General features: G+C 71.8%; 53 protein-coding genes and 5 pseudogenes. 36 read left to right on the forward strand and 22 right to left on the reverse strand.

The window, feature by feature from the left end:
- Positions 1 to 157: 157 nt before the first annotated feature.
- The 6 genes and pseudogenes from CLV34_RS16625 to CLV34_RS17160 all read left to right on the forward strand — a co-directional run bounded on the left by CLV34_RS16625 (position 158) and on the right by CLV34_RS17160 (position 3797).
- Positions 158 to 580 (forward strand): hypothetical protein, encoded by a 423-nt coding sequence (locus tag CLV34_RS16625; protein ID WP_211289312.1) that lies wholly within the window; start codon positions 158 to 160, stop codon positions 578 to 580.
- Positions 581 to 1027: 447 nt separating this feature from the next.
- A pseudogene (locus tag CLV34_RS17250) lies at positions 1028 to 1171 on the forward strand (helix-turn-helix domain-containing protein); the annotation flags it as partial.
- Positions 1172 to 1240: 69 nt separating this feature from the next.
- Positions 1241 to 2514, forward strand: a protein-coding gene (locus CLV34_RS00305; protein ID WP_100348347.1) for an IS3 family transposase whose coding sequence is annotated in 2 segments (ribosomal slippage) — positions 1241 to 1583 and positions 1583 to 2514 — 1275 coding nt in all. Because the reading frame shifts where the segments join, the coding sequence is not laid out codon by codon here.
- Positions 2515 to 2577: 63 nt separating this feature from the next.
- Positions 2578 to 2922, forward strand: coding sequence for a hypothetical protein (locus CLV34_RS00310; RefSeq protein ID WP_100348312.1), 345 nt, complete (start codon positions 2578 to 2580; stop codon positions 2920 to 2922).
- A gap of 306 nt (positions 2923 to 3228) precedes the next feature.
- Positions 3229 to 3525 (forward strand): annotated as a pseudogene (locus CLV34_RS17155) (helix-turn-helix domain-containing protein); the annotation flags it as partial.
- A 74-nt stretch (positions 3526 to 3599) separates the two neighbouring features.
- Positions 3600 to 3797, forward strand: a complete 198-nt coding sequence (locus CLV34_RS17160) for a transposase family protein (RefSeq protein WP_281255151.1) — start codon at positions 3600 to 3602, stop codon at positions 3795 to 3797.
- Between the two features lie 9 nt (positions 3798 to 3806).
- Here CLV34_RS17160 and CLV34_RS00320 read toward each other — a convergent pair whose 3' ends face one another.
- Both CLV34_RS00320 and CLV34_RS16195 read right to left on the reverse strand, forming a co-directional pair.
- Positions 3807 to 4088 (reverse strand): hypothetical protein, encoded by a 282-nt coding sequence (locus CLV34_RS00320; RefSeq protein WP_100348313.1) that lies wholly within the window; start codon positions 4086 to 4088, stop codon positions 3807 to 3809.
- Positions 4085 to 4552 carry a hypothetical protein gene (locus tag CLV34_RS16195; RefSeq protein ID WP_157803632.1) on the reverse strand — a complete coding sequence of 156 codons (468 nt, stop codon included), beginning with the start codon at positions 4550 to 4552 and terminating at the stop codon, positions 4085 to 4087. The genes CLV34_RS00320 and CLV34_RS16195 overlap by 4 nt, the downstream gene beginning before the upstream one ends.
- Before the next feature lie 55 nt (positions 4553 to 4607).
- Between CLV34_RS16195 and CLV34_RS00325 the strand changes: the two genes are divergently transcribed.
- Together CLV34_RS00325 and CLV34_RS00330 are read left to right on the forward strand one after the other, a co-directional pair.
- A complete protein-coding gene (locus CLV34_RS00325) occupies positions 4608 to 5357 on the forward strand; it encodes a hypothetical protein (protein WP_100348314.1) in 750 nt (249 codons plus the stop codon).
- 151 nt (positions 5358 to 5508) lie between these two features.
- Positions 5509 to 5733 (forward strand): DUF6959 family protein, encoded by a 225-nt coding sequence (locus CLV34_RS00330; protein ID WP_100348315.1) that lies wholly within the window; start codon positions 5509 to 5511, stop codon positions 5731 to 5733.
- Between the two features lie 44 nt (positions 5734 to 5777).
- Here CLV34_RS00330 and CLV34_RS00335 read toward each other — a convergent pair whose 3' ends face one another.
- The 3 genes from CLV34_RS00335 to CLV34_RS16200 form a co-directional block, all read right to left on the reverse strand.
- The gene (locus CLV34_RS00335) at positions 5778 to 7034 is read right to left on the reverse strand and encodes an ISL3 family transposase (protein ID WP_211289313.1); all 1257 of its coding nucleotides are present in this window, start codon (positions 7032 to 7034) and stop codon (positions 5778 to 5780) included.
- A gap of 186 nt (positions 7035 to 7220) precedes the next feature.
- Positions 7221 to 7475: a DUF7660 family protein gene (locus CLV34_RS00340; protein WP_100348316.1), complete on the reverse strand. Its 255-nt coding sequence runs from the start codon at positions 7473 to 7475 to the stop codon at positions 7221 to 7223.
- On the reverse strand, positions 7475 to 8614 hold the full coding sequence (locus CLV34_RS16200; RefSeq protein ID WP_157803633.1) for an RHS repeat-associated core domain-containing protein: 1140 nt from the start codon (positions 8612 to 8614) through the stop codon (positions 7475 to 7477). Before CLV34_RS16200 ends, CLV34_RS00340 begins: the two co-directional genes overlap by 1 nt.
- 1 nt (position 8615) lies before the next feature.
- On the opposite strand from CLV34_RS16200, the gene CLV34_RS00350 reads away from it, so the two are divergent.
- Together CLV34_RS00350 and CLV34_RS16205 are read left to right on the forward strand one after the other, a co-directional pair.
- Positions 8616 to 10466 (forward strand): RHS repeat-associated core domain-containing protein, encoded by a 1851-nt coding sequence (locus CLV34_RS00350; protein ID WP_100348317.1) that lies wholly within the window; start codon positions 8616 to 8618, stop codon positions 10464 to 10466.
- Positions 10463 to 10744: a hypothetical protein gene (locus tag CLV34_RS16205; RefSeq protein WP_157803634.1), complete on the forward strand. Its 282-nt coding sequence runs from the start codon at positions 10463 to 10465 to the stop codon at positions 10742 to 10744. The genes CLV34_RS00350 and CLV34_RS16205 overlap by 4 nt, the downstream gene beginning before the upstream one ends.
- Before the next feature lie 10 nt (positions 10745 to 10754).
- On the opposite strand, the pseudogene CLV34_RS00355 reads toward CLV34_RS16205, so the two are convergent.
- Positions 10755 to 11023, reverse strand: a pseudogene (locus CLV34_RS00355) (transposase); the annotation flags it as partial.
- Between the two features lie 47 nt (positions 11024 to 11070).
- On the opposite strand from CLV34_RS00355, the gene CLV34_RS00360 reads away from it, so the two are divergent.
- From CLV34_RS00360 to CLV34_RS17305, 14 genes and pseudogenes are all read left to right on the forward strand, one after another.
- Positions 11071 to 11730, forward strand: coding sequence for a Hint domain-containing protein (locus CLV34_RS00360; RefSeq protein WP_100348318.1), 660 nt, complete (start codon positions 11071 to 11073; stop codon positions 11728 to 11730).
- A gap of 125 nt (positions 11731 to 11855) precedes the next feature.
- Entirely contained in the window at positions 11856 to 12083 is a 228-nt protein-coding gene (locus CLV34_RS16210) for a hypothetical protein (protein ID WP_157803635.1), read from the forward strand.
- A gap of 109 nt (positions 12084 to 12192) precedes the next feature.
- Positions 12193 to 12591, forward strand: a complete 399-nt coding sequence (locus CLV34_RS00365) for a hypothetical protein (RefSeq protein ID WP_100348319.1) — start codon at positions 12193 to 12195, stop codon at positions 12589 to 12591.
- 32 nt (positions 12592 to 12623) lie between these two features.
- Complete coding sequence (locus tag CLV34_RS00370; protein WP_157803636.1) at positions 12624 to 13838, forward strand: RHS repeat-associated core domain-containing protein; 1215 nt, start codon at positions 12624 to 12626, stop codon at positions 13836 to 13838.
- Between the two features lie 14 nt (positions 13839 to 13852).
- Complete coding sequence (locus tag CLV34_RS00375) at positions 13853 to 14371, forward strand: hypothetical protein (protein WP_157803637.1); 519 nt, start codon at positions 13853 to 13855, stop codon at positions 14369 to 14371.
- Positions 14372 to 14414: 43 nt separating this feature from the next.
- Positions 14415 to 14852, forward strand: coding sequence for a hypothetical protein (locus tag CLV34_RS00380; RefSeq protein ID WP_157803638.1), 438 nt, complete (start codon positions 14415 to 14417; stop codon positions 14850 to 14852).
- A gap of 353 nt (positions 14853 to 15205) precedes the next feature.
- Positions 15206 to 15889 (forward strand): MtrAB system response regulator MtrA, encoded by a 684-nt coding sequence (mtrA, locus tag CLV34_RS00385; protein WP_100348323.1) that lies wholly within the window; start codon positions 15206 to 15208, stop codon positions 15887 to 15889.
- 1 nt (position 15890) lies between these two features.
- Positions 15891 to 17657 (forward strand): MtrAB system histidine kinase MtrB, encoded by a 1767-nt coding sequence (mtrB, locus tag CLV34_RS00390; RefSeq protein ID WP_100348324.1) that lies wholly within the window; start codon positions 15891 to 15893, stop codon positions 17655 to 17657.
- A complete protein-coding gene (locus CLV34_RS00395; RefSeq protein ID WP_100348325.1) occupies positions 17654 to 19423 on the forward strand; it encodes an LpqB family beta-propeller domain-containing protein in 1770 nt (589 codons plus the stop codon). Before mtrB ends, CLV34_RS00395 begins: the two co-directional genes overlap by 4 nt.
- Before the next feature lie 131 nt (positions 19424 to 19554).
- Positions 19555 to 20277, forward strand: coding sequence for a ComF family protein (locus CLV34_RS00400; RefSeq protein ID WP_100348326.1), 723 nt, complete (start codon positions 19555 to 19557; stop codon positions 20275 to 20277).
- A 244-nt stretch (positions 20278 to 20521) separates the two neighbouring features.
- Positions 20522 to 21154 carry a ribosome hibernation-promoting factor, HPF/YfiA family gene (gene hpf / locus CLV34_RS00405; RefSeq protein ID WP_100348327.1) on the forward strand — a complete coding sequence of 211 codons (633 nt, stop codon included), beginning with the start codon at positions 20522 to 20524 and terminating at the stop codon, positions 21152 to 21154.
- Positions 21155 to 21269: 115 nt separating this feature from the next.
- Positions 21270 to 22523, forward strand: coding sequence for a winged helix-turn-helix domain-containing protein (locus CLV34_RS00410; protein WP_100348328.1), 1254 nt, complete (start codon positions 21270 to 21272; stop codon positions 22521 to 22523).
- Between the two features lie 160 nt (positions 22524 to 22683).
- A pseudogene (secA, locus tag CLV34_RS00415) lies at positions 22684 to 25183 on the forward strand (preprotein translocase subunit SecA); the annotation flags it as partial.
- A gap of 338 nt (positions 25184 to 25521) precedes the next feature.
- Positions 25522 to 25680, forward strand: coding sequence for an SEC-C metal-binding domain-containing protein (locus tag CLV34_RS17305; protein ID WP_425436152.1), 159 nt, complete (start codon positions 25522 to 25524; stop codon positions 25678 to 25680).
- Positions 25681 to 25820: 140 nt separating this feature from the next.
- Here CLV34_RS17305 and CLV34_RS00420 read toward each other — a convergent pair whose 3' ends face one another.
- Positions 25821 to 26390, reverse strand: coding sequence for an Rv3235 family protein (locus CLV34_RS00420; protein ID WP_100348330.1), 570 nt, complete (start codon positions 26388 to 26390; stop codon positions 25821 to 25823).
- A 100-nt stretch (positions 26391 to 26490) separates the two neighbouring features.
- The gene (locus tag CLV34_RS16630) at positions 26491 to 27624 is read right to left on the reverse strand and encodes a LysM peptidoglycan-binding domain-containing protein (RefSeq protein WP_157803639.1); all 1134 of its coding nucleotides are present in this window, start codon (positions 27622 to 27624) and stop codon (positions 26491 to 26493) included.
- 174 nt (positions 27625 to 27798) lie between these two features.
- Here CLV34_RS16630 and CLV34_RS00430 point away from each other — a divergent pair, with 174 nt between their 5' ends.
- The gene (locus tag CLV34_RS00430; RefSeq protein ID WP_100348332.1) at positions 27799 to 28320 is read left to right on the forward strand and encodes a hypothetical protein; all 522 of its coding nucleotides are present in this window, start codon (positions 27799 to 27801) and stop codon (positions 28318 to 28320) included.
- 3 nt (positions 28321 to 28323) lie between these two features.
- Here CLV34_RS00430 and CLV34_RS00435 read toward each other — a convergent pair whose 3' ends face one another.
- Entirely contained in the window at positions 28324 to 28533 is a 210-nt protein-coding gene (locus tag CLV34_RS00435) for a helix-turn-helix domain-containing protein (RefSeq protein ID WP_100348333.1), read from the reverse strand.
- A gap of 125 nt (positions 28534 to 28658) precedes the next feature.
- Here CLV34_RS00435 and CLV34_RS00440 point away from each other — a divergent pair, with 125 nt between their 5' ends.
- Genes CLV34_RS00440 through CLV34_RS00450 form a run of 3 tightly spaced genes read left to right on the forward strand, consistent with a single transcriptional unit; the run spans position 28659 to position 31227 of the window.
- Entirely contained in the window at positions 28659 to 29369 is a 711-nt protein-coding gene (locus CLV34_RS00440; protein ID WP_100348334.1) for a CpaB family protein, read from the forward strand.
- Positions 29366 to 30706: a CpaE/TadZ family protein gene (locus tag CLV34_RS00445; RefSeq protein ID WP_245858840.1), complete on the forward strand. Its 1341-nt coding sequence runs from the start codon at positions 29366 to 29368 to the stop codon at positions 30704 to 30706. The genes CLV34_RS00440 and CLV34_RS00445 overlap by 4 nt, the downstream gene beginning before the upstream one ends.
- Before the next feature lie 17 nt (positions 30707 to 30723).
- Positions 30724 to 31227 (forward strand): DUF6912 family protein, encoded by a 504-nt coding sequence (locus tag CLV34_RS00450; RefSeq protein ID WP_100348349.1) that lies wholly within the window; start codon positions 30724 to 30726, stop codon positions 31225 to 31227.
- A gap of 43 nt (positions 31228 to 31270) precedes the next feature.
- Here CLV34_RS00450 and hisN read toward each other — a convergent pair whose 3' ends face one another.
- The 4 genes from hisN to CLV34_RS00470 all read right to left on the reverse strand — a co-directional run bounded on the left by hisN (position 31271) and on the right by CLV34_RS00470 (position 35143).
- Positions 31271 to 32056: a histidinol-phosphatase gene (hisN, locus tag CLV34_RS00455; protein ID WP_100348350.1), complete on the reverse strand. Its 786-nt coding sequence runs from the start codon at positions 32054 to 32056 to the stop codon at positions 31271 to 31273.
- A gap of 36 nt (positions 32057 to 32092) precedes the next feature.
- The gene (gene rsgA, locus CLV34_RS16635; RefSeq protein ID WP_100348351.1) at positions 32093 to 33139 is read right to left on the reverse strand and encodes a ribosome small subunit-dependent GTPase A; all 1047 of its coding nucleotides are present in this window, start codon (positions 33137 to 33139) and stop codon (positions 32093 to 32095) included.
- Positions 33136 to 34560 (reverse strand): 3-phosphoshikimate 1-carboxyvinyltransferase, encoded by a 1425-nt coding sequence (gene aroA / locus CLV34_RS16640; protein ID WP_100348335.1) that lies wholly within the window; start codon positions 34558 to 34560, stop codon positions 33136 to 33138. The genes rsgA and aroA overlap by 4 nt, the downstream gene beginning before the upstream one ends.
- 97 nt (positions 34561 to 34657) lie before the next feature.
- Positions 34658 to 35143 (reverse strand): DoxX family membrane protein, encoded by a 486-nt coding sequence (locus CLV34_RS00470; RefSeq protein WP_100348336.1) that lies wholly within the window; start codon positions 35141 to 35143, stop codon positions 34658 to 34660.
- Between the two features lie 144 nt (positions 35144 to 35287).
- On the opposite strand from CLV34_RS00470, the gene CLV34_RS00475 reads away from it, so the two are divergent.
- On the forward strand, positions 35288 to 36055 hold the full coding sequence (locus tag CLV34_RS00475) for a sigma-70 family RNA polymerase sigma factor (protein ID WP_281255152.1): 768 nt from the start codon (positions 35288 to 35290) through the stop codon (positions 36053 to 36055).
- Positions 36052 to 36357, forward strand: a complete 306-nt coding sequence (rsrA, locus tag CLV34_RS00480; protein ID WP_342747187.1) for a mycothiol system anti-sigma-R factor — start codon at positions 36052 to 36054, stop codon at positions 36355 to 36357. Before CLV34_RS00475 ends, rsrA begins: the two co-directional genes overlap by 4 nt.
- Positions 36358 to 36449: 92 nt before the next feature.
- Here rsrA and CLV34_RS17310 read toward each other — a convergent pair whose 3' ends face one another.
- The gene (locus tag CLV34_RS17310) at positions 36450 to 36524 is read right to left on the reverse strand and encodes a 50S ribosomal protein bL37 (RefSeq protein ID WP_098459088.1); all 75 of its coding nucleotides are present in this window, start codon (positions 36522 to 36524) and stop codon (positions 36450 to 36452) included.
- Positions 36525 to 36672: 148 nt separating this feature from the next.
- On the opposite strand from CLV34_RS17310, the gene CLV34_RS00485 reads away from it, so the two are divergent.
- Both CLV34_RS00485 and CLV34_RS00490 read left to right on the forward strand, forming a co-directional pair.
- Positions 36673 to 37464: a DUF4097 family beta strand repeat-containing protein gene (locus tag CLV34_RS00485; RefSeq protein WP_100348337.1), complete on the forward strand. Its 792-nt coding sequence runs from the start codon at positions 36673 to 36675 to the stop codon at positions 37462 to 37464.
- A complete protein-coding gene (locus tag CLV34_RS00490; RefSeq protein ID WP_100348338.1) occupies positions 37464 to 38084 on the forward strand; it encodes a PadR family transcriptional regulator in 621 nt (206 codons plus the stop codon). The genes CLV34_RS00485 and CLV34_RS00490 overlap by 1 nt, the downstream gene beginning before the upstream one ends.
- A 315-nt stretch (positions 38085 to 38399) precedes the next feature.
- Here the strand turns inward: CLV34_RS00490 and CLV34_RS00500 are convergent, their stop codons facing one another.
- The 6 genes from CLV34_RS00500 to CLV34_RS00525 all read right to left on the reverse strand — a co-directional run bounded on the left by CLV34_RS00500 (position 38400) and on the right by CLV34_RS00525 (position 47377).
- Positions 38400 to 39038, reverse strand: coding sequence for a GDSL-type esterase/lipase family protein (locus tag CLV34_RS00500; RefSeq protein WP_245858842.1), 639 nt, complete (start codon positions 39036 to 39038; stop codon positions 38400 to 38402).
- Positions 39039 to 39238: 200 nt separating this feature from the next.
- Complete coding sequence (locus CLV34_RS00505; RefSeq protein ID WP_245858844.1) at positions 39239 to 40225, reverse strand: aldose 1-epimerase family protein; 987 nt, start codon at positions 40223 to 40225, stop codon at positions 39239 to 39241.
- 56 nt (positions 40226 to 40281) lie between these two features.
- Positions 40282 to 41274 (reverse strand): aldo/keto reductase, encoded by a 993-nt coding sequence (locus CLV34_RS00510; protein ID WP_100348339.1) that lies wholly within the window; start codon positions 41272 to 41274, stop codon positions 40282 to 40284.
- A 126-nt stretch (positions 41275 to 41400) separates the two neighbouring features.
- Positions 41401 to 45198, reverse strand: coding sequence for a multifunctional oxoglutarate decarboxylase/oxoglutarate dehydrogenase thiamine pyrophosphate-binding subunit/dihydrolipoyllysine-residue succinyltransferase subunit (locus CLV34_RS00515; RefSeq protein ID WP_100348340.1), 3798 nt, complete (start codon positions 45196 to 45198; stop codon positions 41401 to 41403).
- A gap of 287 nt (positions 45199 to 45485) precedes the next feature.
- Entirely contained in the window at positions 45486 to 46541 is a 1056-nt protein-coding gene (locus CLV34_RS00520; protein ID WP_100348356.1) for a HAMP domain-containing sensor histidine kinase, read from the reverse strand.
- Between the two features lie 56 nt (positions 46542 to 46597).
- Complete coding sequence (locus CLV34_RS00525; protein WP_100348341.1) at positions 46598 to 47377, reverse strand: response regulator transcription factor; 780 nt, start codon at positions 47375 to 47377, stop codon at positions 46598 to 46600.
- A gap of 129 nt (positions 47378 to 47506) precedes the next feature.
- Between CLV34_RS00525 and CLV34_RS00530 the strand changes: the two genes are divergently transcribed.
- From CLV34_RS00530 to CLV34_RS00545, 4 genes are all read left to right on the forward strand, one after another.
- Positions 47507 to 47902 carry a hypothetical protein gene (locus CLV34_RS00530; RefSeq protein WP_157803640.1) on the forward strand — a complete coding sequence of 132 codons (396 nt, stop codon included), beginning with the start codon at positions 47507 to 47509 and terminating at the stop codon, positions 47900 to 47902.
- Between the two features lie 208 nt (positions 47903 to 48110).
- Positions 48111 to 49451, forward strand: coding sequence for a hemolysin family protein (locus CLV34_RS00535; protein WP_100348343.1), 1341 nt, complete (start codon positions 48111 to 48113; stop codon positions 49449 to 49451).
- Complete coding sequence (locus tag CLV34_RS00540; protein ID WP_100348344.1) at positions 49448 to 50530, forward strand: hemolysin family protein; 1083 nt, start codon at positions 49448 to 49450, stop codon at positions 50528 to 50530. Before CLV34_RS00535 ends, CLV34_RS00540 begins: the two co-directional genes overlap by 4 nt.
- A gap of 130 nt (positions 50531 to 50660) precedes the next feature.
- Entirely contained in the window at positions 50661 to 51950 is a 1290-nt protein-coding gene (locus tag CLV34_RS00545; protein WP_100348345.1) for a M15 family metallopeptidase, read from the forward strand.
- Positions 51951 to 51977: 27 nt separating this feature from the next.
- Here CLV34_RS00545 and CLV34_RS00550 read toward each other — a convergent pair whose 3' ends face one another.
- Both CLV34_RS00550 and CLV34_RS16815 read right to left on the reverse strand, forming a co-directional pair.
- Complete coding sequence (locus CLV34_RS00550) at positions 51978 to 52619, reverse strand: CYTH domain-containing protein (protein ID WP_100348346.1); 642 nt, start codon at positions 52617 to 52619, stop codon at positions 51978 to 51980.
- A 56-nt stretch (positions 52620 to 52675) separates the two neighbouring features.
- Positions 52676 to 52775, reverse strand: a pseudogene (locus CLV34_RS16815) (IS481 family transposase); the annotation flags it as partial.

Genomic DNA, 52775 nt, shown 5'->3' on the forward strand with positions numbered 1-52775 from the left:
AGGCGGTCGTAGAGGTACTTCCATCCTGCCGCCAGGGCCTACCCCTTCCTCACACCCCGACCCGTGTCACCAACCTCATGAGCCACAACACCTAGTCCCTGGACGGACGTCGTGTGCGCGTCGATCGACGGTCTGGGAACCGCTACTTTCATGCTCCATGACGGTTCCTGACGATCGCGCGGAGTCGGCGGTGGCCGGCACGGCGGGTGGCGACGCGAGCGCGCCGTGGCAGAGCCTCGCTCAAGGCTACGAAGCCGCCCGAGCCCGAGAGGACTCGCTGGACCGGCTCGTCGAGTGGCCCGCGCAGCGCGCGGTCCTCGGCGACGTCGTCGGGCGGTCGGTGCTCGATGTCGGTTGCGGCAACGGAGCCAAGCTCGTCGCAGCTGACGCACCGCGCTACCAGTCCTGCTCCCACTGGAGGATCGCGACGGATGCGGCCTCAGCGTCACGGAGCAGCCTCGAGGTCGGGAACGGGAGCGACTCCTGCCGCCGGGTTCACGTCGGATGCACGAGCGCGAAGGTGCCATCCGAAAGCTGGACGATCACGGCGTCGCTGGCCTCGACGCCTCGACCCGGTTGATCCGTCCGTGCAGAAGGTGCCGCGGCGCGATCTCCTTGCTCAGTTCAGCACCACGGCCTCTCGCTTCGCGACCGCCCCAGGATCCAGCACGTCGGCGAGACCCGCCACCGCTCGGATACTCCAAGACCGCCACAGGCAGATCGTTCCAGGTTCGTTAGGAGACATGCCCTAGATCTTGGAGAGCGCGGCAAGCTACTTCGGGCCAGCACCAGACTGATGAGTCTCACGAATTCATCAGCAGACTCGATCATGTCCACTGACCGCCGAACGATCGTACCGACGTCCCTCGTGTGCTTGAGCGCGGGATCGATGTAGTCGCCGTACTTGCCGGCATCGCGGTACCACTCCAGTCCCTTCGGCGTCTCGCGGTAGACCTTCCTCGCAGAACCGCCGTGCCCTACGGTGTCCGCTCCACCAGGTCCGGGTCGCGCAGCAGCTCCAGCTGCCACCCTCGACGTCCTCCGAGCCCTCGCCGTCGCTCTCGCCGTCGCTCTCGCCGTCACCACCGACGAACTCGTCTTCAACGACGACGAACGCGGCCCCCAAGACGCCACCCTGCGCCTGCACCTCGAAGCCCTCGACCAACTCGACGAGGGCCTTGACCCCGGATCGTGGACACGCTGAAGCCAGCACTGCTGGGGAAGCGAGATGATCCAGGACATGGCCAGGAAGAACTACTCCGAGGAGTTCCGTCGTCAGGCCGTCGACTTGTACGAGTCCACCCCGGGGGCCACGGTCCGTGGGATCGCTGGAGACCTGGGCGTCGTGCGGGGCACGTTGCGGGCCTGGCTCGAGGCGTACGGGACGGGCAAGGAGACCGCGGCCGACGGAACGCTTGCGCGCAGCCCGTTGCAGGTGAAGGTCGCGACCGCCGCGCGCGAGCCACGCGATGGTGAGACGCCGGAGCAGAAGGTCGCCCGGCTCGAGGCACGGGTACGTGAGCTCGAGGTCGAGACCACCAAGCTGGTCACGGAGCGGGAGATCTTGCAGAAGGCGGCGAAGCATTTCGCCGGGCAGACGCGCTGGTGAGTCGCTTCCAGTTCGTCGCCGACCACTCGGCCACCTTCGAGGTGAAGCGACTGTGCCAGCTCCTGGAGATCAAGCGTTCGTCCTACTACGCGTGGCGGGCGGCCGCACCGGCCCGGGCGGTCCGTGCCGCCGCTGACGCCGCACTGGCGAGCCGGATCCGTGTCGTGCACGGCGCGGACAACACCGTCGGTGCCCCGCGCATGACCGCCGAGCTCAACGACGGCGTGCCCGCCTGCGAGCGGGTGAACCACAAGCGCGTCGCCCGCGTGATGCGCACCGCCGGCATCGCGGGCTACGTCAAGAAGAGGCGGGTGCGGACCACGGTCCCCGAGCCCGCGGACCAGAAGTTCCCCGACCTGCTCGGACGTGACTTCACCGCCGACGCCCCGAACCGCAAGTACGTCGGTGACATCACTTACCTACCGATCAGCGCCGCCGCCGGCGGCGGGAACCTCTACCTCGCGACCGTGATCGACTGTTACTCGCGCCGCCTGGTCGGGTGGGCCGTGGCCGACCACATGCGCACCGACCTCGTCGCCGACGCGCTGACCGCGGCCGCCGGGGCACGCGGCAGCCTCAAGGGATCGGTGTTCCACTCCGACCACGGGTCGGTCTACTGCTCGAAGGCCTACGCCAAGCTGTACAAACGACTCGGAGTGACCCAGTCGATGGGCGCCGTGGGCACCTCCGCGGACAACGCTCTGGCCGAGTCGTTCAACGCGACCCTCAAACGCGAGGTCCTGCAAGACGCCGCCTGCTGGCCCGACGAGGCCACCTGCCGTCGTGAGGTGTTCCGCTGGATCATCCGCTACAACAACCGCCGCCGACACTCCTGGTGCGGCTACGTCAGCCCCGCCGACTACGAGAACATCACGACCACCACTACGCTGCCGTCAGCGGCGTAACCCACCCCCGTGTCCACGACCCGGGGTCAAGGTCCCGGTCCACTTAGCAGACGGGGTGCCCTGGTGAAAGAACAACAGATCATCGCCGAGTTGGTAACCTCGGGACTTGCCGACTGGGTTTCGCTGCACGACGTCGTCTGGCTCTGCACCGAGGGCAGGATCAACGATGAATCGAAGCGTCGGGTGCTCGGCGTCCTCGACCGCATCTACACCGGCGGTCTGATGGTCCCGGGCGAACTTGGGGCGGCGGGATTCGAGGACTGGCAGTCGTGCGTCGGAAACTGGGTTCCACGATCTGCCGCAGAGCTGGACGAACTCGCATGGCACCCGATGGGTGCTGGATTTTGGCTGCGGCTCACGCCCGATGGCGAGCGGTTCGCACGAAAACTCCAACCGGCCGACGGCTAGAATTCCAACGCACGCCGCAATGCGGTGTTCTCAGAGCCCTATTCACGTGGCTCGCGGCTGGGCCGGTGATGGCGCCTGCGTGAGGGGTCCGGGGACGGGGCAACGGCTCCCTGACCTGCGAGGATGGGGTTACCACACCAACCATCGCTCACTGGCAGGAAGCCGTTGCGCTACAACTCTACGTGCGGTCTGGGTCCCGGCGAGGTCGCCGAGCTGACCGCGAGGATCTTCCAGGTACTGACCGGCCGCGGACCACTGCCCCGGTGGAAGGTCCCGCTGGGTCGCCAGGTCGAGATCGTCCTGGTGATGCTGCGCCAGAACCTGCCCCAGCAGCTCGTCGCGGACCTGTGCGGGGTGTCCCAGCCGACGGTCTCGAGGATCTTCCGTCGGATCGTGCCGCTGCTCGAGCAGGTCACCTGTCTGCACGGGGCAGACCTGGCCTCCCAGACCGCCGGGCGCGTGATCCCGGTCGACGGGACCTACGTCCCCACCGGCAACCGCGCCGCGACAGGACGGGACAACTACTCGGGCAAGCACCACGTGCAGTGCCTCAACATCCAGGTCGCCGCCACCCTCGACGGGCACCTGCTCGCCGTGTCCGACCCAGTGCCCGGAGCCCGCCACGACGCCGGCGCCCTGCACGCCACCGGCTGGAACCTCGTCCTGGACGATGTCCAATGGATCGGCGACTCCGCACCGACCACGACAAACAGTGGAACCGCTCCGTCGCGTCCCTGCGCGCACCCGTCGAGCGCGTCATCGGCCTCATCAAATGCTGGAAGATCGTCGCCAAGGGCTGGCGCGGACCCCTCCGAGAACTACCCCGCATCATCCGCCTGATCACCCTCCTCGAACGCTACCGAACAGGCTGGTGAATAGGGCTCTTATATATCCGATGCCTCATCAAGTATATCGCGAAGATCCCGGAGCCGAAAGATTACGGCCCCGAGCTGTTCGTCGCGCAGCGTAGTGAACTGGATCTCCTCGATATCGGCTTCCGCTAGCCGCACGGCATCCGCGACCTCGGAGCCGTCATTTTCGAATTGCGGAATTGCGCTCTGCAGAACCGCTTGTACGTCGCCAATCGACCGTGAGCCGATTTCGAGCCCCGAAATCGCCGCAAGGACGTCCGAGGAAACCTTAGAATTGTATTCGTTCATCTTCATCGCGTGATCACCGTAATGACGACGTCATTCTCCGTTATGACCTGAACGGTACCGCTTGCGTAGGAGAGCCGAGCCTCTCCGTTCGGGCCCCTGACCGGGCTTCCCTGCGTGCTGCCCAACACGTCCTCGAAGAATGCCGGCGAAACGCTCCTACCAGGGCTAGTTGCTCCCGCCGGTGCGCCAAGCCCGCTGGGCTGCATGCGGTCAACAGCGTGCCGCGTGTACAAGCGCTCGCCTACCTGAGCGTAATTCCGCCCCTCCTGTGTGACCTTTGGATAGTTCGACCAGGATGTCCATGGAATCTTGGCTGCGGTGTTTGCGGCTGCGTCTTCGGCGCCGACTCTAGCAGTGGTCTTGAGGCTTGCGCGTGCGGGTGCGGCGAGCAGGGAGACGCCTTCGCCGACGCCGGTGAGGTCGAGCGCGGTGATCCCTACCTGGAACTGGAGCTCGTCACGCCAGCCCATCGCTCCGCCCCACTCGGAGAAGTCCCCGGTCTGGAACGCCGTGTAGGTGCGGCGCGTGAACTGCTACTGGGGGTACCCGGGGGATCGCGTTGAGTGCGACTTCCTTGACGAATTCCTGGTGGGTCGAGACCCAGTCGCCATCTTTCCCCCGATCCCGCTGGGGGTTGCCCATCAGATCGTCGAGCTTGAGGTCGTCGTCGGCGGCCCGTCCACCCCGGACGCCGGGGCACGGTCTACCGGGACCGTCACTCACACCGCGACGAGCTACACCGACGGCGGTGGCAGCTCCACCAGCCCCACCACCAGCGGGTACCCCGCTAAAAACTCGGGGCACTACGACCCCACGTTCGTCCCCCACGACAAGCGCCAAAGCATCGCGGAGTGGGTGCTCTGGTACGCCGCCGACATGGACGACTTCAACCGGTGCGACTCTGGCGGCGCATGGTTCGCCTGCAGCATGGCCGTCGCATCCGTCGCCAGTCTCCCCCTCGGTGGTGAGTTCGACGAGGCACGCGCCGCACTCGACGGCACCGAAGCCCTCATCGACGCCGGGCGCGGTATCGTCGAGTCCGGAGCAGGACGCAAAGCAGGCGAAGCCAGCGCGAGCAGCGCGAGCGAGGCAGAAGCCGCAGTTCGGGCAATGCCGGGCTCCGTGACGGTTGGTTCAGGGCCATCCCTCGATAACATCTCGGTGAGCCAAGCGACACGGATCCAGAACGCCGCCAATCGAATCGACCAGCCGATTTCGCTGGTGGGTAGCCGGGCGCCGGGACGTCGCATGGATACTCCGACTGGGACTACGTGATCTCAGGAATCAATTCACGCGTCAGGCACTCGGTCTCGAGTTTGCTCCCGCGCGGGCCCGTCGAGCTCGGGCACAGTCGTCGGATCGACGTCCTAACAGGACCCCTCAATGAGCAACTGCCCCACATCACCTTTCAACCCGGTTGGATGACATGAACGCCGAGATCATTGATCGCAGAGGCAATCTCCGCCTCGTCCTAGACCCTGAGCGCGTTTTTCCTGGACTTATCGTCCAAGGCGACACACTCGTGAGTCTTCTCGAAGACCTCGAAGAAGAGAACCCGGAAGGCTTCGCCACCCAGACCGTGCGCGAATGGATCGGTCTCTACGAAGAGATGATGAAGGACGCTGGCTCCGACCTGCCTTACGTGCGATGAGGTAGCGAACTCGGATAAGCGGCTCTTCGTCGATCCGGTGGGGATCAGGTCGTGAGGCCACCGGCGGCGAGGAGCATGCGGAGGCGGTAGTTGTCGTAGTTGCGGTAGCCGCGGGCGAGGCGGCGGTGGAGCTCGATGATCCCGTTGACGGCCTCGGTCGGCCCGTTGTTCTGGCGGCCGGTATCGAAGTAGGCGTGGAACGCGTCGCGCCAGCGGCGTAGGGGCCGCCCGAGCCGGGCGACTTCGGGGATCGGGCAGGTGTGGAACGAGTTCAGGACGTGCTGGGCCAGCTTGCGGCCGTCGGCGAGGTCGCGTGCGCGGTAGGCGGCGCGTAGGTCCTGGGCGCACTGCCAGGCGACGAACACCTCCTCGTGAGCGTCGTTCGTCTCGATCGCGCGGGTCAGGCGCGCCCACTGCTTGTCGGTCAGGTGCTCCGCGCCGGCACGCAGGATGGTCTGGATCCCCGCCAGTGGGTCGCCCTTGCGGCCGCGGTGCCCGGTGGTGTCCTGCTGGACACGGCGTCGGACCTCGTCGACCACGGCGGTGCCGAGCTTGACGACGTGGAACGCATCCAGGACCGCGGTCGCGTCGGCGAGCTGGTCGTCGATCGCGGCCTTGTAGCCCCCGAACGGGTCGAGCGCCGCGACACCGATGTTCGCCCGGAACGCTTCGCCGCGCTCATTGAGCCAGTCGGCGTAGGCCTTCTTCGAGCGGCCCGGGACCAGGTCCAGCAGCCGGGCGTGCACGCGGCCCTTCTCGTCGCGGGTCAGGTCGACCATCCCGGTCAGCTCCTTGGGGCCGCGCACGTGCCGGTCGCCGTGGTGCCAGATGTGCTCGTCTACCCCCAGGGACCTGACGCCGGCGAACCGGGACTCGTCGCCCGCGAGACGTTCGAGGACGGGCTTGATCGCACGCCACAGCGCCCACCAGGACACCGCGAGGCGGCGTGCCAGTCCGGCGATCGTGGCGTGCTCACGGCGCAGCTGCCCGATCGCCCACGCCACCGCCCGGACCGTGATCGACCCCCGCGCCGCGACCAGGGTCGGGACCTGCTCGGTGAACGTCCCGCGTGGACACGCCGCTTCCGGGCAGCGCCACGTGCGTTGCCGCCACACGAGCCGGACCCGGACGTCACCGTGCGGCACGTCGTGCAGGACGCGCCTGCGCCTGCCCCGGCTCGGCGCGACCACCTCGCAGTCCGGGCAGCCCATCAGGTGCCACGGCGTCGAGACCGTGACCGTCATCGACGTTTCGGCCCGCTCGACCGACTCGACGCTGACCTCAGGCAGGCCGAGCAGCACATCACAACGAGCACAAGGATCGGTAGTAGTGGGCGCGCCAGCGCACCCCGTAGCGTTGGAACGTCGAGGTCCTCGAAGTCGATCAGTGGTTGGCGCTTCTGATCATCGGGGACCTCGACCCCTACACCCAGCCCGTCACACCGCCGCCGTCACTCCCCACCGGATCGGCGAAGAGCCGCTATTGCATCACTCGTAGACACGGGCGGCGAGAAGCATGTCCGCGATCAACTGCCATGTGGGCTGACTCGGAACTGGTTCGTGGCGACCGGAAAAGTACCCATCCATGTCCTCAAGCCATGCAGCCCATGCGCGCAGGAAATCGAGCAGATTTGCATTTTCCCACTCGTCTGGATCAGCAGAGAAGGAATCGGCAAGGCGATCGATGAAGTCTGCAAAGTCCGATCTATTCATTGGCGCCTGGTGAGGCTTGCTGGTTTCCATTACCCATTTCCTCTAATGCGGATTGAGAGGCCGCCATTCTTTGTCGAGAACTTCCACTCTTCTTTGGGCATCTCGGCTGTGGTAGCCATGCGATAGGGAGCATCTACTCCCGCCTGCTGGAAAGCCGCCAATCGGCGATTATCGAGTGAAAATATCTCACCACCGCGTTCGACGAGACGGATCTGTGGGACATCTCTGGCCCTGACGCTCCCATTCCGGAGCCCTTCGGCAAGTGACTGAATCGTGGTGCCATCGCGGAACGTGTTCTTGATGCTGCTCTGACTGAACCTCACGGTTGCTGGATCGATAAAACCGCTATCCGCAAGGCGAGATGCGGTGCCTGCGACTCCCTTGGCGCCTGTCGATGCGGCTATCTTGCCACCTGCGGAGAGTTCGGGTCCGAGGTCGGGGACGATGGCCATGGCGGCGAGTCCGACGGAGGTGCCCCAGTCGTTGCCTTGGTCGTGGTAGCTGTCGGCACTGGTTGCGGCGAGCATCACGCCCATGACGGCGCAGGTCAGGCCCCCCGTCTCGGGGCAGGCCAGGGCGAGGGCCGCGGTCGCGGCGCCCATGGCGATGTCGGTTCGGTGGTCCCACAGTCCGTCGCGCAGACCGGTCACGTTCGCGCCCCAGTCGACCTGCTCCCCGCACAGGTCCGCGCATGCGGGGTACCCGCTGGTGGTGGAGCTGGTGGAGCTGCCACCGCCGTCGGTGTAGCTCGTCGCGGTGTAGGTGACGGTCCCGGTCGTTTTCGCGGTGCCGTCCGGTGCGGAGGTGGATGTGCTGCTGGGGGTGGTGGACGAGCCGCTGCCTGATCCGTGCCCGGTCAGGGCCCGCCACTCCCCTTCGGTCATGCCGTCCGGGTGCGGGTTGCTGGGGAGGTTCCCGGTGGGGTCGGTCCAGGTGGTGGGGTTGTTGTTCGCGTACGAGTACGCGGCCCACTGCTGGGGGTCGCCGAGGTTCATGATCGGGTCGACCGAGACGAACCGGCCCACGGCGGGGTCGTAGTAGCGGGCACCGACCTGGGTCAGCCCGGTCGCGTCGGTGGGCTTGTCGAGGAAACCGTGGTCCCCGGGGAACGTGCCCCCCTGCCCGCCGCCCTGCCCGCGGGGCACACCGAACGGGTCCTGGTGACGCACCGTGAGCTGGTTCGTGGTGTCCGTGACCGCGTACTGCGCGGTCGTCTCGGCAGGCCGCGAGCAGGCCCGCGCGGCGGTGGACGGGCCGACGACGAGCGGGCATGCCGCTGACTACCAGTGTTTCTCGTATGACGGGTTGCGGCGTCTGACGCAGGCGTGGACCCCGAGGACGGCGGACTGCGGGGTCTCGGGCCGTACGGCGTCGAACCTGGGTGGTGCGGCGCCGTGCTGGTCGTCCTACGGGTATGACGTGGTGGGGAACCGGGCGTCGGTGGTGGGTCACGGTACCGACGGGTCGACGACGACGAGCGTGTACTCGTACGACGGGTCGGGTGGTGCGGGTCCGCACGCGGTCACGAGGGTCGCGACGACGTCGAGCGCGGTGGGTGTCGCGCAGGTCGACTCTGCGTTCGCCTACGACAAGACCGGGAACATGGTCTCGCGGGCGGTGGGCGGTACAGACGCCCAGACGCTTGCGTGGGACGCGGGCGGTCGGCTCGCGGGTGTGGCGACGACCTCGAGCGGCGTCTCGCAGGGCCTGTTCGTGTACTCGGCGGACGGGGACCGTCTCCTACGCCGTCAGGGCGGGACGGTCACGGCGTACCTGCCCGGTGGGCAGGAGCTCACGTTGACGACCGCGACGTCGACGCTGGCCGCGACGCGGTACTACACGGTCGGTGGGCAGACCATCGCGGTGCGCACCGGGTCGGGACCGAGCGGGGTGACTACCCTGGTCCCCGACGCCCAGGGCACCGCGCAGTACGCGGTCACGGACACCACCAACCAGCTCACGGTGCGTCACCAGGACCCGTTCGGCGTGCCCCGCGGGCAGGGGGGCACGTTCCCGGGGGACCACGGGTTCCTCGACAAGCCCGCCGACGCGACCGGGTTGACCCAGGTCGGTGCCCGCTACTACGACCCCGCCCTGGGCCGGTTCGTCTCGGTAGACCCGGTCATGGACCTCGGCGACCCGCAGCAGTGGGCCGCGTACTCATACGCGAACAACAACCCCACCACCTGGACCGACCCCACCGGCCTTGCACCGATCGGGATGACCTTGCCCGACGGACGCCACGGCGGCACACACTCGGACACCTCGACGGGCTCGACCACCACCTCCAGCAGCACATCCACGTCCACTCCGGACGGGCCGCCGACGACGACCTCAAGGTCGACCATCTGGTGGGCAACCCCGGACGGGATCGGAGGAGCGATCGGCGACTGGGTCTCGACGCACCAGGAGATCGTCAAGGAAGTCGCTCCGAACACGATCCCGGGCTACTCCCAGTACCAGTTCACGAGCCGCACCTACACGGCGTTCCAGGCAGGGGACTTCTCCCAGTGGGGCGGATTCATGGGCTGGAACGAAGAGCTCAAGTTCCAGGTAGGGATCACCGCGCTCGACCTCACTGGCGTCGGCGAAGGCGTCTCCCTGCTCGCCGCACCCGCACGCGCAGGCCTCAAGACCACTGCCGAGGCTAGTGTTGAAGGCGCGGGAGCGGACGCTACTCTCTCTGCCGCGGGAAGCCCTGCAAGGTTGACACTCCCTGAACTTCGCGCTGCGGCCGACGCTACGGTTCCGAGCGGTCTCACACGGGCGCAGTGGGGCAAGATGGTTTGGGGCGCCGGCGGGGGCGGAGGAGCGGCAGCGACTAACGCAAGGGCGCTAATCGGTCGTTCTGCCGAACAACTCGGCCAGATTCCCGGTCTGAATGTCTCGTCCGCAACGGCATGGCGCGACTTCTATCGCCAAGCCGTGGAGGATGGTCGCGGAGTCGCTAACCCGGCAAATGCAACGAACCAAGCGCGCGTCGAACTCCTCAATGACATTATAGTTAACCTCGGGGGTTGATCAGGATGAAGGCAGCAAGCGAAAACGGCAACAATGGGGAATATGTCCTTATTCTGCGGCCCGCAGGAGACAGTCCACTGACAGTACTTTTCGAGCCTGGTGCGGGCGAGTTCGAACTTGAGCCGGCAACGGAGTTCAGAATCGAGATATCGGGCGCGGAGGATGAACGTTTGGAGTTTTCGCACGGGGATGGCTTTGTTGCCGTTTGGCCGAGCCCAGCGCTCACTATTCGCGTAACCGACGGCAGCGGTGCCGATCTTCGGCTGCTTGGCTACTGATCAAAGTGGCTCATCGCAGATGAGGGTGCAGCAGCGGCCTGAAGCCGCCGGCTTCCAGGAGCGAGCGAGCAATGTAGTGGGTGAGCTTGCGGAACCCAGGGCGGAGCTGCGCAAGTGCTCGAGGCGTCCGTTGATCGCCTCCGTCGGTCCGTTGCTGGTGCCGTGCAGGTCGAAGAACGCCCGCACGTCAGCGGCGCGCTTCGTCAATGTCCGCCCGAGCGTGACGAGCTCGCCCAGGGCCTCCGGAACGCCGCTGCTGTCCGAGTCGATCACTAAGGCTTGTTCAAGTTCGGGAACTCGTCGTTCGTCAACAGTGCGGGCAAAGCGTGCTCTTCGCGGGCTCGACAGCTGTCTTGCTCGCTGACGGCACGCAAAAGCACATCAGGGACGTCACGACCGGCGACAAGGTGCTCGCCACCGACCCCGAGACTGGCGAGCAAGCCTCCGAGCCCGTCGAGCAGGTCTTCACGCACACCGACCACTCCTACAAGGTCACCCTTGACGACGGCACCAGCCTGACCACCACGGCCAACCGTCCCTTCTGGTCAGCCACCGACAACCAGTTCGAACGCGCCGACCACCTCACCACCGGCGAAAGGGTCCTCGGGGCCGATGGCAAGCCCCACACCATCGCCGCATCCCGACCCACCACCCACGTCGGCACCGCCGACAACCTGTCCATCCGCAACATCCATACCTACCATGTAGGTGCCGACGACATCCTCGTCCACAACACCTGTGCCGAACCATTTCTCGACGATGCCGGTGAAATATATGTGCGGGGCAAGCATACGACGTCGGGTGCAACTCGCGACGCCTCGAAGGGCTATTTTCACGATGACGAAGACCTCTATGATTTGGCAGAAGACGCAGGAAATTTCCCGCATCTGTCCAGTCCAACGGAAACTGCCTGCGCGTGTGTGACGCCGGCAGGCCAATCGGGGTCGATATCGAGGCCGGGCTGGCGATTTCCGCCTATAGCGTGATAAGCGATCAATTTGGCGGCGTAGTAACCATGCCCCCAGGCGTACCCAGATAAGGAGGTTCCATGGGAACGACCATATGGATTCGATCTTACACTGGAGAAGTAATCCGACGAGGTGCCATCGACGTGACACGACTGCTCAAGGAAGCGCAACTTCGTGAATTGCCCTTCTTGGCGGGTGTCGACGAATACGACGACACGATCTTCAACCGGCGTCAAACGCACACGGTGGCACTAGAACTAGTTGAACTGCGAGAGATGACGGAGATCCGGAACCAGGTCGAAGATATCGAAGCAGCTATTGGAATCGTTCAGCAACGGCCGCATCGCTACTTGGTATTCAACGGCGACTAGCCTCGATTCTTCATCAGGCTGCGGCATGAGGCTGTGGCGTTTCCCCGCCAGTGTGAGTCTGTCGAGAGATGGCGGGTCGGTCCCGGCCTGAAAGCGGTCGGGTCGTACGGTGTCGAATCTGGGTGGTGCGGCGCCGTACTGGTCGACCTTCGGGTATGACGAGGTCGGGAACCGGACGTCGGTGGTCAATCACGCGGGCGACGGGACGACGACGACGAGCGCGTACCCGTATGACGGGTCGGGGAGCGCGGGTCCGCACGCGGTCACGAAGGTCGCGACGACGTCGAGCGCGACGGGTGTGGGTGAGGTCGACTCCACGTTCGCCTACGACCAGGCCGGGAACATGGTCTCCCGGGCGGTTGGTGGGAAGGACGCCCAGTCCCTGACCTGGGACGCCGACGGGGAACTCTCCGGGGTCAAGAAGACGTCGTCGGGCGCGTCGCAGGGCACGTACGTGTACTCGGCGGACGGTGACCGGCTGCTGCGCCGCCAGGGCAAAACACCGTGACCGCGTACCTGCCTGGTGGGCAGGAGCTCACGTTGACCGGGGCGTCCACGCTGTCGGCGACCCGGTACTACACGCTGGGTGGGCAGACGGTCGCGGTGCGGACCGCTCCCGCCCTGGCGGGGGTCACGACCCTGATCCCGGACACGCAGAACACTGCGCAGTACGCGGTCACCGACACCACGAACAAGCTGACCGTCAAGCGTCAGGACCCGTTCGGTGGGGTGCGGGGGCAGGCGGGGACGTTCCCTGGTGACCACGGGTTCCTCGACAAGCCCACCGACACCACCGGGCTGACGCAGGTCGGTGCCCGCTACTACGACCCCGGTCTGGGACGGTTCATCTCCGTCGACCCGATCATGGACCTCGCCGACCCCCAGCAGTGGTCCGCGTACGCGTACGCGAACAACAACCCCACCACCTGGTCCGACCCGACCGGGCTGGTCCCGGCCTACGATCCGGGTGCAAGTGACGTCCTGCGTCCCGGTGTCGACGACAACCCTGGTGTCGCACAGCACCGCAGGCACGTGTCCACACCGGCGTCGACGCCTGCCGCGCCGGCGACGACGACAGCGAAGTCGACGATCTGGTGGGCGACCCCGAGCGGGATCGGGGGCAAGGTCGGCGACTGGGTCTCGACGCACCAGGAGACCGTCAAGGAAGTCGCTCTCAACGCGATCCCCGGCTACTCCCAGTACCAGTTCACCAACCGCACCTACACCGCGTTCCAGACCGGGGACTTCTCCCAGTGGGGCGGATTCACCGGCTGGAACGAAGAGCTCAGGTTCCAGGTCGGGATCACCGTCCTCGACTTCACCGGCGTCGGCGAAGGCCTCTCCTTGCTCGCCGCACCCGCACGCGCAGGCCTCAAGACCACTGTTAAAGTCGGCGCCGAAGACTTAGAGGCAAACACCGCAGATGAGGCGCTCGCCGCTGCGCGTTCACAGCGAGACGCACTCGCGGCTGAGGTCGGGTCGTCGAAGGCGACTGTGACTGGTGGGTACGACCCCGCGCGCGGACCGAGCAGCGCGATCTCGGGCTGCAACAGGAACCCGCTTGGATGCGCGGAGAACGATGTCGAGCGCCAGTTGGGGATCGACCCGTCGGGCATCCAGTTCACTGAGGCGATCCGGCCGCGAACAGGCCAACAAGTTCCGATCTGCCACGACTGCCAAGTGCGCTATGGTCCGTCCCAGTTCCCCGCTGGGACGCTGCACAAGCCAGGCGGACGATGGGATGAACTCGGATGATCATTGAAAGACTGATGGAGCGGGTCGACTGGAACTCGCTCCGCTCGGCGAGCGGATCCTCAGGGTTCGTTCCTGGTGCAGTCCGTGAGTTGCTTGCCGCTCGCACTGCTCCGGAGGCCGAGGTCGCGTACTGGAAGCTGGACAACAGCGTTGTCGTTCAGGGCCAGCTCTTTGAGTCCGCGAGGTGGGTGGTCGGACCGCTTCTCGTCGCGTTGAGTCAGCCCCGCGCAGCGTTCGTCCGGGAGCGGATCGCGAACCTGCTTGTGGAGATCGCGTTCGGAGAACCACATGAGCGCGAACTCGCGTCTAAGGGAGATCCGGATCTCGCGGCGCGCTGCATCGACGAGTTGCGGAAAGCGTTGCCGACCTTCTACGGCATGCTTGATGATTCGACGCCGATGCTGAGGCTTGGTGGCCTGGACCTGCTGGATGCAGCAGAAGCCGATCGCGACAGGATGGCAGCCGCAGCTTCGGGCTTGCTCCATGACCCGGACGCGAAGGTCGCGCGACGGGCCGCCGAACTGGCTTCGTGACGTCAGAGTCCCAGTATGAATAGTTGTGGTCATCATGGTGCCCATGGTTGACGACTTTGGGACGGGCTGGACAAGGCTCGTAAGTCTCAGCGGAGATCTGTGGCTCGGGCTGGCAGGAGGAGAACTGTACGTGGGTAGCCACGATGCGCCGATTCGGCGCGTCGATCGCGCCCGTCCGACAGGCCTTCTCCCGCTGCTCGAACGTCCGCGTCCTGCAGTCATCGCCGAACTTCGGCAGTGTGAGCGGGACGTCGGACTGGGCGACGGCTTCCTTGTGGCCTTCATCCCCTTCGGCGCGATCCTTGCCGAGGCAGTGGCTTCGGAACTCGACTATTGGGTTCACTTGGCGCTCGATTGGCTGGAGGAATACTCCGAGAAGAATGTGGCGACGGGGCTCCTGTCGAAAATCGAGCATGCCGCCTGGGCCACACAGCATGCACGCCACCGATCTCGGCACCTCAGCAAGCGGTTTGCCGGCTGACTGCCCTGCCGGGAGAGTCCCACTCGGGAAATATTTCCGATTGCGGCGGTCTGGCCTCGTCGCCGAGAAGGCAGACATGAGGGTCGTTTGGTCGAGAGCGTCCGCTCATCCCCCTGGCGGCCAATCCTGAAGTCGACATGCGGGAGAGTGCCTCGCCCCCGATTTATCGAGGCTGGCAAGCCCGGATGAATGAAGGGTGCCTTGCTTGCGGGGTGTGCCTCTGACGGTCGGCCACAGGAACCACCCCGGGCCGGCAAGGTTCAACGGGTGTACGTGCGTCGAGTCCGGCCCACCGGCTGCACCGTCGGCGTGCTCGACCCACCCGCACCTGCACCAATGGCAGACTTGCCCGCATGAGATCTCGCGTGCTGGTGGTCGACGACGACACCGCTCTCTCGGAGATGATCGGCATCGTCCTCAAGTCGGAGGGGTTCGAGCCGGTCTTCTGTGCCAACGGTGACGCCGCGCTGGGTGTGTTCCGGGCGTCGCAGCCCGACCTGGTGCTGCTCGACCTGATGCTGCCCGGCAAGGACGGCACGCAGGTGTGCCGGGAGATCCGGTCGGAGTCGGGCGTCCCGATCATCATGCTGACGGCCAAGAGCGACACGCTCGACGTGGTCACGGGTCTGGAGTCGGGCGCCGACGACTACGTCTCGAAGCCGTTCAAGCCGAAGGAGCTGGTGGCGCGCATCCGCGCACGGCTGCGCCGCACGGACGACACGGCCCCCGAGGTCCTGGCGATCCGTGACATCAGCATCGACGTGACGGGTCACCGGGTCATGCGGGGCGACACCGTCATCTCGCTCACCCCGCTCGAGTTCGACCTCCTCGTCGCGCTCGCGCGCAAGCCCTGGCAGGTGTTCTCGCGCGAGGTCCTGCTGGAGCGCGTGTGGGGCTACCGGCACGCCGCCGACACGCGCCTCGTGAACGTCCACGTGCAGCGGCTGCGGTCCAAGGTGGAGCACGACCCCGAGAACCCCGAGATCGTCCTCACGGTCCGCGGCGTCGGCTACAAGGCGGGGACGGCGTCGTCCTGACATGACGGGCACGGGCGGGCGCGCGGGACGCGGACGTGGCCGGCGCGCAGCCCTGCGGGTGCGGCGCGTCGGGCGCGCCGTCGCGTCGTGGCCCCGCCGCGCCGCCGCGCGCTGGCGTTCGTCCCTGCAGGTGCGGGTCGTCACCAGCTCGCTCGTCGTCGGGATCGTCGTCGTCGCGGTGCTCGGCGCCTACCTGTCGGTGCAGGTGCGCAACGGCCTGTTCGACCGGCGGGTCGACCAGATCCTCCAGGAGTCGCAGCGCTCCACCCAGCAGGCGCAGTCGACCTTCGACGCGGCCTCGGCGAAGGACTCCACCGAGGTCCAGCAGCTCCTCAACGACACGGTCCCGCAGCTCCAGCAGAGCGGGTCGGGCAACCGGGACGTGTTCCTCGTCCGCCCCGCGGGCTCCACCGCGGCGCCGTCCGTCGTCGGCGTGAGCACCACGCAGGAGTTCCGCGGTCTCGTGTCCGACGACCTGCGCTCGCAGGTCGAGAACGGGCAGGGCCAGTACTGGCAGTCCGTCGCCATCCCGCAGCCTGACGGGTCGTCCGAGCCGGGCGTCGTCGTCGGCTCCCGGGTCACCCTGCCCGTCGTAGGCGACTTCGAGCTGTATTACCTGTACTCGCTGGCCGACGACGAGTCCACGCTCCGGTTCGTCCAGTCCGTCCTCGCGATCGGCGCGATCGTGCTGCTCGGCCTCGTCGGCGCGACCACGTTCCTCGTCGCCCGCCAGGTCGTCGTCCCCGTGCGCAACGCCGCCCGGGTTGCCGGACGCCTCGCCGACGGGCGCCTCGACGAACGCCTCGCCGTGCGCGGCACCGACGAGATGGCGACCCTCGGCCGCGCGTTCAACGGCATGGCCGAGAGCCTCCAGGTGCAGATCGCCCGCTGGGAGGAGCTCTCGACGCTCCAACGCCGGTTCGTGTCCGACGTGTCGCACGAGCTGCGCACCCCGCTCACCACGATCCGCATGGCCGGCGAGGTCATTTACGCGTCCCGCGACGAGTTCGAGCCCGCGTCCCGCCGCTCCGCCGAGCTGCTGCGCGCCCAGATCGACCGGTTCGAGGAGCTCCTCGCCGACCTCCTCGAGATCTCCCGCTTCGACGCCGGGGCCGTGGGGCTCGAGGCAGAACGCTCCGACCTGTCGCGCGCCGTCGACGCGGTCGTCGAGCACGTCCTCCCGCTCGCCGAGAGCAAGGGCGTGTGGATCAGCGCGAACCTGCCCGAGCGACCCGTCATCGCCGACCTCGACACCCGCCGCATCGAACGCGTCCTGCGCAACCTCGTCGTCAACGCCGTCGAGCACGCCGAGGGCGGACCCGTCGAGATCGACGTCGCCGCCGACGAGCGCGCCGCCGCCGTCGTCGTCCGCGACTTCGGGGTGGGCCTCACCCAGGACGAGACCGGTCACGTCTTCGACCGGTTCTGGCGCGCCGACCCCGCCCGCGCCCGCACCACCGGCGGCACCGGGCTCGGCCTCGCCATCGCGCTCGAGGACGCCCACCTGCACGGCGGCTGGCTCGAGGCGTGGGGACGCCCCGGCCGGGGCGCGTCGTTCCGGCTCACCGTGCCGCGCCGCGCCGGCATCCTGCTCACCGAGTCGCCCCTGCCGCTCGTGCCCGCCTCCGAGGTGCCGCGCTCCGCGACACCCGACGAGATCCGTGACACCGCAGACGGCCCGTCGGGGCTCGGCCGGGGCACCGTCCCGTCCGACCACGGCCCCGCCGCCCTGCCGCAGCTGCACGCCGCACCGGAGGGAGACCGATGACCACCGCCCGCCGTCGCGCCACCGCCTCGGCCCTGCTCCTCCTGCTCGCGCTCGTGGGCGGGTGCGCCGTCTTCCCGACGTCCGGCGACGTCCACCAGGGCACGTCCGAGGTGCCCGAGCCCGGCCAGGTCTACCTCGGCACCCCCGACTCGCCCCGCCAGGGCGCGGCCCCCGTCGAGATCGTCCGCGGCTTCATGGACGCGCTCGCCCAGGGCGTCTCCGACGACTTCACCGTCGCGCGCGAGTACCTCGCCGACGACGTCACCGACTGGGACCCCTGGGCGTCCGTCGCGGTGTACTCCGGCGAACCGACCCTCGCGTCCGGCACCGCCGCCGCCGCCGCAGGAGCCGGGCCCGACGCCGCCGACCCGGGCGGCGACGCGGCCGCCGCGCAGCCCGCCCCCACCCCCGGGACGACAGCGCGCGTCCGCGGCGACGTCGCGACCCTCGCGTCGCTCGGCAACGACGGCGAGTTCACCGAGGAGCCGCGCGGCACCCACAAGGAGCTGTCGTTCACGCTCGAGGTCGACCCCGCGGGCCAGTGGCGCATCACGCGCCTCGACGACGGCATCGAGATGTCCGGAGCGAACTTCAGCTCCGTCTACCGGTCGGTGGACGTCTACTTCCCGACCACCGACGCCAAGGTGCTCGTGCCCGACGTCCGCTGGTTCCCGCAGAGCATCGCCCGCACGCAGGCCGTCAAGGCCGTGCTCGCCGGCCCCGCACCGTGGCTGCGCGACGCCGTCGGCAACCCCGTCCCCGAGGGCACCGACCTCAGCGTCGACTCCGTCGTCGTCGACGGCGACGGGACGGCGACCGTCGACCTGACCGCCGCCGCGAAGGCCGCGTCCGGGCCGGACCGCGCCGTGATGGTCCAGCAGCTCAGCACTGTCCTCCTGCAGTTCCCGGGCATCCAGAGCGTCGACGTCCTCGCCGCCGGGTCCGTGCTGTCCGTGCCCGCGTCCGCGGCGCTGCTCGTCGACCCGGACCCCGGGCCCGGGCCCTACGTCGTCGTCGGGCGGGGCGTTCGCAGCCTCGCGACCGGCACGCCCACCAAGGTCCCCGACACGGTCGACGCGGGCGCCGCGACCGCGACGGCCCTCGCGGTGGGGGCGTCCGCGAAGCTCGTGGTGGCGCGCGAGGGCACCGGCCAGCTCTGGTCGCTCTCGGGCACCAGGGCGCGTCTCCTGCTCGCCGCGCCCGACCTCGCGCGGCCGTCCGTCGACCGGTTCGACCGGATCTGGACGGCGTCGTCCGACCACGACGCCGCGCTGCTCGCGCTGTCCGCCGCCGGTCGCAGCACCCCGGTCGACGCGTCCTGGCTGGCCGGACGACGCGTCCTGTCCGTCGCGGTGTCGCGCGACGGCGCCCGCGTGGTCGTGGTGTCGCAGAACGCGTCGGGCACGCGCGTCGACCTCGCCGGCGTGGTGCGCAACGAGGCCGGCGTGCCGCTGCGCCTCACGGACGCCGTGAGCGTCGGCGCGTCCCTCGCGAGCGTCACGCAGGCCGTCTGGGTCGACGACGACACGCTCGCCGTCCTGGGACGCGGCGCGGCCGCGTCGGTGGCCACCGTGAACCTCGTCCCGGTCGGCGGGTTCACGCGGGCGCTGTCCCCGGTGAACGACGTCGTGTCGATCGCGGCCGGGCACGGCGAGCGCGCCGTCTTCGCCGCCGCGAAGGACGGCACCCTGTGGGAGCGGAGCCTGACGGGCGCGAGCTGGACGGCAGCGGCCGTCGAGGTGCGGCTCCCCGCCTTCCCCGGCTGACCCGGCCGTCCCAGCAGTCGCAGCGGTCGACGCCTGTCCACCCGCGGGCTCGCGGGCGGTCCGTCCACGCTCGCCCGCCCACGGTGGGTCTCGCGGCACGCTGCGGACGCGTCCGCGACCACGCTGTGCGAATGACCGGGTGGAACCTCGCGACCGACCTTGCACGTCTCGTCGTCCCCGTCGAGTGCGCCGGCTGCGGACGGTGGGACCTGCCGTGGTGCGACGACTGCGCGAGCTGCCTCGGTGCCCCGCGCCGCTGCGAGGCCGGCGCGGGTCGGCTCGACCGGGTCGGGGTGCCGGTGCTCCCCGTGTGGGCCGTCGCGGACTACGACGGCGCCGCGCGCCAGGCCGTCGTCGCCTGGAAGGACCACGGTCGGCTCGACCTCGACCAGCACCTCGGCGCGGCGCTGCAGCACGCCGCCCGCGAGCTCGCCGGACCGCTGCGGCGGCAGGTCGGCGACACCGTGCTCGTGGTCGCGGCGCCCTCGTCCTCACGGTCGCGCGCGGCGCGGGGGAGGGCCCCGGTCGAGCACCTGGCCCGGGCCGTCGTCGCCGGCCTGCGCGGGGAGGGCCTCGACGCGCGGACCGTGCGCGCGCTCGCTCTGCGCCCCGGGGGACGACGGCAGAAGGGCCTCGGCGCGCGCGACCGCGCGGCCAACCTGCGCGGACGCGTCCGGTCCACACGCCGTGCCCGGGCCGCCGTCGGGACGCCCGTCGTGCTCGTCGACGACGTCCTGACCACGGGCGCGACCCTCGCGGCCTGCGACGTCGCGCTCACGGCCGCGGGGGCCGTCGTGGTGGCCGCGATCGTGGTCGCGGCCACACCACGACGGAGCCTGGGACGCACCTCCTGAACCCACAGTTCGCTTTCATGTCGCATCGGGGTCACGGCTTGCTAGCCTGATGGTCAGACGACGCCGCGGGCGCCGAACGAGGGAACTCGTGCCGGCTCCGTCGCGTCGAGAACCCGTGACACGGGGAGGTGAGGATGCGTCCGGCGCCCGCAGGGCGCCCCGTTCCGCAGCAAGGACGTGACGTCACCTCGGACAGGCCCGGGAAGGGCCGGAGGTGGCGCACCTACAGCCACCGGAGGCTCACATGGAGATCGTCGTCGTCGGCCGTCACACCGAGGTAGCGGACCGCTTCCGCCGCCACGCGGAGGACAAGCTCGCGAAGGTCGAACAGCTGTCCCCGACCGCGCAGCGCGTGGACGTGGAGGTGACGCACGAGAACAACCCGCGGCTCGCAGGAGTCCGCGAACGGGTGGAGCTCACGGTGCGCGCCAAGGGCCCGGTGGTCCGGGCCGAGGCAGCGGCGGACGACAGGTTCGGGGCCCTCGACCTCGCTCTCGACAAGCTCGCCGAGAGGCTGCGCCGGGCGCGCGACCGTCGCAAGGACCACCGCACCAACATCGTGACCCCCAAGCCGGACGTCGAGGCGCCCGTGGACGAGGAGGTCGAGGCCGAGGAGCCCGTGGCACCGCCCGCGGTCCCCGGTGAGGCCGTCGACATCCCGATGGGCGACTCGCCCGTCGTGATCCGCGAGAAGCTGCACGAGGCGACCCCCATGTCGCTCGACGAGGCCATCTACCAGATGGAGATGGTCGGTCACGACTTCTACGTCTTCGTGGACTCCGCGACCGGGCGTCCGTCGGCCGCGTACCGCCGCCACGGGTGGACCTACGGCGTCGTCCAGCTGGACACGCGCTGCGACTGCCACGACGCCGGCTGAGCCGATCGTCCCCAGGTGAGGGCCGGACCGCGCACCGCGGTCCGGCCCTCGCCGTCGGTTCGGGTGCGGGTGCACGTGCGGGTGCGCTGTCGGTGCCGGGTGCCAGGGTGGGCAGATGGCCTCACGTGATGGCGCGTCCGCCGCCCTGCCGACGCTGTCCGCCAGCGCCGCGCGCCGCACCGCCCTGCACGCGCAGGGGCTCGCCCGGCGCCGCCCCGACGCCGCGGCACGCGTCACGGCGGCAGGCGTGGGGCGTGTCGTCGACCGCCTGCAGGTGCTGCAGATCGACTCGGTGAACGTCCTCGCGCGCGCCCACCTCGTGCCGTTGTACTCGCGCCTCGGCGCGTACGACCCGGCGCTGCTCGACCGGGCGGCGGGGCGCGCGCCACGTCGCGTCGTGGAGACGTGGGCGCACCAGGCGTCCTTCGTCCCGCCGTCCCTGTACCCGTACCTCGGGTGGCGCCGGGAGGCGTACGCGCAGCAGGCGTGGGGCTCGATCCGCTCAGTGGCGACGACGCACCCCCAGGTGGTCGAGGACGTCCGGGCGATGGTCGCCGAGCTCGGCCCGATCACGGCGTCCCAGGTGCAGGAGCAGATCGACCACCCGCGGGCGGAGCGCGTCGAGTGGGGCTGGAACTGGTCGGTCGCGAAGCGCGCCCTCGAGCTGCTGTTCTTCACGGGCGAGGTCATGGCGGCGCGCCGCAACGCGGCGTTCGAGCGCTGCTACGACCTGGCCGAGCGGGTCCTGCCGCCGGACGTCCGCGCGGTCGACCCGTTCTTCGCGGACCGGCAGGACGAGGCGTACCGCCACCTGCTCGACGTCTCGGCGCGTGCCCTCGGCATCGGCACGCGGCGCACCCTTGCGGACTACTACCGGCTGCGCGGCCCGGGGGTCGACCGGGCGCTCGGCGCGCTCGTCGAGGACGGCGTCCTGCTGCCGGTCGCGGTCGAGGGCGTGCCCGGCACGCACTACCGGCACCGGGACGCGACGACGCCCCGGCGCGCGGAGGCCGCGACCCTGCTCAGCCCGTTCGACCCGCTCGTGTTCGAGCGCACGCGGCTCGAGGACCTGTTCGGCCTGCGCTACCGCATCGAGATCTACGTGCCGGCCGCCCAGCGCGTCCACGGCTACTACGTGCTGCCGTTCCTCGAGGGGGAGCGGCTCACCGCCCGCGTCGACCTCAAGGCCGACCGGGCCGCGGGCGTCCTGCGGGTCGAGGCGACGCACCCCGAGCCGTGGACCGCAGCCGGGACGGCCGACGAGCTCGCCGCCGAGCTGCTCCGCTGCGCGGCCTGGCTGGGGCTCGACCGAGTGGTCGTGGCACCCCGTGGTGAGCTCGCGCCGGCCCTCGCCGGTGCCCTGCGGTGAGGCGCCCGGCGCGCTCGTCGAGCCCCGTCGGTGGAGCGGGCACCGAGCCGTCGGCCTTTGCGCCTACGATGGGGGCCACTGGTGCGTCGTGGCGTCTGCCTCGTGCACGACCGTCCCCGGGACCGCCGGGGACTTCTCGGGATGAGCAGGGAGTACTTGCGTGCCTTCGATCGTCGACAAGGTCCTTCGCATCGGCGAGGGACGGATCGTCAGGAAGCTGCACGGCATCGCCGAGCAGGTCAACAGCCTCGAGGAGAGCTTCACCGAGCTCAGCGACGCCGAGCTGCGCGAGGAGACCGACCGCTTCAAGGAGCGTCTCGGCAAGGGCGAGACGCTCGACGACATCCTGCCCGAGGCGTTCGCCGCGGTCCGTGAGGCCGCGCGCCGCACCCTGGGGCACCGCCACTTCGACGTCCAGCTCATGGGCGGCGCGGCACTGCACCTCGGCAACATCGCCGAGATGAAGACCGGTGAGGGCAAGACGCTGGTCGCGACCGCGCCCGCGTACCTCAACGCGCTGACCGGCAAGGGCGTCCACGTCATCACGGTCAACGACTACCTGGCCGAGTACCAGAGCGACCTCATGGGCCGCGTCTACCGGTTCCTGGGCCTGACCACGGGCTGCATCCTCACCGGCCAGACACCCGCCGAGCGCCGCGAGCAGTACGCCGCCGACATCACGTACGGCACGAACAACGAGTTCGGCTTCGACTACCTGCGCGACAACATGGCGTGGGGCACCGACGAGCTCGTGCAGCGCGGCCACCACTTCGCCGTCGTCGACGAGGTCGACTCGATCCTCATCGACGAGGCGCGCACGCCGCTCATCATCTCGGGCCCCGCGTCGGGCGACGCGAACCGCTGGTACACCGAGTTCTCCCGCGTGGCCCGCCGCCTGCAGATCGACCGCGACTACGAGGTCGACGAGAAGAAGCGCACCGTGGGCGTCCTCGAGCCCGGCATCGAGCGCGTCGAGGACTACCTCGGCATCGACAACCTGTACGAGTCGCTCAACACGCCGCTCATCGGGTTCCTCAACAACGCCATCAAGGCCAAGGAGCTCTTCAAGCGCGACAAGGACTACGTCGTGCTCAAGGGCGAGGTCATGATCGTCGACGAGCACACCGGCCGCATCCTCCCCGGTCGCCGCTACAACGAGGGCATGCACCAGGCCATCGAGGCCAAGGAGGGCGTGGAGATCAAGGCGGAGAACCAGACGCTCGCCACGATCACCCTGCAGAACTACTTCCGCCTGTACGAGAAGCTCTCCGGCATGACCGGTACCGCCGAGACCGAGGCGGCCGAGTTCCAGGGGACGTACTCCCTCGGCGTCGTCCCCATCCCGACGAACCGCCCGATGCAGCGCATCGACCAGCCCGACCTCGTCTACAAGAACGAGTCCGGCAAGTTCCAGGCCGTCGTCGACGACATCGTGGACCGGCACGCGAACGGCCAGCCCGTCCTCGTCGGCACCACGAGCGTCGAGAAGTCCGAGCTGCTGTCGTCGCTGCTCAAGAAGCAGGGCGTCCCGCACGAGGTCCTCAACGCCAAGCAGCACGACCGTGAGGCGAAGATCGTCGCGCAGGCCGGCCGCAAGGGCGCCGTCACGGTCGCCACGAACATGGCCGGCCGAGGCACCGACATCATGCTCGGCGGCAACGCCGAGCACATGGCGCAGGACGCCCTCGCGGCCCGCGGGCTCGACCCGAACGAGTCGCCGGAGGAGTACGAGGCAGCCTGGCCCGACGCGCTCGAGAAGGCGAAGCTCGCGGTCAAGGCCGAGCACGAGGAGGTCACCGACCTCGGCGGCCTGTACGTCCTCGGCACCGAGCGCCACGAGTCGCGACGCATCGACAACCAGCTCCGTGGTCGTTCCGGCCGTCAGGGCGACCCGGGCGAGTCCCGCTTCTACCTGTCGATGCAGGACGACCTGATGCGCCTGTTCAACTCCGGCCTCGCCGAGAGCCTCATGAACCGCGCCGCGTTCCCGGACGACCAGCCGCTCGAGTCGAAGATGGTCACGCGCGGCATCCGCAGCGCCCAGTCGCAGGTCGAGTCGCGCAACTTCGAGATCCGCAAGAACGTCCTCAAGTACGACGACGTCATGTCGCGCCAGCGCAGTGTCATCTACGACGAGCGTCGCCGCGTGCTCGAGGGCGAGGACCTCGCCGAGCAGGTGCAGCACTTCGTCCGCGACGTCGTGACGGCGTACGTGGACGGCGCGACCGCCGAGGGCGCGCCCGACTCGTGGGACCTCGACGCGCTGTGGACGGCGCTGCGTGCCGTGTTCCCGATCTCGATCACGCCCGACGAGGTCCGCGAGCAGGCCGGCGGCGAGATGCACCTCACGCGCGAGCTGCTGCTCGAGGAGGTCCTGTCGGACGCCGAGTACCAGTACAAGTCGCGTGAGGAGCAGCTCGGCGAGGACAACGTCCGCCAGCTCGAGCGTCGCGTCACCCTGTCCGTCCTGGACCGCAAGTGGCGCGAGCACCTCTACGAGATGGACTACCTCAAGGAGGGCATCGGCCTGCGCGCGATGGCGCAGCGCGACCCGCTCGTCGAGTACCAGCGCGAGGGCTACCAGCTCTTCCAGGCCATGACGGACTCCATCAAGGAGGAGACCGTCGGCTTCCTGTTCAACCTCGAGGTCCAGGTGCAGGAGGAGACGCCCGAGCAGCAGGCTGCGGCGGTCGCGGCGGCGCAGTCGTTCGTCAACGTGCCCGACGCCGTCCAGCAGGGCGAGCTCGCCGCCGCCCAGGAGCTCGCCGACCAGGACGACGAGACGACGCCCGAGGCCGAGGCGCTCGCCGTCTCGGAGGTCGCGCAGCCCGACCCCGACGCGTTCGACATCCAGCCCGTGGCCGAGGCGCCCGAGGAGCTCCCCGTCGAGGAGGCCGTCGCCGCACCGCGCACGACGCTCGTCGCCAAGGGTCTCGACGCCCCGCAGCGGCCGTCGCGCCTCGAGTACTCCTCGCCCGCCGACGACGGCTCGACCACGGTGCGCCGTGACGGCGCCGCCGCGCGCCGCGCCCTGCACAACGAGGCGGGCTCGCCCGAGGGTGACGGTCGCACGTTCCCCGGGACGCCGAAGAACGCGCAGTGCCCCTGCGGCTCCGGCAAGAAGTACAAGGTCTGCCACGGCATGAACGAGGCCTGACCTCGAACGTCGACGGGCCGCCTGTGCGGTCCACACGTGCCACCGCGTGACAGCACGTGACAGTGCGTGACGGGAGGGCCGTCACCCCGATGTCCTCGGGGTGACGGCCCTCCCGTCATGTGCTGTCGGTGTCGGCCCGGTCAGCCGATCTCGAGCGCGACCACGCGCCAGTGGCCGCGGCGCACCTCGACGCGGAGAGCGGCCGCGCGGACACGGTCGACGTCGTCGACGACGACCGTCGCCTCCGCCGACGTCGGACCGAGCCGGACCACGCGCGCCCGGCGGACCAGCACCGGACGCGGCGCGACAGGCGGTCGCGGCACGCCCCGGACGAGCGCCGCGCGGGTGGTCAGCGCGTCCATGATCGACGGGGTCACCCAGCGGGCGAGCTGCGTGAGAGGACGCTCGCCACGCAACGCCTCGACGGTCCCGCGGACGACCGCGCACACGAGCGCCGTCGGGTCACCCAGCGGCGGAGCGGGCCGCTCCGACGGCGTGTCGTCGAGGACGACCGGCTCGGGACGCGGCTCGATCCCCGGACGCAGCAGCGGCACCGGTGCGCTGGGCGGTGCGACGGCCAGACGACCGCGCGGCGGCGGTGCCACGGGACGGACGCGCAGGCGGCGGGCAGCCGTGGGCGGGGCCGAGGCGGTGGACGGGCTGGTGGCCGGTGCGGTGGTGTGCCGCGGACGTGCGGTCGTGACGGTCATGACGGCTCCTCGTGCAGTCGGTGCGGGTGCGGGTGCGGGTGCGGTGCGATCTGTGTCGGTGCGAGGTCGGTGCGAGGTCGGTGGTCGGTGGACGCGCGGGTCAGTCGGAGGGGGCGTGCAGGACGGTCCCGGGCCGGATGAGGTCGGGGTCGGCGCCGATCGACGTCCGGTTGGCCGCGTACCAGCGCGGCCACGCGCGGGCGACGTCCGCAGGGGTCGCGTCGCCCGGGAGGTGTCGGGCGGCGATGTCCCACAGGGTGTCGCCGCGGAGCACCACGACCTGCCCGGCGGTGCTGCGGGACGCGCGCGGCGCGTCCGGGCGGTCGGCCGGCGGCGACGATGACGCCGTCGCCGTCGGCCCGGTGACGCTTCCGGTCACGCTTCCGGTCAGGTCTTCGGTGGGGGAGCCCGCCGGTGCGGCCGCCGGAACGCTCGCCGGCCTCGCTGTGGGTACGGCTGTCGGCGCGGCTGTCGGGGTGCCGGTCTGGTCGTCGCTCGGGCCGGCCACCGTGCGGTGCCACCCGAGGTCCAGCGGGCCGGGAGCGGCGTCGTCGACCGCGGCCCCGGACCGGTCGCCGTGGAGCCCGGCGTCAGCCGCGACGGTGCTCGCGACGCCGACGACGTGAGTCGTGCCCGGAGTGTGGAGCGGGGCTGCGCCGGCTCCGGACATCGCGAGGCTCGCCGCGACACCGGCGCCGACACCGATGCCGAGCCCGCGGTGCACGATCCTGCGGACGAGCACGGGCCCGTGGTCCGCCGCCGCGCGGACGAGCAGGCGGCGTGCGTGTCCCGTCCCACGCCCCCGTGACGCGGCACCGCCTCCGGGGTGGCCGGCCCTGACGTCCGGACCGGTCGAGCCCGGCTCCCCGACGGTGAGGGCGACGAGGCCGAGCAGGCCGTGAAGCGCGAGACGGAGGGCGGCGAGAGCGCCCGCGGCGACGACGACGAGCTCGACGGTGCCGTCGACCCCGAGGAGGTCGAGGGCACCGGCGAGCCCGGCCCGGCCGGCTCCGGTGTCGACGAGCCGTGCCGCGGCGGTCGTCAGCCCGGCGGCTGCAGCGCCGGCGAGCAGCGTGAGCACGGAGAGCGTCCCACGGGCCCTCGACCGGGCCCTCGCACGGCCCTTCGACCGGGCCTCGCTCCGGAGTCCCTGCCCGGCGTCGGTCCGGGACTCCGGGCGTGCGGTGCTGCCGACGTGGTGCGGTGCGTCGTGCGTCGGGTCGTGCCTGCTCATCGCCATCCCCCCGGTGGACAAGCGCTTCGTCGCGCCTTTGATCGTGTTTGATGTCGTTTGACGTCACACGACGTTGTTGGACAACGTAGGGGAGAGATCGGACCAGTGCCAAGGGAACGACCGATATGTGGACAGAACGTCGCGCGCAGCGCCACGATCCGGCAGCCTGTCCCGATGCGATGGGACGCGCTCTTCGACGACATGGAAGCGCAGCTCGCCGCCCATTCCCGCGCCGAGCGGGAAGCCCGCGCGGACGACCTGACGCGCGCCGAGCAGGCAGGCGTCAGCCTCGCCGACCGCATCCGTGCCGCCCGCGGTGAGATCGTGCTGGTCCTCGTGGACGGCTCGCGCCAGCGCGGCCACGTCGTCGGCGGCGCGGACGAGTGGGTCGACCTCGCGGACGGGCCGCGTCGCGCGCTCGTCCCGGTCGCCGCGGTCGCCTGGGTCGAGCGCACCCCGCACGCCGCGACCGCGGGGTCGGCCGTCGAGCGTCGGCTCGGGCTCGGTCACGCCCTCCGTGCGCTCGCGCGGGACCGGGTCCGCGTCAGCGTCCGGACGGCGGCCGGCGCGCCCGTCGGGCGCGTGGCCCGCGTCGGTCGGGACCACCTCGACCTCGACGCCGGCGCGGAGCGGCCCGGGGACCTGGGGACGACGATCCCCTTCGCGCGGATCCTCTGCGTGAGCGAGGTGCTCTGAGTGCTACAGGCTTCCGTCCACGACACGCGCCCGGGTCTGCTCGTACATGCGGGCGATGTAGTCCTCGAGCACGCTCGCCTCGACCCGCCACTGGCCCCGGCCACCCACCTGGATCGCCGGGAGGTCGCCGGAGCGGACCAGCGAGTACGCCTGCGACGTGGAGATGTTCAGGATCTCCGTGACGTCCGCGAGCGTGAGGAACCGTGGGGCCATGCGCCGAGTGTGCCACGCGCACCGGCCACCGCTCGCGCCGTCCACAGCCCTGCCCTGCACCGCCTCGCCGTCCCCTGCGACCGCCGCCCGGCGGTCGTCGCCCGCACCCGCTCGGAGGCCCGCCGATGACGTCGCTCCACGACCCGCTACCCGCTCCCGTCGCCGCCCGCCTGCGCCGGCCGTCGTGGCGTGACCCCCGGCTGCTCGTCGGGCTCGTGCTCGTCGCCGGGTCGGTCGCCGCAGGAGCCGCCGTCGTCTCGGCCGCGCGCACCACCACGCCCGCGTACGTCGCCGCGCACGACCTCGTCCCGGGTGACGTGGTCGCGCAGGCCGACCTGCGCGTCCTCGACGTGAACCTCGGCAGCGCGGGCGACCGCTACCTGCGCCCTGCGGCAGCCCCGGCCGAGGGCCAGGTGGTCGTCGCCGTCGTGCGTCAGGGGGAGCTCGTGCCCCGCGAGGCGCTCGGCGCCGCCGGCGACGTCGACCTGCGCGCCGTCCCCGTGCCCGTCGACGGAGCGCTGTCCGACCGGGTACGTGTCGGTGCGACCGTCGACCTGTGGTTCGTCCCCGACGGGACGCGCAGCGCGGTCGGCGGGACCGAAGACTCCGCCGACTCCGACTCCGACTCCGACTCGGGCTCCGGGACCGCCGCCTCCTCCGACCGGCCGCGACGCGTCGCGAAGGACGCCCTGGTCCAGCAGGTCGACGACGGCGGCGGGATCGTCGTCGGAGGCACGACGACGGTCCAGGTGCTGGTGCCGCAGGGCGCGCTGCCGGCCGTCCTGGCGGCGCTCCAGGCCGACGGGGACGTCACGCTCGTCCCGGCGACATCATGACGGGGGAGCCCACGGCCGTCCTGTGCGCGGTGCGGGGCGCGGACGAGGCGGCTGTCGCGACCGCCCTCGGGACCGGACGGGGCACGCGGCTCGCCCGGCGCTGCGCCGACCTGCCGGAGCTGCTCGGGGCGGCGGGTGCCGGCCTCGGCGCTGTCGCCGTCGTGTCCGGCGACCTCTCAGGGCTCGACCGGGACGCGGTCGCCGCACTCCGGACCGTGGGCGTCCGTGTCGTCGTGCTCGTCGACCCGGGCCTGCCCGGTGAGGAGGAGCGGCTGCACGCGCTCGGCGTCGACCGGTGCGTGCCGCGTGGTGACGTGACCCGTCTGTCCGACGTGGTGCACGACGTCGCGCAAGGGCCGCAGCGTGCCCTGCCCGTCGCACCTCCCGCGCCCGTCGTCGCACGCCCCCGGGGTGCCGTCGTCGCCGTGTGGGGACCGCACGGCGCGCCGGGGCGCACCACCGTGGCCGTGAACCTCGCCGCGGAGCTCGCCGGCGTGGGGGCCCGGTCACGGCGACAGGCCGGTGGCCGCGGCACGGAGGCCCTCGTCGTCGACGCCGACACCTACGGCGGCAGCGTCGCGCAGGTCCTCGGGCTCCTGGACGAGTCCGCCGGGCTCGCCGCGGCGGCCCGCGCCGCGTCGCAGGGCGTCCTCGACGAGGTGTCGCTCGCGGGCACGTGCCCGTACGTGGCACCCGGCCTGCGCGTGCTGACCGGCATCACGCGGGCCGCGCGGTGGCCGGAGGTCTCGGCCGTGGCGCTCGACGTCGTGTGGGAGAAGGCGCGCGGCGTCGCGGACGTCACCGTGGTCGACTGCGGCTTCGCGCTCGAGAGCGACGAGCTGCTCACCTACGACACGCGGGCACCGCAGCGCAACGGCGCCACCCTGTCGGCGCTCGCGGCCGCGGACGTCGTCGTGGTGGTGGGCGCGGCCGACCCGGTGGGCGTGCAGCGGCTCGTCCGGGGGATCGGCGACATGCAGGCCCTGGTGACCGTGCCGCTGGTCGTCGTCGTCAACCGGGTGCGCGCGTCCGTCTGCGGACCCCGCCCGGCGCAGGCCGTGCGCGAGGTGCTCGCGCGGTACGCCGGCGTCACCGACGCGCACGTCGTCCCGGACGACCCGGCCGCGTGCGACCGCGCGCTCCTGGCGGGCAAGGCGCACGCCGAGCACGTGCCGGGCTCGGCGTGCCGGTCCGCGCTCGCGGACCTCGCGGTCCGGGTCACCGGGACGCTCGGCTCCGTGCGGGCCGACCGGGTCGACCGGTCGGCGGCTCCTGCGACGGGGTGGGCGCCCGGGCAGGGCTCGCCGGGCGCGCCGATGATGGTGCCGGGTCGCTGACGGGCCACACTGAGGGCATGCGACTCTACGTGCCCGCGACCAGCGACGACCTCGACGCGGTGCAGGTGACCGCGCACCGCGCCACCTGGGCCGTGGGCCCGCGCGGCGCGCACGCCGTGACGTCGGCGCTGACGGTGTCCCTGCCCGACGAGGACGACGAGGGTGTCGAGTACGCGGCGTGGCTCGCTGCCGTCGACGACTCGCTCGGTCTGGTGCTGGGAGGTCAGGTCGCGCCGCTGCGCGTCGTGATCACGGTCGAGGTGCCGGACGACGCCGTCGGGCGTTCCGACGCCCAGGAGGACGTCGCCGAGAGCGCGGTCGACGTGCAGGGCGCCGTGGACGCGCAGGTCGTGTGCGTGCACGTGGACGAGCCGGAGGCCGCGGCCGACGTGCTGGCCGTGGGCTCGGTCGCGGAGGCGGACCTCGACGAGGCGCTCCAGGCCGTCGTGGACCGCGACCTGCTCTGGTACGACTGGTCGGAGGTCCGGAGGATCCCGACGGGCGACCGCGACGAGGACTGACCGCCGGACCGGTCCTGGACCGACCCCGGTACCGGCTGCCGGGTCAGGCGTCCCCGAGGCGGTCCAGCACGGCGTCGTGCAGCAGGCCGTTGGACGCGACCGCGTTGCCGCTGAACGGCCCGTCGGCGCCGTCGAGCCCGGTGAACCGGCCGCCGGCCTCGGTCACGATCGGCACGAGCGCCGCCATGTCGTACAGCTCGAGGTCGGGCTCGGCGGCGACGTCGACGGCGCCCTCCGCCACGAGCATGTAGGACCAGAAGTCGCCGAAGCCACGCGTGCGCCACACGGACCGGTGCAGGTCGAGCATCGCGTCGAGCCGGCCGCGCTCCTCCCACCCGGTGAGGCTCGAGTACGCGAACGACGCGTCCTGGAGGCGTGAGACACCGGAGACCTGGAGCCGGGTCGCGGCGGACAGCGACTTGCCCGTCCACGCGCCCGACCCCTTGGCGGCCCACCAGCGGCGCCCGAGCGCGGGCGCGGACACGAGCCCGGCCACCACCTCGTCGCCGTCGAGCAGGCCGATGAGCGTCGCCCACACGGGCACGCCGCGGACGAAGTTCTTGGTGCCGTCGATCGGGTCGAGCACCCAGCGGCGGGGCGACGACCCGGTCGCGCCGAACTCCTCGCCCAGCACGGCGTCACGCGTGCGCGCCCGCTCGAGCGTCGACCGGATCATCCGCTCGGCGTCCCGGTCGGCGTCCGACACGGGCGTGTGGTCCGGCTTGGTCTCGACGCGCAGGTCCTGGGCCTTGAACCGGGACATGGTGTGCTGGTCCACCTGGTCCGCGATCACGTGCGCCAGCCGCAGGTCGTCGTCGTAGCGGGTCATGTCCGTCACCGTAGTGGACGGCGGCGCCCGGGCGGCTCAGTCGCGGTCGGACACGCTGCGGGCGGCGACGAGACGCCGGAACGAGTCGAGGCGCAGGTGGCGCACGTCGCGCACCGCGGCGTCGTCGGACTCGTCAGCCCACTCGTCGAGCGCGCAGTCGGGCGCGTCGGCGAGGTGGGTGCAGCCGCGCGGGCAGCGCTCGGCGGCGACCTCGTCGAGGTCGTCGAAGCCGCGCAGCACGTCCGCGACCTGGACGTGCGCGAGGCCGAACGACCGGATGCCGGGCGTGTCGACGACCCACCCGGCCCCCGCGTCGCCCGGCAGGCGCAGCGCCACCGCGGACGTCGACGTGTGGCGGCCGCGGCCGGTGACGTCGTTCACGTGGCCGGTCGCGCGGCCGGCGTCGGGCACGAGGGCGTTGACGAGGGTGGACTTGCCGACGCCCGAGTGGCCGAGGAGCACGGACGTGCGCCCGGCGAGCTCGGCACGGACCGCGTCGAGCCCGACGATCTCGCGGTCGGCGGTCCGGTGCGTCACGACGACGCGTGCCCCGATCGGCTCGTACAGCCCACGCAGCTCGTCGGGGCTCGCGAGGTCGGCCTTGGTGAGGCAGAGCAGGACGTCCATCCCGGCGTCGTAGGCCGCGACGACCGCACGGTCGATGAGGCCGGTCCGCGGCTCCGGGTTCGCCAGCGCGGTCACGATCACGAGCTGGTCGGCGTTCGCGACGACGATCCGCTCGTAGGGGTCGGTGTCGTCGGCGGTGCGCCGCAGCACCGTGGCGCGCTCGCCGATGCGGACGATCCGCGCGAGCGTGTCCTTCTCGCCGGAGGCGTCGCCGACGACGTCCACCCGGTCGCCGCACACCACCCGGTCGCGGCTCAGCTCGCGCGCCTTCATGGCGAGGACGACGCGCTCGTCGGGCCCGTCCTCGTCGACGAGCAGCGTGTACCGGCCGCGGTCGACGCCCGTGACCATGCCGGTCACCGCGTGCTCGTGCGCGGGGCGCTGCTTGGTGCGCGGGCGGGTGCCGCGGCGCGAGGGCCGCGAGCGGAAGTCGGACTCGTCCGGGAGGCGGCTCACGCGCCCGCGCCCCCGGCGCCCTGCGGCCCGGCCCCCAGCATCGCCGTCCACATGTCCGTGAAGCCGGGGAGGGTCTTGGCGGTCGTCCCGACGTTCTCCACCGCGACGCCGGGCACGCGCAGGCCGACGAGCGCCCCGGACGTCGCCATGCGGTGGTCGTGGTACGTGCGGAAGGTCGTGCCGTGCAGGGCGCCGGGCGTGATGACGAGCCCGTCGCGCGTCTCCTCGCAGCGCGCGCCGAGACGCGTCAGCTCGCTCGCGAGGGCGGCGAGCCGGTCGGTCTCGTGCCAGCGCAGGTGCGCGATGCCGCGCAGGCGGCTGGGGGAGTCGGCCAGCGCGGCGAGCGCCGCGATCGTCGGTGCGAGCTCGCCCGCGGGGGTGAGGTCGAGGTCGATGCCGCGGACGGTCCCGTCGCCGGTCACGGCGAGCACGCCGTCCGACAGCGTGGCGTGGCCGCCCATGCGCTCGAGGATCTCGGGGACGAGCGCGCCCGGCTGGGTGGTCGCGGTCGGCCACCCGGGGACGCGGACCGTGCCGCCCGCGACGAGCGCCGCGGCGAGGAACGGCGCGGCGTTCGAGAGGTCGGGCTCGACGACGAGGTCGCGCGCCTCGATGCGGCCGGGGGCGACCTCCCAGATGCCGGGGCGGCTGTCGTCGACGGCCACGCCCGCGGCCCGCAGCACGCGGACCGTCATGTCGATGTGCGGGAGGCTGGGGAGGGTCGGTCCGACGTGGCGCAGACGCAGGCCCTGGTCGAACCGCGCGGCGGCGAGCAGCAGCCCGGAGACGAACTGGCTCGACCCCGACGCGTCGACGTCGACCGCACCGCCGCGGACGGCACCGTGGCCGTGCACCGTGAAGGGCAGCGTGCCGCGCCCGCCGTCGTCGATGCGGACGCCCAGGCCGCGCAGCGCGTCGAGCACGGGTCGCATGGGTCGCACGCGCGCGCCCTCGTCGCCGTCGAACCGGACGGGGCCGTCGGCGAGCGCCGCAACCGCGGGCAGGAAGCGCATGACGGTGCCCGCGAGCCCGCAGTCGACCTCGGTGTCGCCCCGCAGCGGCCCCGGGGTGATCTCGAGGCGGGCGGGGTCGTCCGTCCCGTCGGAGCGCTCGCCGACCCGGACGTCGACGCCGAGCGCCCGCAGGGCCTGCGCCATGAGGTCGGTGTCGCGGCTCCGCAGCGCGCCGTCGAGGACGCTCGGGCCGTCGGCGAGGGCGGCGAGGACGAGCAGGCGGTTCGTGAGGGACTTCGAGCCGGGGACCACGACGCTCGCGTCGAGCGGTCCTGCTGCCACCGGCGCGTCCCAGGCGCGGACGTCGTCCGTCCGGGTGGTCAGGCCGGCACTCTGGGCACTCCCGGCCCGGGCGGGGGTCTCGGCGTGCTCCGAGGTCGGGTCGGGGAGGGTCGGCTGCGTGCTCATCGTCCCAGGTTAGGCGAGCGCCCGGCCGGGCCGCCGTGACGTCCATGGAGGACGTCCTGGGAGGCAGACGCCCGCGTTCTGCGTCCGCCTGGTGAGGTCATTCCGCGGTGGCCTCGGCGACCGCGTCGTGCACGGCGTGGCGGCGCACACGTGCGGACCGGACGCGCCAGACCACGCCGGGACGTCCCTCGGTGTCGGCGGCGGCGAGGAGCGCGGCGCCGAGCAGCCCGAGGTCGTGCACGAACGGCTTGGCGCGGTCGCGGCGGGTCTCGGGCCGACCGGTGAACGGCTCGTCGGCGATCGCGAGGGGGGCCGTGAGCGCGGCGAGCAGGAGCGCCGCGCTGCGGGGCGACTTGTGGAACGCGAGCGCGAGGCCGGCGACGGCCGTGACCGCACCGTGCACCCGGACGGCGAGGGTGAGGTTCCGGCGCGACACGGGGGGCACCGACGGGACCCGCGCGGACAGCTTCTCGACGGTCGCCTCGGCGGCGACGACGTGCCGCGCGGGCCTCAGTGCGGCGTCGAGCCCGTCCAGGACGAACGGTGCGGCGAGCAGCGGACGCGCGACGTGGCGCAGCAGCATGGGAAGCCTCCTCGGCAGGTCGACGTGCAGGTCCCAGCGTCGCGCACCCCGCGTCCCGGCGCCAGCGGCGGGGCCGTGTCCACCGCGAGCCTCCCCCCGGGCGGGTCCGGGAATGAACCGGTGGGGTCGCCGGGTTCCATCCACGTGACATGCACCGTGCTCGACAGCGCCCGCCCGACGACCGGCCCGGCGCTCACCGTCGACCTGTCGGGCCCGGCCCGGCACGGGCGCGTCGGCGACGCCCTCGGACTACGCTCGGGCGTGATGAGCGACTCCACGCAGGACGAGGCCCCCGACGACGACACCCAGCGTGCGCCGTCCGACGAGGACGACGCGGCCCGCGCCGCGCGCTTCGAGCGCGACGCGCTCGTGTACCTCGACCCGCTGTACGCGGCGGCGATGCGCATGACGCGCAACCCGTCGGACGCGGAAGACCTGGTGCAGGAGACGTTCGCGAAGGCGTACGCCGCGTTCCACCAGTACCGGCCGGGCACGAACCTCAAGGCGTGGCTCTACCGGATCCTGACGAACACGTTCATCAACACGTACCGCAAGAAGCAGCGCGAGCCGCTGCAGTCGAACGCGGAGGACGTCGAGGACTGGCAGATCGCGCGCGCGGCGTCGCACACGTCGCAGGGGTTGCGCTCGGCCGAGGCGGAGGCGCTCGACCGCCTGCCCGACTCCGACGTGAAGCGCGCGCTGCAGGAGCTGCCGGAGGACCGTCGCATGGCCGTGTACTACGCGGACGTCGAGGGCTTCCCGTACAAGGAGATCGCGGAGATCATGGGGACGCCGATCGGGACGGTGATGTCCCGTCTGCACCGTGGTCGCCGACAGCTGCGCGAGCTGCTGTCGGACTACGCGAAGGACCGAGGAATGGTGGGGGCCAGCACCCCCGGAGGCGAGTCGTGAACATCGAACCCATCCCCCACGCGACGGGGGACGACAGCTGCGACCACGTGGTCGGGCACCTGTACGAGTACCTGGACTCGGAGATGACTCCCGAGGACGCGGAGCGCATGCGCGCGCACCTGGCGCACTGCTCGCCGTGCCTCGCCGAGCTCGGTCTCGACGAGCTGGTGCGCCAGGTGCTGCGGCGCTCGTGCGCGGACAAGGCGCCCGAGGGTCTGCGGGCGCGGGTGCGCGCGCAGCTCACGGTGACGCGGACGACGACCGTCACGACGCTGTCGGCGGGCGAGGCGCCCCTGCTCTGACGGCTCCGCTCTGACGGCTCCGCCGCCTGACGAACGGACGGACCCCCGGTCCTCTCGAGAGAGGGCCGGGGGTCCGTCGTGCTCAGGGGGTGTCAGGCGTTGGGCCGACGACCGTGGTTCGCGGCGTTGCCCTTGCGGCTACGACGCTTGCGACCGCGCTTGCTCATGGTGGTCTCCTTCGTGCGGGACGGGGGTCTGTCCCATCGTCCCACATCGGAGGGGTTGCCTTGTGCGCCAACGCGATATAACGTGTTTCCGAAGACGAGATATATCGCGTGACGCAGGGTCGCGCGTCGAGCACCGAGGGAGAACGTCGTGAGCCAGGACGTGTGGAGCATCAAGGACGAGGGGACCGTACCGGTCGGCGGGCCGGTCACGGCGCTGGAGGTCGGCCTGGTCGGTGGACGGGTCGACGTGGTCGCCGGTGACGGGCCGGGCGCCCGCGTCGAGGTCCACGACGTGCACGGGCACCCCGTCGAGGTGTCCAGCAAGAACGGCAAGCTCAAGGTCGGGTACCGCGGGTCGTTCGTCGCGCACCTCGGGCAGCGCGGGCGCGACCGGGCCGACGTGCAGATCACGGTGCCCGCCGACGTCGCCGTGAACCTCGGGGTGGTGAAGGCGGACGGTCTGGTCGCCGGCATCCGCGGGAAGATCAAGGCGTCGACCGTGTCCGGACCGGTCGTCGTCGACCAGTGCGAGGGCGAGCTCGAGGTCAGCACCGTCTCCGGCGAGATGGTCGTGCGCGACCACACCGGCGACGTCAAGGCGTCGAGCGTCAGCGGCCCGCTCACCGTCTCCGGCGCGGTGCCCGTGCTCGAGGCGAGCACCGTCTCGGGCGACCTGCTCGCCGACCTGACCGTCGCACCGCGCACCGCGACGCTCTCCGGGGTGTCGGCCGACGTGACGCTCCGCGTGCCCGACGCCGACGAGCTCGCCCTGCGCCTCAACGCGGCCACCGGACGCGTCGTCGTCGACGGTGCCGAGCACACCGACGTCCGGCACAAGGGCGTCGTCCTCGACCGGCGCGCGGGCGGCGACAGCAAGGCCACGATCAACACCGTGTCGGGCGCGGTGACGGTGCTCAGCGGCCGGACGGCGGACGCCTGATGGTCTCCGTCTTCGCGCACGGCGAGCTCCGCCTCTACCTCCTCGTCCTGCTCGGCGAGGCGCCCCGGCACGGGTACGACCTCATGACCGCCCTCTCCGACCGGTTCGGCGGCACGTACAAGCCCAGCGCCGGGACCGTGTACCCGCGGCTGGCGCGGCTCGAGGAGGAGGGCCTCGTCCGGCGCACCGAGGCGGGCCGCACCGCGCCCTACACGCTCACGGACGCAGGGCGCGCCGAGCTCGACGCCCGCTCCGACGAGGTCGCACGGCTCGAGGCCGGGATCGACGCGACCGTGCGCGAGCGCGCCGAGTCGCTCCGGGCGGACGTGGCGTCGTCCATGGACGGGCTGCGGGCGGAGCTCGCGCTCGCGGCCCAGGACGCGCGCACCCGGCGGCGTGACGCCGACGGGAGCCGTGAGGGCGGTGGTGCTCGCGCGGCTCGGGCGGGCTCCTACAGCGCGCGCCGCGAGGTCGAGGCGATGGTCCAGGCGTTCCGCGACGACCTGCGTGCCGAGCTGCGCCGTGCCGACGCGCGCGACGCCGTGACCCGGCTGACCGTCGAGACCGCACGCACGGTGCTCGACGCGGCCCGCTCGTCCATCCGCGCCACGCTGAGGTAGGCGCTGAGGGAGGGCGTCATGCAGCGCGCTCGGCCCGTCGACGCGTTGCCCGGCCGCGTCATCAGCGGTGATCGCACGTCGGCGAGGAACGTGTCGCCCTGCCAGGCACCGGCCGCGACCACCGGGCGTCCGAGCGGTGAGCTCTCCAGCCGCACGCCGTGACCGACCTCGACCTGGATGTCCGCGCCGACGCGGGCCGTCAGTAACCGCTCCGGGTCCGCCGAGCCTCGGACGGGTGCGAGCGACAGCCGTTGCGGCCGATCGGTCCAGGCGCGGCCCCGCACACCGTGACGGGGGCCCTCCTCGCGAGCGCCGTCAGACCGTCGGGTCGGGCAGTCCCAGCCAGGAGTGCCACCCCGTGTGCAGCACGAGCCACGCGATGAGCCCGTACCCGGCCTGGCCCGGCAGGCCCGTCCCGGCGCTGGCGAGGTCGGCGAGCCACTGCTCGTGCCCCACGAGCGGGGAGAACGTGTCGACGTACGGGACCCGGCGACGCCCGGCGACGTCCGCGTACGCGGCCGAGAGCTCGCCGAGCCGCCCGTTCTCCTCGGGTGAGCCGGGCGGGGGACCGACGACGAACGCGGGCGTGCGCTGCTGCTCGGCCACGTCCAGCACGTTCGCGAGGTTGAGGCGGCTGCGGGCGAGCGACAGCCCGGTGTCGAGGTCGTGGCGGCCGAGCGCCACGACGAGCCGGTTGTCGACCGTGGGCTCGGGGGAGAAGCGGCGCGCCGTCTCGGCCTGCCAGCGCTCCCCGAGCGCCGTGGACGGCTCCCGCGGGATCGGGAGCGTCATGAGCAGGGTCGTGCCGTCGAACCGGGTGCGGGCGAGCACGCGGCCCGTCCAGCCGAGGCCGCGGGCGTCCCCGACTCCCGCGACCAGCTCGTCGCCCACGACGCAGATGCGCAGCTCGGTGCGCTCCGGGCCGTTCGCCGACCAGCCGTTCGTCTGGGTCACCGGGTACCGCCCTTCGTCGTCGGGTGCATGCGTCGTGCCGGGGTGTCCCGGGTGGCCGGGACGGCCGGGATGCGGTGCCGGGCCGCGTCGCTCGGCACCGCACCATTGTGTCCTACGGGACGCCCCCTGCCCGGGCGGCGTGCCCGCGCGGCGCTCCCGGCGTGGCGGGCGGAGCGGGTGAAACCCGGCCCGCGCCGGCGTCACGCGAGCGACAGGCCCCAGCGGCTCACGTGCTCCTCGCCCGGCGCGAGGACGACGAGCAGCTCGCCCGTGTTGAACGCGTCCGCCACGCAGGTCATCGGTTCCACCGCGACCGCGGTACGGGCCCACGCCGGCGTGATGTGGTCGCCCGTGCAGACCTGCCAGGCCGCGAACGACGCGTCCATCCACAGGGACGTGCGCAGGCCGTCGGGCGTCGTCAGGACGGCCCACGAGAGCCCGTGGTCGTCACGCGTCGCACCGACCCAGGCGTCGTCGAGGTCGACGCCGTCGAGGGGGAGCCCGGCGCGCAGGTCGTACGGGCCCGCGACGGGCTCGGTGCCCGTGGGAAGCAGGCGCTCGTCGACGGTGACGTGGTCCGTCGCGTCGAGCCGCAGCGTGCAGTCGTCCACGGCCGCGCCGCGGGTCGACAGCCACGGGTGGAAGCCGAGCCCGAACGGCGCGGCCTGCGCCCCGGTGGCCCGGGCGCGCGTCGTCACGGTGAGGCCGTCGGCGTCGAGCGCGTAGCGGACCGTGACCTTGAGCCCGAAGGGGTAGCCCGGCTGCGGCACCGGAACGACGCGGAGCTCGATCGCGTCGGACGTCTGGGTCGTCTCGCGGGCGACCACGCTCCACCGGTCCCAGCACACCAGGCCGTGCAGCGCGGTGCCGCGCGCGGGCTCGGTGACGGGGACCTGGTACTCCGTGCCGTCGAACGTGTACCGGCCGTCGCGGAGCCGGTTCGGCCACGGGGCGAGGACCGCGCCGTGGCTCGCGGGTGCGATCACCTCGGCGGCGAAGGGCTGCACGACCTCGACACCGTCCGCCGTGAGCGCCCGCAGGTTCGCGCCCACCTCCGTGACGACGGCCTCGTACGGGCCGGCTCGCAGCGTGTGCTGGACCCCCGAGGGGACGTCCTGGCCGGCCGCCGGGGCGGCAGCCGAGGGGGTCGTCGAGGGGCTCTCCGCGGGGTGGGTCGTGTCAGTCACGGGTGACACCGTAGTGCGCCCGAGCCCGAGCGCACTCATCGGGCCGCCACCGGTCGTCACCACCGGGAGTGCACGAGCTCCCGCAGCCGCGCGTCGTACACGTCGCGCACGCCGCGCTCGAACGTCGGCCCGAGCACGGGTGCGCCGCCCGCCGCCGCGCTGCCGCGCGCCTGCGCCGCGTCCCGCGCGCCCGGGATCACGGTCGAGACGCCCGGCTGCTGCCACGCCCACGCGATCGCTGCCTGCGCGGGCGTGAGCTCGTGCGGGAGGGCGTCCACGAGCGCGCCGAAGTCCTGTGCCGCCTCGACGCCCACGTCGAACGGCACCCCGGAGAACGTCTCGCCGACGTCGAACGCCGAGCCGTCCCGGTTGTACGTCCGGTGGTCGGACTCCGCGAAGGTGGTGTCGCGCGTGTACCGGCCCGACAGGAGGCCCGACGCGAGCGGGACCCGCGCGATGATGCCGACGCCCGCCGCGGACGCCGCCGGGACGACCTCGTCGAGCGGCTTGAGGCGGAACGCGTTGAGGATGATCTGCACGGACGTGACGTGCGGCCGTGCGATGGCCGCCAGCGCCTGCTCGCACGTCTCGACGCTCACGCCGTACCCGGCGATCGCGCCGTCCGCCACGAGCGCGTCCAGCGCGTCGTACGTGGCGTCGTCGTCGATCACGGCCGACGGCGGGCAGTGGAGCTGGACGAGGTCGAGCCGGTCCGTGCGCAGGTTCGTGCGGGAGCGGTCGACCCAGCGGCGGAACGCGTCGGCCGTGTACGACGCCGGCACCTGCTCGGCGCGCCGGCCCATCTTGGTCGCGACCGTCACCTGCACGTCCGGGCGCTGCGTGAGGTAGTTGCCGATGAGCTGCTCGGAGCGTCCGTCGCCGTACACGTCCGCGGTGTCGAAGAAGGTCACGCCTTCCTCGACGGCGGCGTCGAGCACCGCGTGCGCGTCGGCGTCGGAGACGTCGCCCCAGTCGGCGCCGAGCTGCCAGGTGCCGAGACCCACGACCGAGACGAGACGGCCCGTGCGGCCGAGGAGGTGCTGTTCCATCCGTCCATCGTGCCGCACGGTCGGGGCCCCGACGCGCCGGACGGACGCCGACGCGACGCGAGGAGCGTCACACCGGCGCCCGTCCGGGCGGTCGTCGGGCACCTGGCCCGCGGGTGTCTGCCGAGGTCAGCGGGCGAAGACCTGCTCGACGAGGGTCTCCTGCTGGGCGCGGTGCTTCTTGGCCGTCCCCGCCGCGGTGGACGCGGACGCCGGGCGCGACGCGACGCGCACGCGGGGCAGGTCCTCCGGGAGCTGGATGTGCACGAACGACCACGGGCCCTGGTTCTCGGGCTCGTCCTGCGCCCACACGACGTCCTGGGTGCCGTAGCGGGCCAGCTCGGCCCGGATCTGCTCCTCGGGGAAGGGGTAGAGCTGCTCGAGGCGCAGGATCGCGGTGCGCTCGTCGCCACGCTGCGTGCGCTCTGCCAGCAGGTCGTAGTACACGCGGCCGCTGCACAGCACGACGCGGTCGACCTTCGCCGGGTCGAGCGTGTCGGGCAGCACGGGCTCGAACGTCCCCGTCGTGAAGTCCTCGACGGACGACGCCGCCGCCTTGAGGCGCAGCAGCTGCTTGGGCGTGAACACCACGAGCGGCTTGCGCGGTCGGGCGTACGCCTGACGGCGCAGCAGGTGGAAGTACGACGCCGGCGTGGACGGCTGCGCCACGACCATGTTGTCCTGGGCGCACAGCTGCAGGAAGCGCTCGATGCGCGCGGAGCTGTGGTCCGGCCCCTGACCCTCGTACCCGTGCGGCAGGAGCATGACGAGCGAGGCGTTCTGGCCCCACTTCTGCTCGGCCGACGAGATGAACTCGTCGATGACGGTCTGCGCGCCGTTGACGAAGTCGCCGAACTGCGCCTCCCACAGGACGAGCGCGTCGGGGCGCTCGACCGAGTAGCCGTACTCGAACCCGAGGGCCGCGTACTCCGACAGCGACGAGTCGTACACCCAGAACTTCGCCTGGTCGCCCGACAGGTACAGCAGCGGGGTCCACTCGGCTCCCGTGCTGCGGTCGTGGAAGACCGAGTGGCGCTGGACGAAGGTGCCGCGGCGCGAGTCCTGCCCGGCGAGACGGACGGGCGTGCCCTCCATGAGCAGCGAGCCGAAGGCGGCGAGCTCGCCGAAGCCCCAGTCGATACCGCCGTTGGTGGACATCTCGTGGCGCTTCTGCAGGAGCTGGCCGAGCTTCGGGTGGACGGTGAAGCCCTCGGGCGTCTGCGTGTGCACGGCACCGACGCGCTCGAGCACCGAGGCGTCGATCGCGGTCTTCCAGCCGACCATCGTGCCGGCGTCCTCGCGCTGCGCCTCCGGGCGCTCGAGGCCCGCGACGGGCTCGGTCGAGGCCGGCGGGGTGTACCCGCCCTCGCGCGTCTCGGTGAAGACCCGCTCGAGCTGCGCCTGGTAGTCCTTGAGCGCCGTCTCGGCGTCCTCGACCGTCAGGTCGCCTCGGGCCACGAGGTTCTCGGTGTAGAGCTTGCGCACCGAGCGCTTGTCCTCGATGAGGTTGTACATGAGCGGCTGCGTCATCGAGGGGTCGTCGCCCTCGTTGTGACCGCGGCGGCGGTAGCAGACCATGTCGATGACGACGTCCTGGTCGAACTGCTCGCGGAACGCGAAGGCGAGCTCGGCCACCCGGACGCACGCCTCGGGGTCGTCCCCGTTGACGTGGAAGATCGGGAGCTGGAAGCCCTTGGCGATGTCCGTCGCGTACGTCGTCGAGCGCGACGACGACGGCCCGGTGGTGAAGCCGAGCTGGTTGTTGATGATCACGTGGACCGTGCCGCCGGTGCGGTACCCGCGCAGCTGCGCCAGGTTGAGCACCTCGGGCACGACGCCCTGGCCCGCGAAGGCCGCGTCGCCGTGGAGGAGGATCGGCAGCACGGAGAAGCCGTCGCCGCCCAGGTCGATGCGGTCCTGCTTGGCGCGGACGATGCCCTCGAGCACCGGGTCGACCGCCTCGAGGTGGGACGGGTTCGCCGCGAGGTAGACCTGCGTCTGCGCGCCGGACTCCGCGGTGAACGTGCCCTCCGTGCCGAGGTGGTACTTCACGTCGCCCGAGCCCTGGACCGACTTCGGGTCGGTGTTGCCCTCGAACTCCGCGAAGATCTGCGCGTAGCTCTTGCCGGCGATGTTCGCGAGGACGTTGAGGCGGCCGCGGTGGGCCATGCCGACGCAGACCTCGTCCAGGCCGTTCTCGGCGGCGCGCGACAGGATCGCGTCGAGCAGCGGGATGACGGACTCGCCGCCCTCGAGCGAGAACCGCTTCTGGCCGACGAACTTCGTCTGCAGGAACGTCTCGAACGCCTCGGCGGAGTTGAGGCGGCGCAGGATGCGGAGCTGGTCCTCGCGCGGCGTGCGGGCGTACCCGGACTCGAGGCGCTCCTGGATCCAGCGGCGCTGGGCCGGGTCGGCGATGTGCATGTACTCGAAGCCGATGGTGCGGCAGTACGCGTCGCGCAGCGTCCCGAGGATGTTGCGCAGCGTGTCGCGCGTCTTGCCGCCGAAGCCCGTGACCGGGAACGAGCGGTCCAGGTCCCACAGCGTCAGGCCGTGGCTCTGGATGTCGAGGTCCGGGTGCTTGCGCTGGCGGTACGTCAGCGGGTCGGTGTCCGCCATGAGATGGCCGCGCGAGCGGAACGCGTGGATGAGCTCGGCGATGCGGGCCGGCTTGGCGGCCTCCGCCTCGGCGTCGTTCGTGTTGTCGCGCACCCAGCGGATCGGCTCGTACGGGATGCGGAGCGCCGCGAACACGCGGTCGTAGAAACCGTCCTCGCCGATGAGCTTGCGCCCGATGATGCGCAGGAAGTCGCCCGAGCCGGCGCCCTGGATGATGCGGTGGTCGTACGTCGACGTGAGCGTCACGACCTTCGAGACGCCCATGCGGGCGAGCTGCTCCTCGGACGCACCCGCGAACTCGGCGGGGTAGTCCATCGCGCCGACGCCGATGATCGCGCCCTGGCCCTCCATGAGGCGCGGGACCGAGTGCACGGTGCCGATGCCGCCCGGGTTGGTCAGCGAGATCGTGACGCCCTTGAAGTCGTCGACCGCGAGCTTGTTGCCGCGGGCGCGACGCACGACGTCCTCGTACGCGTTCCAGAACTGTGCGAAGTCCATCGACTCGGTGCCCTTGATGCCGGGCACGAGGAGCTGGCGCGAGCCGTCCGGCTTGGGCAGGTCGATCGCGATGCCGAGGTTGACGTGCGCGGGCGTGAGCACGCCGGGCTTGCCGTCGACCTGCGTGTACGACGCGTTCATGGACGGCATCTCGCTGACGGCCTCGACGAGGGCGAAGCCGATGAGGTGCGTGAACGAGATCTTGCCGCCGCGGGTGCGCGCGAGGTGGTTGTTGATGACGATCCGGTTGTCGACCATGAGCTTGGCCGGCACGGCACGCACCGACGTCGCCGTCGGCACCGAGAGGCTCTGCTCCATGTTCGTCACGACGCGGGCGGCGGGGCCACGCAGCTTGTCGGCGTGGTCCTCGCCGTCCGCGGCGACCGGGGCCGACGCGGCGGAGCGCGCGGCGGGGAGGTGCGCGTAGGGCGCGGTCGCGGGCGTCGCGGCGGGGGCGGGCGCTGCCGCGGAGTCGGTGGCGGGCACAGCGGCCGGGGCGGGGGCCGGCGCCGCTGCGGGCCTCGCGGCGGGGGCGGGCGCCGGTGCTGCTGCGGCGGGGGCGGGCGCGGGTGCTGCTGCGGGCTTCGCGGTCGTCGCAGCGCCGTTCGTGGCCGTCTCGCCGTTGCCCGACCCGGCGCCCCGCGGCGTGCCACCCTCGGGGCGGTAGTCCGCGAAGAACTCCCACCAGGCGGGGTCCACCGAGTTCTTGTCGGCGAGATATTGGTCGTAGAGCTCGTCGACCAGCCACTCGTTGGCGCCGAACGTGGCGCGCAGCGCGCTGATCGACTCTGACTCAGCCTTCGGGGACACTCGGGGATCGCCCACTTTCACACGTGTGGTGGTTCTGCTTCGGGGGGCACCGGCGCTGGTGCTATACCAGCGTAGGCCCTCGGGCGTGCCCCGCGGCGCGCCCGGGCGCGTCGCCGGGGTGTCGTCACGCGCTGCGCGACGGGGGTCTCCCGTCGATCTTCACGCTCCGTCTGCAAGTGGCAACAGGACGGCAAATGTCCCTCACGATCTGACACAAGATCGTGTCCGGAAAAGCCCATCGGGGCGTATCGGTGCCGCACCCCCGGGGCGCCCGCGTGTGGGGTGCGTCACACCGCGCGGTGCCCCGACGCGGCGTGGGCGCGGGGGAGCGCCAGCCGCATGCGGGCACCCCCCGGGTCGTCCACGACCTCCACCGTCCCGCCGTGCAGCTCGACCGCCCACCGGACGATCGCCAGCCCGATGCCCGTGCCGCCCGTCGACGGCGCCGCGCCCGACGGGGCGCTGCCCCGCTGGAAGCGGTTGAAGATGCGCTCGCGGTCCTCCGGGGCGATGCCCGGCCCCTCGTCGGCCACGTCGATCAGCACGTGGTCGCCCGACGGCGGTCCGTAGGCCTCGATGCGGACCGTGCCACCGGGTGGCGAGTAGCGGATCGCGTTGTGCAGGAGGTTCGTGACGACCTGGTGGAGGCGTGCCGGGTCGGCCTCGAGCGCGAGGTCCGGCGGCGACACGTCGACCACGTAGTGCAGCTGCTTCGACGCCTCGAGCAGCGAGACCGACTCCGCGGCCTCCTCCAGGAAGTCGCCCACCGGGACGGTCTCGAGGTTGAGCTCCGCCGCCCCCGCCTCGAGCCGGGACAGGTCCAGCAGGTACGTCACGAGCCGGGACAGCCGCTCCGTCTGCGCCAACGACGTCTGGAGCACCGCGGGCGACGGCGCCGTCACGCCGTCCACCATGTTCTCCAGCTGGGCGTGCAGGCCGGCGATCGGCGTGCGCAGCTCGTGCGAGACGTTCGCGACCAGCTCACGGCGCACGCGGTCCGACGCCTCGAGGTCGGCCGACATCTGGTTGAACGCCCCCGCGAGCTGCCCGACCTCGTCCCGGCTCGTCGCCCGCACCCGACGCGAGTAGTCCCCGTCGGCCATCGCCCGGGCCGCGCGCGTCATCTCGCGCAGCGGTGACGTCATGCCACGCGCCAGGACCTGCGTCAGCAGGAGCGACAGCACGATCGCGAGCGGCAGGGTGCGCGTCGGCCCCAGCTCGTTGCGCAGCCCCACCCACGTCACGAACGACGCGAAGGTCACGGTGAGCGCGACGAGCACGCCCAGCTTGGTGCGGATCGACGTCACCCGGTCCAGCGGGCGCACGTCCGGGACCCGCGACACGGCCTTGGCGACCACCTCGGGGGCGCGTCGCGGTGGTCGCTCGGCTCCCGACGGGCTCACGACACCGGCTCGAAGGCGTACCCCACGCCGTGCACCGTGCGGATGAGGTCGGCGCCCAGCTTGCGGCGCAACGCCTTGATGTGGGAGTCCACCGTGCGGGTGCCGCTCGCGTCCGCCCAGTCCCAGACCTCCGCGAGGAGCTTCTCGCGCGTCAGCACGGTCCGCGGCGAGCTCGCGAGCATCACGAGCAGCTCGAACTCGGTGGGCGTCAGGTGGATCTCCTCGCCGCCGCGGTACACGCGCCGCTGCGCGACGTCGATCGTGACGTCACCGATCTCGAGCGGCGGCTGGGCGACCGGCGTCGTCGCCGCCTGCGCCGCGCGGTCCACGCGCCGCATGAGCGCCTTGAGCCGGGCGACGAGCTCCCGCATCGAGAACGGCTTCGTCATGTAGTCGTCCGCGCCCACGCCCAGCCCGATGATCATGTCGGTCTCGTCGTCCCGGGCCGTGAGCATGAGGATCGGCGTGGGGTGCTCCGCCTGGATGCGCCGCGTCACCTCGAGCCCGTCGATGCCGGGGAGCATGACGTCCAGGACGATCGCGTCGGGGCGGAGGCGCAGCGCCGCGTCGACCCCGGTCAGCCCGTCGCGTGCCACCTCGACGCGCCACCCCTCCGCGACGAGCCGCTGCGCGATCGCGGTGGCGATCGTCGGCTCGTCCTCCACCACGAGGACGGTCGCGCTGGGCTCGGCCGACGGTCGCGCGACGCGACCGACAGGGGTCGCGCCGGGCTGGCCCGCGGCGCCTGGACCGGACGGCACTGTGCTCGGTGACATAGGGACAGCGTGGCACAACCGTGCCCGCGTCGCGGGGACGCGCGACCGGACGACCGGCCGAACTACGCTGTGCCGAGCGACGCGGGGACAGCCCTGTCCGCACCGACCGTCGGAGCACTGGAGGACGAGATGCCGCGCACCGCGGGCACCCGCACGATGATCGACGCCCTGCTCGGCAGGTTCGGGCGCACCCGGACGCCCGAGGACGACCTCGCCGACCTCGAGAGCGGTGAGTCCCTGCGCGTGGTCGTCTACGTCCCCCGGGGCAAGCGCTCCGCCTGGCACGGCGGGATGGCGACGTTGCACCGCGACCACCTCAAGGGCCCCATCCTGCGTGCCGTCGGGCCGGCGCCGCGCCGCGTGACCGCCGTGACCGAGGTCGAGGGCAAGTTCCCCGACTCGGCCCAGTTCCGCGAGCTCCGCGGCACCGGGCCGGACGGGGAGTGGCGGGTCGCCGTACCCGAGGTGGACGTCCCCGTGGTGCGCCGCGCGATCGACAGCACGGCGGGCGCCGACGCCGGCTGACGGGGTGCGTCCGGGCGCGCCGGACACCCGGCCCGCTCGTTAGCATGGTGCGCACCATGAACGGCGACAGACCTCGACATAGCGACCGCCCCGCACCCCCTGCGGCGCGGGCCGGTACCACCGGCGACCTCCGGGTCGCCCTCGCACCCCGGGCCGACGTCCCGGCCGACCCCACGACCGCGTCCTCGCGCGGGGAGGTGCACGCCGGGTGCTGACCGACTGGCTCCTGCTGGCCTTCGGCGTCCTGCTCACCGCGGGCACCGCCGTCTTCGTGGCGAGCGAGTTCGCGCTCGTCACCCTCGACCCCGCCGTCCTGCGCTCCGGCGGGGACGGGACCGCGGACCGGCGCGACCGCAGCGTCCGCGGGGCGCTCGCCAGCCTGTCCACCGAGCTGTCCTCCGCGCAGGTCGGCATCACCGTCACCACCATCCTGCTGGGTTACACGGCGCAGCCGGCGCTGTACGACCTCGTCGTGGGCGTCCTCGGCGACACGGGCCTCGCCCGGGGTGTCGCGGTGGCGCTCGCGGGCGTCGTCGCGCTGGTCGTCGTGAACGTGTTCTCGATGCTGTTCGGGGAGCTCATCCCCAAGAACTTCGCCCTGAGCGTGCCGTACCCGACCGCGCGGCTCGTGGTGCCCGTGCAGCGCGCCTTCACCCGCCTCGCGCGGCCCGTGATCCGGGTGCTCAACGGGTCCGCCAACGCGCTGCTGCGCCGCGTCGGGGTCGAGCCCGTCGAAGAGATCTCGGGTGCCCGTTCGACGACCGAGCTGGCCGCGCTCGTGCGGCGGTCGGCCGCCGAGGGGACGCTCGAGGAGTCGGTCGCGACCCTGCTGACCAACTCGCTCGACCTGGAGGAGCTCACCGCCGTCGACGTCATGACGGACCGGCAGCGTCTCGACGTGCTCCACAAGGAGGCGTCGGCCGCCGACCTGCTCGAGCTGGTCCGCGCGACCGGCCACTCCCGCTTCCCGGTGATCGACCGGGACCGGGACGACGTGGTCGGGCTCGTGCACCTTCGCCGGGCCGTCTCCGTGCCCGCGGATCGGCGCAGCGAGGTCCCGGTCGCGGCCCTGATGGTCGAGGCACCCCAGGTGCCCGAGACGGTCCGCCTCGGCCCGCTGCTCGTCGAGCTGCGCGGGTTCGGTCTGCAGATGGCGGTCGTCGTCGACGAGTACGGCGGCACGTCCGGGGTCGTGACGCTCGAGGACGTCGTCGAGGAGCTCGTGGGCGAGGTGTCCGACGAGCACGACCCGCGCGCCGCCGTCGTGCGACGCGCCGCGGACGGCTCCTGGGGCGTCCCGGGCGAGACGCGGCCCGACGAGCTGGTCGAGCAGACGGGCGTCGTGCTGCCCGAGTCGGGCGCGTACGAGACCCTCGGCGGGCTGCTCATGGAACGGCTCGGCCGGATCCCGGTGCCCGGCGACGAGGTCGAGGTCGACGGTGCGCGCCTGCGGGTCGAGTCGATGGACGGACGACGGGTCGAGAGGTTGCGGGTGGTCGGACCGCCCGCGCCCGACGACGTGGACGTGCGCGGGGGTGGTGGCCGGTGAGCCCCGGGGTCGGGATCCTCTTCGGGCTCGTGCTGCTGCTCGGCAACGCGTTCTTCGTGGGTGCGGAGTTCTCCGTCCTGTCGGCGCGCCGCAGCGCCATCGAGCCGCTCGCGGACGCCGGCAACGCGCGCGCCCGCACGGTCATCTACGCCATGGAGCACGTGTCGTTGATGCTGGCGTGCGCGCAGCTCGGCGTGACGGTCTGCTCGACCGGCCTCGGCGTGGTGGCGGAGCCCGCCCTGGCGCACCTCATCGAGGTGCCCGTGCACGCGCTCGGCGCGAGCGAGGCCCTCGTCCACCCGATCGCGCTGGTGATCGCGCTCGCGATCGTCGTCTACCTGCACGTCGTGCTCGGCGAGATGGTCCCGAAGAACCTGGCCGTGTCCGGGCCGGACCGTGCGGTGATGCTCTTCGGCCCGCCGCTCGTGTGGATGGCGCGTGCCGTGCGCCCGGTCATCCACGCGCTGAACTGGCTCGCCAACCACGCCGTGCGGCTCGGCGGCGTGGAGCCCCGCGACGAGGTGGCGTCGACCTTCACGGTCGAGGAGGTCCAGTCGATCGTCGAGCACTCGGCCGCCGAGGGGGCGTTGAGCGACGAGCAGGGCCTGCTCGCGGGCGCCCTGGAGTTCTCCGAGAAGTCGGCGCGCGACGTCATGGTGCCGCTCGGCGACCTCGTGACCGTCGACGCGGGCTGCACGCCGCACGACGTCGAGCAGCTCGTGACCCGCACCGGGTTCAGCCGGTTCCCGGTCGTGCGGGGGGCCGACGTCGTCGGCTACCTGCACCTCAAGGACGTCCTGTACGCGTCGGACGACGACCGCGACCAGCCCGTCCCCGACCTCTCGGTGCGCCCGCTCGCGCCGGCCGCGCCGGACGACGAGGTCGAGGACGTGCTCCGTGCGATGCAGCTCTCCGGGGCACACCTCGCGATCGTGGACGGCGGCCCGGGGGAGCCGGCGCTCGGCGTCGTGTTCCTCGAGGACATCCTCGAGGAGCTCGTGGGCGAGGTCCGGGACGCCATGCAGCGGGGGACCGGCGTGCGGGTCGCGCGGCGTGCCGCACGTCCGGCACGTCCGTGACCGGCCCGTCGACCAGCGGGTTTGGAAGGGAGACGTCTCTTCGTTATTGTTCCGTGACCGCGCGGCGCGTAGTGTGGCAGCGCCCAGGCCGCGAAGCACAGCATCCCGAGCAGACCCCCCAGGAGGTGTCATGGAGCCGACGTCCACGTCGACGACGCTCCTGAGCCGACGGGAACGGCGCGAGGCGGCCCTGCTGGCGGTCCAGACGGGTGAGCAGCCCGTCGCCACGCCCGCCTACCGGGACCTCCCGAACGCCGCGGCGCGGACCGAGGGGCGCACCGCACCGCACACGGACGCGGCCCCGACGCAGGTGCCGGCCGAGAGGCTCGGGGCGGGCCACGGGCTCGGCCCGGCGGCCCCCGTGATCGCGACCACCAGCACCCAGTTCGTCTCCCGGCGCGAGCGTCGCGAGGCCGCGGGCCTGTCGGGGTCGAACCCGGTGGCGCCGGCCGACCGTGTCGCCGAGCACCTGCCGGTCTTCGGTGCGCCGCCCGTGAACGCCGGGCCGTCCCGCACCCGGAACGACGCCCCGCGCGAGCGCGTCGTGGTGCGCGCGGCGTCCGTGGCCGTCCCGGCGGCGGCGGCGCCGTCCGTCCCCGGACCGCTGTGCCCGACCCATGACGACGTCGAGGAGCTCATCGCGGAGCTCGAGCCCGAGATCGCGGCTCACGCGCTCCTCGTGGCGGCGCAGGATCTCGAGCCGCGCCCCGCGCCTGCCCCGCGCGAGCTGGTCCGGCACGGCTGGATCCCGCGCGTCGCCGTGCTGACGTCGCTGGCGGCCGCGACGATCGCCGTCCCGCTCACCGGGGCCGCCCGCGGCTCCGAGGTGCCGACGGGGTCCGGCGGCGGTCCGTCCTTCCTCGACGCGATGTCCGCGACCGACAGCGGGATCGACGCGCCGAGCGGCGTGCGAGCGATGGAGCGCACGTCGACCCGCGAGACGGCCGCGAGCCGCAGCGTCGAGCGGTCCGGCCTGACGAGCTGCGACCCCGACATCGTGCCGAAGGGCGGCAACGGGCAGATCCCGACGAGCCAGCTCTGCGAGCTGTGGCAGCACGGGTACTACCTCGCGCCGGACGCCGCCGTCGCGCTGTCCGCGTTCAACGACACCTACCGCGCCCGGTACGGCAAGGACCTCTGCCTCGTGGCGGCCTACCGCCCGCTCGCCGAGCAATACACGCTGGCCGTCACGCGCGCCGGGTTCGCCGCCGTCCCCGGCACGTCGAACCACGGCCTGGGCCTCGCGATCGACATGTGCTCGAGCGTCACCGGCGACCCCGGTGTGTACCAGTGGGTGCGGGCCAACGCTCCGACGTTCGGGTGGGACAACCCGGCGTGGGCCCGGCCGGGCGGCAGCGGCTCGTACGAGCCGTGGCACTTCGAGTTCACGCAGGACGTCGAGGCGCGCGGCGTCTCCTGACCCTGACGGGTCGTGCCACCGGGCCGGTCAGAGCTCTTCGTGCAGGACCTCGTTGTGCCCGAAGGTCTGCGCGAACCGCGGCCCGCGGACGGCCAGCTCGTGCTCCCACTCGCTCGCCCAGGTCCCGAACGGCCGGTGCACGAGCCCGTCGTTCGAGAAGCGGGTGTCGTCCGTGACCTCGGTGACGCAGAAGTCGGGGATCTGCAGGTCGACCACCGGGCCGGAGCGTTCGCACTCCGCGACGACGAGCGGGTGGTTCTCGCCGCCGAACACGTCGACCACCCAGCCGTCCTCACCCAGCCACATCGAGTGGCGGTTCTTCACGATGCGCAGGCCGCCGCGCCGCAGCATCTGGACGCCGACGGACACGTCGAGCTCACGCTCCGCCTCGTAACGGGTCCCGCCGGCCGCCGGCCCCTTCGCGGTGAGGGCGCAGAAGTCGAACGCGGCGGCGTGCTCCTCGAGGACGGCGACCGGGTCGGTGGCGGGGCCGAGCGCGGCGCGCGCAGTGTCGGACTGGACCCGCAAACGGAGCGCGTACCCGTCCGCGGCGAGGAAGTAGGCCTGCACGACCAGCGTGGGCGGGCTCTGGGCGAGCAGCTCCGCCGGCACGTCGCGCGCGACGAAGCGGCGCTCGAACTCGAAGTCCCCGTACCCGCCGTCGCTCACGTCCGCCTCCTCGCGGCCTGGTCGGGCGCTCGTCGTCGCCCGGTCCTGCCCCGACCCTAGCTGTTCTGGCTCATGACGTTGGTGACGTGGCGGCGTAGTCGTGAGGCTGGGGGTCTGTCACTGGCGGCGGTATGGGCTCGATGGTAGTTGTAGTGG

The sequence above is a fragment of the Luteimicrobium subarcticum genome, assembly GCF_002798015.1.
In the GTDB taxonomy this organism is placed as follows: domain Bacteria; phylum Actinomycetota; class Actinomycetes; order Actinomycetales; family Cellulomonadaceae; genus Luteimicrobium; species Luteimicrobium subarcticum.

What these genes read in the sequence shown, in the direction of transcription:
- mtrB (WP_100348324.1), top strand. Translation starts at nt 15,891, where the DNA reads ATGACGGGCACGGGCGGGCGCGCGGGACGCGGACGTGGCCGGCGCGCA.
- CLV34_RS00450 (WP_100348349.1), top strand. Translation starts at nt 30,724, where the DNA reads ATGCGACTCTACGTGCCCGCGACCAGCGACGACCTCGACGCGGTGCAG.
- CLV34_RS16630 (WP_157803639.1), bottom strand. Translation starts at nt 27,624, where the DNA reads ATGAGCAGGCACGACCCGACGCACGACGCACCGCACCACGTCGGCAGC.
- CLV34_RS00375 (WP_157803637.1), top strand. Translation starts at nt 13,853, where the DNA reads ATGGAGCGGGTCGACTGGAACTCGCTCCGCTCGGCGAGCGGATCCTCA.
- CLV34_RS00340 (WP_100348316.1), bottom strand. Translation starts at nt 7,475, where the DNA reads ATGGAAACCAGCAAGCCTCACCAGGCGCCAATGAATAGATCGGACTTT.
- aroA (WP_100348335.1), bottom strand. Translation starts at nt 34,560, where the DNA reads ATGAGCACGCAGCCGACCCTCCCCGACCCGACCTCGGAGCACGCCGAG.
- CLV34_RS00440 (WP_100348334.1), top strand. Translation starts at nt 28,659, where the DNA reads ATGACGTCGCTCCACGACCCGCTACCCGCTCCCGTCGCCGCCCGCCTG.
- CLV34_RS00435 (WP_100348333.1), bottom strand. Translation starts at nt 28,533, where the DNA reads ATGGCCCCACGGTTCCTCACGCTCGCGGACGTCACGGAGATCCTGAAC.
- CLV34_RS16625 (WP_211289312.1), top strand. Translation starts at nt 158, where the DNA reads ATGACGGTTCCTGACGATCGCGCGGAGTCGGCGGTGGCCGGCACGGCG.
- CLV34_RS17160 (WP_281255151.1), top strand. Translation starts at nt 3,600, where the DNA reads ATGGATCGGCGACTCCGCACCGACCACGACAAACAGTGGAACCGCTCC.
- hisN (WP_100348350.1), bottom strand. Translation starts at nt 32,056, where the DNA reads ATGACCCGCTACGACGACGACCTGCGGCTGGCGCACGTGATCGCGGAC.
- CLV34_RS00530 (WP_157803640.1), top strand. Translation starts at nt 47,507, where the DNA reads ATGCCGCGCACCGCGGGCACCCGCACGATGATCGACGCCCTGCTCGGC.
- CLV34_RS16195 (WP_157803632.1), bottom strand. Translation starts at nt 4,552, where the DNA reads ATGGGCTGGCGTGACGAGCTCCAGTTCCAGGTAGGGATCACCGCGCTC.
- mtrA (WP_100348323.1), top strand. Translation starts at nt 15,206, where the DNA reads ATGAGATCTCGCGTGCTGGTGGTCGACGACGACACCGCTCTCTCGGAG.
- CLV34_RS00470 (WP_100348336.1), bottom strand. Translation starts at nt 35,143, where the DNA reads ATGCTGCTGCGCCACGTCGCGCGTCCGCTGCTCGCCGCACCGTTCGTC.
- CLV34_RS00490 (WP_100348338.1), top strand. Translation starts at nt 37,464, where the DNA reads ATGGTCTCCGTCTTCGCGCACGGCGAGCTCCGCCTCTACCTCCTCGTC.
- CLV34_RS00395 (WP_100348325.1), top strand. Translation starts at nt 17,654, where the DNA reads ATGACCACCGCCCGCCGTCGCGCCACCGCCTCGGCCCTGCTCCTCCTG.
- CLV34_RS00525 (WP_100348341.1), bottom strand. Translation starts at nt 47,377, where the DNA reads ATGTCACCGAGCACAGTGCCGTCCGGTCCAGGCGCCGCGGGCCAGCCC.
- CLV34_RS00330 (WP_100348315.1), top strand. Translation starts at nt 5,509, where the DNA reads ATGAACGCCGAGATCATTGATCGCAGAGGCAATCTCCGCCTCGTCCTA.
- hpf (WP_100348327.1), top strand. Translation starts at nt 20,522, where the DNA reads ATGGAGATCGTCGTCGTCGGCCGTCACACCGAGGTAGCGGACCGCTTC.
- CLV34_RS00510 (WP_100348339.1), bottom strand. Translation starts at nt 41,274, where the DNA reads ATGGAACAGCACCTCCTCGGCCGCACGGGCCGTCTCGTCTCGGTCGTG.
- CLV34_RS00320 (WP_100348313.1), bottom strand. Translation starts at nt 4,088, where the DNA reads ATGAAGATGAACGAATACAATTCTAAGGTTTCCTCGGACGTCCTTGCG.
- CLV34_RS00380 (WP_157803638.1), top strand. Translation starts at nt 14,415, where the DNA reads ATGGTTGACGACTTTGGGACGGGCTGGACAAGGCTCGTAAGTCTCAGC.
- CLV34_RS00445 (WP_245858840.1), top strand. Translation starts at nt 29,366, where the DNA reads ATGACGGGGGAGCCCACGGCCGTCCTGTGCGCGGTGCGGGGCGCGGAC.
- CLV34_RS00420 (WP_100348330.1), bottom strand. Translation starts at nt 26,390, where the DNA reads ATGACCGTCACGACCGCACGTCCGCGGCACACCACCGCACCGGCCACC.
- CLV34_RS00430 (WP_100348332.1), top strand. Translation starts at nt 27,799, where the DNA reads ATGCGATGGGACGCGCTCTTCGACGACATGGAAGCGCAGCTCGCCGCC.
- CLV34_RS00545 (WP_100348345.1), top strand. Translation starts at nt 50,661, where the DNA reads ATGGAGCCGACGTCCACGTCGACGACGCTCCTGAGCCGACGGGAACGG.
- CLV34_RS00410 (WP_100348328.1), top strand. Translation starts at nt 21,270, where the DNA reads ATGGCCTCACGTGATGGCGCGTCCGCCGCCCTGCCGACGCTGTCCGCC.
- CLV34_RS00400 (WP_100348326.1), top strand. Translation starts at nt 19,555, where the DNA reads ATGACCGGGTGGAACCTCGCGACCGACCTTGCACGTCTCGTCGTCCCC.